The following is a 56,525-nucleotide window of genomic DNA, read 5'->3' on the forward strand; positions in this document are numbered from 1 at the left end:
GACCGCCACCGGCGGTGACGGTGGTGGCGGCGGTAACTCCACCGGCGGTGGCACCGGCAAGGGCGGCTTCGGTGGTGGCGGCGGCACCGCCACCGGAACACCCGCCGTCCCAGGCGCCGACGGCCCTAACGGCGCACCGCCACCGGTGTAAGGCGATCCTGTGCATGCGGCTCGTGCGAGGCTCCGGATGATCGGAGGCACTTGTGGCTCGTTGTGCGCCGCGGGGGAGCGTGCGGGCCTATTGTTCGAGAGTGGGTCGTGCCAGTAAGGGCGGACCCGAGGGCGGTTCGCCCGGGCCAGCAGAATTGGGCCTTTCGCGGACTCTTCGTGACCGCACAGTGCAGGCGCATCGTGCCGCCGAGGCGGCCATGCGTCTCGACTTCGGCCGCCTTGATGCGCCGGGATACCTGACTGTGCTCAACGGGTTGCTGGTTTTCCACACTGCAGTGGCGGAGTTCAGTCGGGAGACGATCGCACAAGAGTTGGGCCCGAACGTGGCGCTGCTGTGCCGGGAGCTGTCGCTGAGAGCCGATATCGGGTTGATGTCGCAGTGGTCGCCGGCCGCCGCTGATGACGGCTGTCCTCCTCAGCCCGGGCCTGTCTTCGCCGACCGGCTGCGTGGTGGCCGAGACGAGAGGATCGGTGCCGCATACGTTGCGGCCGGATCAGTCCTCGGCGGGCGCATAATCGCTGCGAACCTCGCCGCTTCCGGGGGCCGCGTGTTCCCGCGATCCTTCTTTAATGCTGACGGACTCGACGTCGGCCGGCTCTGGCACGACTTCAAGATGGCACTGGATGACTTCGGGACATCCGGGGCGGACTCCGCGCGAGTAATAGCGGGCGCGCTAGCTGCTTACGCGTTGTTCAGCGACCTTTTGAGCCGGCCGGACGCCTCATCGGGAGCGGCCTGATGGATGCCCAATCACCTTCGCGCGCACAGGCTCTGGTCGATTGCGCAAGTGAGCAGCTGCACCTTTCGGGCCGGATCCAAGCCCATGGAGTGCTGGTTGCGGCCGATCTGCGCGATCGCCGCATCACATACGCCAGCGCCAACACTTCTGAGTTGATCGGGGTCCAGGCGGTTGACCTCTTCGATTCGCCGGTGACGAGCATCTTCTCCGACGAAGAACAGCCGCGGGTCGAGCAGGCGATCGAGCAGACCGGCTACCGACCGTCGTCGCCCGATCTGTATGCGGTGCACATGACAGTTCCTCCCGGCGGCAAGGTCGATGTGATTCTGCATCGGGTCGGCGAGCAGATCGTCATCGAGATCGAGAGGGCGCATGGCGACGATCAAGCCAACCTCGTCCCAGTTCTCTACGCTTCGCAGGCGCTTGCCGAGGTGACGGGTGTGTCCGAAGTTGAGGGGGCTGTTGCGAGCGCGGTGCGCACACTGACCGGATTCGACCGCGCGATGGTGTACCGGTTCGATGAAGACGAGCACGGAGAGATCGTCGCCGAGGATTGTCTTCCAGGACTGGTTCGATACCTAGGGCATCACTTTCCGGCGAGCGACATTCCGTCCCAAGCCCGTCAGATTTACATCCGCAAAGCGTCGCGCTACATACCCGATGTCGCCGAGGGTGATATCCCGGTGATTGCATCGCCGCGCATGGCCGGAACGAGTCTTGACCTCAGCCGCGCTGCGCTGCGCAGTGTTTCGCCCCTACACCTCGAATACATGCGCAATATGAAGACAGCAGCCAGCGTTTCGTTCTCAATGGCCGACGGCGGCCGGCTGACGCGGCTCGTGTCGTGCACATCTGAACATCCACGGTGGCTCTCGCGCTGGCGACGTCGGGCGTGTGAGCTGGTAGTCCTGCAGGCGAAACTCCAGCTCTCGGCGGCGGCACAGATTTCCAGACTGAGCGATGCAGCGAGCAGCGAATCCATCCGGACCCGACTCAGGGTCGCGATGCAGACCGCGCCCGATATCGCCGAAGGACTCACGGCGGATTCCGGCGACCTGCTGGAGCTGTGCCAGGCAGACGGCGCAGCCGCATCTGCGGACGGGCAGTACCGGTCGATCGGCGTGGTGCCATCCGAGGATGCCGTGCGAAGACTCGTAAGCGAACTCCGCACCGTCGGACTCCCGGGTGCGCCGTGGTGCACCGACCGATTATCGCTATCGACGGCGAACTCTCTTGGCGTCGTTGGCTGTTTGTTCGTTGCGGTTGGCGCGCGGGATGATTTCGTGGTCTGGTTTCGGCGAGACCGTCCGCGAACGCTGCGCTGGCTCGGGGATCCGCACGATCACTCCGCGGGAATGATCAATCCGCGCAAGTCATTCGACACGTGGCTGGAGCACGTCAGCGGCACGAGTGCGCCATGGACACCCGCCGACCTACACGCGGCGCAACTGGTGGCACATGACATCGAATCGGCCGAGTTGAGCCGAGCCCAGGCGCAACTCGCACACCTCGGCTTGTACGACTCTCTGACGGGGCTACCCAATCGCCGCCATCTGAGCAGTCGAGTGGCCACCATGCTGTCGGCGGCAACACCAGAGAATCCAGTGGCCGCCATCTTCATTGATCTCGACCTCTTCAAGGAAGTCAACGACGAGTTTGGTCACGAAACCGGCGACTGCGTGCTGCGCGAGTCGGCGCGGCGCATTGCCGAGGTAACTCGCACCGGGGACGCCTTCCTGAAATGCACCGACGCGGCGGATCCGCCGGCGGGCAGACTCGGCGGTGACGAGTTCCTCGTGCTGCTGCCGGGGACGGACGCCGCCGGCGCCACGGCGGTTGCCGACCGGATCCGGCAGTCGTTCCTGGAGCCGATTTCCATCCGCCCAGATCTCCAGTTGACGATAAGCGCGGCGATTGGCGTGGCGGTGGCGGTGGCGCCTGAAGAACCGCACCATTTGCTGAGACGGGCTGACGCTGCCATGTATCGAAACAAGCGGCGGCGGCGATGACTGCTCGCCACCCCCCCGACCGATCAACTGATCACCCCGGTGCGGGTGGTCACTGCTGCCAGGGCGATCCTCATCTGCGTCTCGTAGTCCTCGACGTGCTCGTCACTGACATCGACGATGACTCGATGGGTTCGCCTCGAATCCGCGCCCCAGCGGCCAGCGGTCATGCGGACCGGCTGCGTTCATCGTCTCATCAGGGGCCAGGTGCCACGTCCCGACGCAGTAGGTGTTGTACCCCTGCGCCCACTTGAGGCCATCGGCGGCTAGGGCGTCGATACTCGGTGATTGCCACTGGCGGAACTCCTTACGTCAGGCGCTCGTGCCGGGTGGGAATACCTCGACGTCGACGTAATCGATCGTCCCGGTGAACCGGAACGGGCGGCGGTCGAAGTAGTCGGGGGACACTGGCGATCCGAGATCCACTCCGACGCCGAAGGTTTCGCTGGCAGTGAAGGCTGCGGGAACGGTGCGCGCCACCGCGACACTGCCGACCTCGGCGCCGTTGACTCTGAGGGTCACCATCGCCGGCGCCATTGGCGCCGGTGAGGCGAATACGGTGGTGACAGTGATGACGTGCGAACCGCCGGGGATCGATGCGGCGCTGCGGGCTTGGTAGCGATCGACGATCAGCAAGTTGTATTCATAGACCAGCTGGCCGTCGTCCATGAACAAGGTCAGTCCTCCGGAGAATCCACCGAGGGCATACAGCACGCCGGATGCGTTGTCAGGCAGGGTCACTGCAATGTCGACGCGGCTGTCCTGGCGGCCCAGGCCCGGCGCGGTGAACTCCGGCATCCGGGTGCAGGACGTGTCTAAGCGCCACCGCGTGTACGGCGAGCAGACGCGGTCCTCGGGGTGGGCGCGTAACCACAACCCCGCGCCGACCGGCCACACCAGATTGTCCCGTGACACCTCCTTGAACAGCTCCTTGAGTTCGGCCAACTTCTGCGGTTGCTCGCCGGCGAGATCGTTGGCTTGGGAGAAGTCCTCGGGCAGGTAATAGAGCTCCCATGGTTCGGTCTCGGCGTTCCAAGCGGCCATCCGCGCGGCGGTGCCGGCGGTGTCCCAGGGCACGAAGGGCCCGAATGCGCATGCGTACCAACCATCTTGGTAGACGCCGCGACTGGCGGCGTTCTCGAAGTACTGCAATGATTTGCGGCCCGGCTCGTCGGCGTGGTCGAAGGTGTAGGCCAGGCTGACTCCGTCGAGCGGCTTCTGATCGTGACCGTCGACAATCTCCGGCGCTGTGATGCCGAGGATCTCGTAGATGGTGGGCGTGATGTCGTTGACGTGGTGGAACTGGCCACGGATCGCACCGTCCGGGGTGATCCGGCGCGGCCAGGAGATCGCCATCGGGTTCCGGGTGCCGCCGAAGTGACTAGCCACCAGCTTGGTGTGATGGAACGGCGTATTCCCCGCCCATGCCCAGCCCGCGTGATACATGTTGTCGGTTTTCGGCGAACCCAGGGCGTCAAGTCCGCCCAAGGTGTTGAGGGCGCCCAGTTGGTCGTCGACGGTGGTCGGAATGCCGTTCTGGGCCAGCAGCTCGCTGATGCTGTCGCGTTGACCCTCGGCGCTGGACCCGTTGTCGCCGAAGATGTAGATGACCATGGTGTTCTCGGCGAGGCCCTGCTGATCCAGTTCGTCGAGGATCCGGTTGACCTGAACGTCGACGTGCTCGAGAAAACCGGCGAACACCTCCATCAGCCGCCGCTGGAATGGGCGCTGCTCCGCGGGGATGTCGGCCCAACCCTGCATGCTGTCGGCCCGCGGCGTCAGCTCTGCTTCGGCGGGGATCCATCCTGTCGTCTTCTGCCGGGCGAAGACTCGCTCGCGGTAGGCGTCCCAGCCGTCGTCGAAAGCGCCCTGGTATCTGTCGGCCCATTCCTTGGCGACGTGGTGGGGTCCATGCGCGGCGCCGGGCGCCCAGTACATGAAGAACGGGCGGTCGGCGGCGTAGGCCCGGTGTTGCCGCAGCCAGGAGATCGCGTTGTCGGCCAGGTCTTCGGAGAGGTGGTAGCCCTCCCGCTCCGGCGGTTCGATCGGGTTGAGGTTCTGGTAGAGCCGAGGTTCCCATTGCGACGTCTCGCCGGCGATGAACCCGTAGAAGTAGTCGAAGCCGTGCCCGGTCGGCCAGCGGTCGAACGGCCCCATCGCCGTGGTCTGGGTGGCGGGGGAGTTGTGCCACTTGCCGAATGCCGACGTGCAGTAGCCGTAGTGGCGCAGCACCTCTGCCACGGTGGCGGTGTCCTTGCCGATCACTCCGGTGTAGCCATCCCAGTCCACGGCTCGCTCGGCGATCGTCCCGGAGTGCACGCGGTGGTGGTTGCGGCCGGTAAGCAGCGCCGCCCGGGTCGGGGAGCAGATCGAGGTGGTGTGAAAAGTGTTGTAGCAGATGCCGTTTTCGGCGACTCGTCGGAATGCCGGGGTCCGCACCTCGCCGCCCACTACATCGGAGAGGCCGAACCCCACGTCGTCGAGGAGAACGACGAGGACATTCGGTGCGTCCTCAGGAAGGTGCCGCGGCTCGACGCGGCGCTGATGGGTCGATTCGGCCAGTGTGTATCCGGCCGAGCTGGCCGGCGGCGCCGCGGGAAACGGAAGTGCCGATCCGTCGGTTGGCATCCTGGTGATCATCGTTGACCAGCTTTCGTCGAGGCTCAGCTGCTGTGCCCGCCGCCCTCCTGCAGTTTGGCCATCACCTGCTCGAGGCCAAAGCTGGCCGACTTCTGCCGCTGCGGGAATTCGGCGAACGTCTGCAGCATCTGGCCGACGTAGGCCTGGGCCGGGACGAGCATGTAGGCGTGTGAGAGCAGCCAGTCGTAGTAGGTGTTTGACGTGATCTCGGCCCGCTCGTAGGGGTCGGTGCGCAGGTTGAAGATCAGGGGCACGCGTAGCTCGGTGTAGGGCTCGGCCCAGATCCGCAATGTGCCTGTGCAGCGCTGCTCGAGGAACACGAACTTCCAGTTGTCGTAGCGCAGTCCGGTCAGATCACCGTCGTCGGAGACGTAGAAGAAGTGCTGACGCGGGCTCTCATCGGTGTCACCGGTGATGTACGGCAGCTGGTCGTGACCGTCGAGATGGACTTTGTAGGTCGTGCCGTTCAGATCCGTGCCAGCGCGTAGCTTCTCGGCGATGTCTGGCACACCCGCGGCCGAGCACAGCGTGACGAACCAGTCGTTGTGGCTGACGATACCGGTGAGCACCGTGCCGGCCGGGATCCGCGCCGGCCAGCGCACCAGGGCCGGGACGCGGTAAGCGCCCTCCCAGTTCGAGTTCTTCTCGCTGCGGAACGGGGTCATCCCGGCATCGGGCCAGGAGTTCATGTGCGGACCGTTGTCGGTGGAGTACATGACGATCGTGTCGTCGGCGATGCCGAGATCATCGAGGGTGTCCAGCAGCGTGCCGACCAGATCGTCGTGGTCCATCATCGTGTCGTGGTAGACGGACTGCCAGCGCCCGGAGCGGCCGACACTCTCGGGTTTGGGGTGTGTTCTGAAGTGCATGTGCGTGGAGTTGAACCACACGAAGAACGGCGTGTCCTCCTCGTGCTGGGCTTTGATGAAATCGACTGCGGCGTCGCGGAATTCCTCGTCGACGGTCTCCATCCGCTTCTTGGTCAGCGGACCGGTGTCCTCGATGTGCTGGGTGCCGTCGCCGTTGGCCCAGGTGTGCAGGACACCGCGCGGGCCGAACTTCTTGCGGAACTCCGGGTTCTTGGGATAGTCCGGTTCTTCGGGCTCCTCTTCGGCGTTGAGGTGATACAGGTTGCCGAAGAACTCGTCGAAGCCGTGCATGGTGGGCAGGTGTTCGTCGCGATCGCCGAGGTGGTTCTTGCCGAACTGGCCGGTCGCGTAGCCCTGAGCTTTGAGAGCTGTCGCGATCGTAGGGTCGGCTGCCTGTAGCCCGAGGGTGGCACCCGGCAAGCCCACCTTTGTCAGACCGGTGCGATACGGGTTCTGGCCGGTGATGAAGGCCGCGCGGCCGGCAGTGCAGCTCTGCTCCCCGTAGTAGTCGGTGAACAGCGCCCCCTCCGCCGCAACCCGGTCGATATTGGGGGTGCGGTACCCCATCAGGCCGTTGCTGTAACAGCTGAGGTTGGACTGCCCGATGTCGTCGCCCCAGATGATGAGAATGTTCGGTTTGTCAGTCACATCTGGACCTCTCGCCGCGCGCGGCCCCCCGATCGGCTGCCGGCAGGCGCGTCCGGCCTCACTGCTGGCTTTTGGTCGCCCGTGGCAGCGACGCTAGCCCCTTTATGCGTCGATGCCCGCAGTTTCACCACAACAGCTGGTCGCTGTGGCCGCGACGAGGTCGAATCTGCGCAAGGCGCTGTCGCGGGCTCGCTCGAAGAGCGTGCTGTCGTGAGAGTTCAGGATGAACAGGTGGGGGAACCTTCCTCAGATCCCAGGCAACTGCCGATTCCGTGGCTGTGAGAACGCGAGGCACTCGCGACCGGCCATCGAGGGTGGCCCAGTGATAGAAGGCATCCCCGCAGTGCAGTGTCCACCGGGGGCCGGCATGTTCGTCGTGCCGCGGTCGAGGTGGTGCACCTTTATGATGAAAGCCGTTCAGCCATAGGTGGGTTCGCCGTCGGTGGTCACGTCGAACGTGTTGAGAAAATTGCAGACCAGTTGGTAGAAGCCAACTGTCATCACGAGGTCGGCCAGTTGGGTGACCGTCAGCAGCGTGAGGGCCTCGTCGCGGTCGTTGCCGCGCAGCGTGTGGTCATCCAGCAGTCGATCGGTCCACGTGAGGATGCCGACCTCGTCAGCGGGCAGACCGTCGGTGTCACCGCTTGCCGCAGCCGCGATCGCCTCGGCTGACAGTCCGGCGTAGCCGGCGATCTTCTCGTGCTGGTGCGTTTCGTAGGGTGCGGCGTAACGGTATCCGACCCGCAGGATCGCCAGTTCGCGCAGGTGCGGCGGAAGCGAATTGGCTTGGAACATCGCGTCGGCCATGGCGAAGAAGCCGGGCGCCAGGCCCGGTGAATGCATGACCATTCGGTACACGTTGACCGGCGCGTGCTGCGCGAGGGTGTCCTTGAGATTCTGGGGGAGGGCGCCGACGTCGGGGTAGTCCATGGTCTCACTCCCGGCCGCGGATCGGGTCGCTGCCGTCCCAGGTGGCAGCGACCTCGCGAATGTATTGGAAGAACTGACCTTTGGGGCCGCTGATATCGGAGAGTTCGATGACGGTGCCTTGGGTGGTTTCGGTGTCGAGATAGGCGAAGCGGCCCTTCTCGCCGCCGATGCTGCCTTCTTGCCCGATGGTGTAGCCGGCACGAAGCGCCTGATCGAGCAGGGTCTGATAGTCGTTGGACCAGTACGCGATGTGTTGCATGCCTTCGCGCCCGGCATCGAGGAAGTTTTTGTACATCGATGGCGCATCGTTGCGCGGCTGGATCAGTTCGAGTTGGACGTCACCGGAGTTGGCCAGTGCCACGCTCATCTGCATGTCCGAGTCGACGCCGCGGTAGCGGAAGTAGTCGGTGTGGACGCGGTCGACATAAAACCACGGTCCGACACCGTGTTTCACCCAATCGTCCATGGTGGCGTCGATATCGCGCACGACGTAGCCGATCTGGGCGATGGTGCCGAAGAGTCGGCTCATGATCGATCTTCTTCCTGTTCGGTGGTGAATCGGTGGGTCAGGAGGGCTTCAACTTCGCGTCGGGCTGCTACGAGGTCGACGTCGTCGTCGATGAGTGACTGCAATGCCACGCCGCGCAGCACGGCGACGATCACCGTGGCCAGTCCCTGCGGATGAATCGTCTTGGATGCCAGGCCCGCACTCACCGCGACCGCGATGCGCTTCTCGACTTCTTCCCGGAACTCTCGGTCGGTGGCGACCATCCGGGCGCGGGTGTCTTCGGCTGGGTTGGCGACCGCGTCGGCCCAGAGCACGAGGCGTGCCCTATTGACCGGTTGAAGGTCGGTGATGACCTCGAAGTAGATGCCGATCAGCGTCCTGAGTTCGGTTATCGGGTCGGCGGATTCACCGCGATCGAACATCGCGCTGCGGAACTGGTGGGTCACGGTCTCGACCAGGCGCTGCATCAACGCGCCTTTGGAGCCGAAGTGGTGGGTCGCCAGCCCACGGCTGTAGCCCGCGCGTTCGCCGACGTTGGCCAGAGTGACTTTGGCGGGTCCGACCTCGCCGACCAGGTCGGCGGCCGCGGCGACGAGCCGGCCTTCGGCCTCGGCTCGGCGGACCTCTTGGGTGCGGGCGGCGCCGCTGGGCGGTGACGACTTCGTGTTAGCCACCAGAAACCTCTCGGCAACAACTAACTTGTTGACTAACAAGTTAGGGTACCGTGCGGTACCGCGTCAAGAGCTTCCTTGCCGTTGGTCAGGTCCCGTATTTCACGATCAGAGCCAGGGCGTCGTCGATCTTCTGTTGGACGAATTCGTTGTCGCGACCGCGCATGGCCAGGCCAGCGCTGTAACCGGTCAGCCGAACGACCAAGTCGACCGGATCGTCAACCTCTTGAATCGCGGCGCGAAGTCGGGTCTCCCAGGGACCGTCCAGTGTCACGCCATCAAGGCGGCGCCGTACCTCGTCATAGAGCATGTTCCACGCGCGTTCGCGATCACTCATGGCTGTCACCGCAGGTTCCGCTCGTGATCGGCGATGATCGATTCCAAGACGTGTGATTCCAGAAAGAAGTTCGCTTCGGCGTCCGGGATTCCGGCATTCCCCCTATGCCGACGGCGTTCCATCTGGCTGCGGTGATGTCCGTTTGAGCAGATCAACCAGACGCACATCGCCGCGATCAGGCAGAGTGCGGTAGCGAACAATATGACGATATTGGGGGCGGTCACGGGGCGAGCGTAGGTAGCGCAGATGCCACCTGTCGTGCGTAGTCGACCACTCTAAATTTCCGACCTCGCGCGAGTGGAACTCGTCACAGATGTTTGCCCGCCCCGAATCTGGGGCACAGGCAAGCATGTTGTCTCGCGGCATCGATGGCCCGTGCGCGGGCAGGGCCCGGTCAGCCGGTCGTTGGGTCGGGGTTGGCACGTCGGCACTGCTCACCGCCGGCGTACTGCTCGTCGTCCGCACCGCGCTCCCGATAGCGTCGGCTAGCGACTGCCCGGACGCGGAGGTCATCTTTGCGCGAGGCACCGATGAGCCGGCCGGTATGGGCCGCGTCGGCGATGCGTTCGTCGACGCGCTGCGCACGCAGACCAACGGCCTGACCATCGACACCTACGCGGTGAACTACAAGGCTGGCAAGCTTCAGCTACACGGCGGCGACGGTGCCAACGACGTGATCTCCCACATCAAGGCGACGGTGTCATCTTGCCCCGACACCAAGATCATCCTCGGTGGCTACTCACAAGGCGCCAGCGTGATCGATATCGTGGCCGGCGTTCCGATGGGCGGCATCACGTGGGGAAGTTCGCTACCGCCTGAGTACGCGGACAACGTCGCGGCGGTCGCCACCTTCGGCAACGTGGCCGGCCGCACCGGCGGATCGCTGACGGCCCAGAGCGCATTGCTCGGCTACAAATCGGTCGACTTGTGCAACCCCGCCGACCCCATCTGCCACGCGGGTCCGGGGAACGAATGGAGCGGGCACACCGAGGGCTACGTCCCCGCGTACACCACCCAGGCCGCGACGTTCGCCGCGGCGAAGTTGCTGGCTGGCTACAGCCAGCACCTGCCCGGCTATGGACCGCCGTCAGCGTATGGGCCGGCTACGACGGAATATGGTCCGGCGACGACGAGCTTCGATCCGACGTCCTCGGTCCACGGTCCGCCACCGGGCTACGTTCTCGAGCAGCCCGGGCCCAGCCCGTCGACGATCGGGCCTGCCTCGACCTCGCCCGGATCCGGGTTGTCCGCGGAGGTTCACTGAGAGGTCGGCGACGGCGGCCGAGTCTGGGTTGCGGCGCCAACGCCTGCCGCTGTCCCGCTTCTCGATGCGTGACTTGCGTGACTTGCGCTCTATTCTTCCGTTGTGAGCGCGATCGACCCGGACAAGCTCAGCACCTGCCTGCAGGTGCTGGCTGACGTCGAGGCGTTGCCGCCCGAGCACCCTGATGCCGTTGCCGTGCGTCGGGCCACGGCGGCCATCTTCAAGTCGGTGAAGAAAGCTCGCCGCACCGCCAAGCGCGACGAGGTGGCGGCCGCAGACCGCGCCGTCATCGCTGCCACGGCCACCGGGGCCCCCGGCCGCATCGACGATGAAACCGCTGGTCTGCCCCTCGTGTCCAACGCGGTCGGGGCCAGTGCTGGGACGCTCATTCGCTCGCGTGCCTGTTACATCTGCAAGAACCACCACACGGTGGTCGACGCGTTCTATCACCAACTCTGTCCGGATTGCGCCGCGCTCAACCGCGCCAAGCGCGACGCGCGCACCGATCTCACCGGTCGGCGGGCTCTGCTCACCGGTGGCCGCGCCAAGATCGGCATGTACATCGCGCTGCGACTGCTCCGAGATGGCGCCTACACCACCATCACCACCCGCTTTCCGCACGACGCCGTGCGCCGCTTCGCAGCGATGCCCGACAGTGCCGACTGGCTGCACCGGCTCCGCGTCATCGGTATTGACCTGCGCGACCCCGCTCAGGTCGTCGCGCTCGCGGACACCGTCGCCGCGCAGGGCCCGCTGGACATCCTCATCAACAACGCCGCACAGACGGTGCGCCGAGCGCCCGGTTCCTACGCCGCGCTCGTCGAGGGTGAGCGCACCCCGCCGCCCGAACTGGCCCACGTGGATGTGGTCACCTTCGACCGCGTCAGCGACGCCCATCCGGCCGCTCTGGCCGGCAGCCTCGCCGAGACTCAGACTCCCCATGCTGTGTCAGCTGCCGGGTCGGTTGGCTCCTGCCCTCCGGTCACCGAATTGGCGCTCACCGCCCGCAGCGCCTCACCGGAACGCATTGCCGCGGGCATCGCCATCGATGCGGGTGGTCTGCTGCCCGACACCGCGTCGATCAACAGCTGGACGCAACGCGTGAACGAGGTTGACGCGATGGAATTGCTTGAGGTTCAGCTGTGCAATCAGACGGCACCGTTCATTCTGGTGAGCCGCCTGCGCGCGGCCATGGCGGCGTCGCCGGCGCGCCGCAAGTACGTGGTGAACGTGTCGGCCATGGAGGGTCAGTTCGGCCGCGCGTACAAAGGCCCGGGGCATCCGCACACCAATATGGCCAAGGCTGCGCTGAACATGCTCACCCGGACCAGCGCTGGCGAGATGCTCGAGAAGGACGGCATTCTCATGACGGCCGTCGACACGGGCTGGATCACCGACGAGCGTCCGCACCCAACCAAATTGCGGCTCGCGGACGAGGGTTTCCATGCCCCGCTCGACCTCGTCGACGGGGCCGCCCGCGTGTATGACCCGATCGTCCGGGGCGAGTTGGGCGAAGATCTGCGCGGCTGCTTCCTGAAGGACTACTCACCGAGTCCCTGGTAGCTGCAGCGGCGCCTAGCGAGAGATCCCGGCACGGCTCAAGCCTCGGCGCAGCTGCAACGCCGCGACGGTGAGCGGATGGTCTAAACGCCGGCTGAGAACGAGTCTGCGGGCGACGGGACCAAGCGCACCCAGGCTGATTCGACGGCCCACTACGGTGGCCCCGATGAATCCGGTGACCACGCCGATCAGGAAATAGCGCCCAGCACGTCGCTGCCGCCGCTCGCGCACGACGCCCGCGATGTACCCGCCGAGCGCGGCCAGCGCAGCGATCGCGATGAGCAGAAGGCTCAGCGATCCGACCGGATCCATGCCGCACCCTCCTCACTCCTTCCTCCGATCACACCACCGTCTGCGCCGATGTGGCAGACCTGATCAACGGTCGTGACCGAACCGAGGACGCAGCGTTACCGTCTCCGGGGAAGAGAGTCATCCGAGTCTCGCCGGAGACTATTTGCGAATGCCTCGTTCTGCCAGTTCGTGCGGGCTAGGCTCCGGTTGGCAAGCAACGCCGCCTAACGTCTACGAGTTCGATTCGGAGCAGACGACTGTGGCAAACATTGTCCTCATCAATCCCCGGTTCGAGGTGTCCTACTGGGGCCTGGAGCACGCACTGCCGTTACTCGGCAAGAAGTGCAACGTCCCGACGGCCTGCCTTCCACTGTTGGCCGCGTTGACCCCCGATGTCCATCACGTGACGCTCATCGACGAGAACGTCGAGGACATCGACTTCGAGAAGGTCGCCCAGGCCGACCTCGTGGGGCTGACCGGCATGATCGTTCAGCGCCAGCGGATGCGCGAGATCCTCACCGAACTGAAAGCCCGCGGCGTCTTCGTCGTCGTCGGCGGTCCCTGGGTCAGCGTGCAGGAGGACTATTTCGACGGCCTCGCCGATGCGATCTTCGTCGGTGAAGCCGAGACCACCTGGCCGCAATTCCTGGACGACTGGGCGAACGGGCGGCATCAGTACCGCTACGAGCAAGCGGATCGCACCGATATGACGCAGGTTCCGGTACCCCGCTACGACCTGCTGAAGACCAAGAACTACGTGTTCGGCAGCGTTCAGTTCAGCCGCGGCTGTCCTTTCCAATGCGAATTCTGCGACATCATCGTCACTTTCGGCCGCAAGCCGAGGTTGAAGACGAGTGCTCAGGTGATCGCCGAACTGGAGGCGATGCGCAAGGAGAACCTGTTCATCGCGTTCATCGTCGACGACAACCTGATCGGCAACAAGGCGGCTGTGAAGGTCTTGCTGCAGGACGTGGCCGCATGGCAAGAGCGAGAGGGATATCCGTTCCAGTTCTTCACCGAGGCCTCGCTGAACCTCGCCGAAGACGACGAGCTGATGGAGTTGATGGTCGCCGCCAATATCACTGTGGTCTTCATCGGCATCGAGAGCCCGAACGAAGACTCGCTCAAAGAGGCCAAGAAGTACCAGAACGTGAAAAAGGGCGGGACGATCGTCGATCGGGTGCGCAAGGTTCAAGACTCCGGCCTGGAGGTGTGGTGCGGCATGATCGTCGGTTTCGACAACGACGATGCCCGGATCTTCAAGGAACAAGCCGAATTCATCGAGCAGACCGACATCATGCACGCGATGGTCGGCATGCTCGCGGCCATTCCCAAAACACCGCTGCACGCGCGTTTGGCGAACGAGGGCCGCCTCGACCTGGACGACGAACAGGCCTTCGGCACCAACGTGATTCCGCTCAACATGAGTCGCGAAGAGTTGCGCGACGGCTACATCAGCCTGATGCGCGACCTGTACGATCCCGATTCGTACTTCGATCGGCTCGAAAGCCTCTATTTCACAAGAAAATTCGACTTCGGCCGGGCTCGAAACGCGTACCTGCGCAACCATCCGTGGCGGCGCCGAAAGGCGCAGTTACTCGACGGCGGACGGGCGCTCGGTCTGTTCTTACTGCTGATGAAGAACGTTCCCGACGCGCAGCTTCGGAAGGTCTATCGGCGTCGGATGATGACGATTCTCCACCGCCGACCGGACCCGGGTGTCCTGTTCGTCTCGGTGGTCAAGTGTGCAACGCATTACCACCACTACACGATGTCGCGGGAGATGTCTGAGCGCCGAACGCTGGTCAATACCTTCTAATTCTGCTCGCTGGCGTGGTCGGTCACCTTGTCCAGGAAGTCGACCGCGAGAACCCGGACCGGAACGTTGGTCTCCTGGCTCTGTACGCGGAGCACATCGAACGCTTCGTCGGCATTGATGCCGCGCATAGCCATCAGCACACCCTTGGCCTGCTCGATCGGCGCCCGGGTCTGTAGCACCCGCTGGATCGACTCCGCGGTGTCTTGCGCGGACTTGAAGCGGGCGAAATCGCCGATCGCCCGGGATACCGCGGTGGTCAGCAGGTCGAGGACCTCCGCGTCGAGGCTGTCGAAAGCGTGCTGCGCTTGTCCGTACAGATTGAACGACCCGAGCGTCTGGTCTTCGGTGAACAGGGGTGCGGCCAGGAAGCTGTTGATGCCCTCGGTGCGGGCTCCGACGGCGAACAGCGGCCAGCGCTCCATGGCCTCGTCGGAGTCCAGCAGCACAATGCTGCCGGTGCGTGCAGCGTGCAGGCATGGTCCTTCGCCGGCCTCGTACTGCTCGCTGTCGATGCGCAGGGTGCGCTCGTCGGTGTGGACCGCGGTATAGGTCAGACCGCCGAGGTCGATCGTGATTCCCGTGTAGTCGGCGCCGTCGATGGCTTCCTGGGCGATGCCCGCAACGTGCTGTAACAGGGTCAGCAGGTCATTCTCGTCGGCGATGCTGCGGCCGGCGTCGACCAGCATTCGGCCCAGGGCTGCGGGGGACATGGTGTTGCGGATGGCGGCGTCGACGACGATCTCAGCCGCCTGTTCTGTCTCCGTCCCGTCCAGCACGTCGGTCGGGATGGAGTCTTCGACACGCGGGTCGCTGGTGTCTTCCATACCGCTGAGTGTCCCACTGCTGGGCCGTGAGGGGAGTAATTGGGACGCTAGGGGAGCACGGTATGCATGAGCATCACGTTGTAGGCCGACCACAACGACAGGTTGTAGTACAGCTCGCGGCCCGTCGACCAGGGATGTAGGAACGGCGCGTAGATGCCGCCGGGAATCTGCGTCGATGACACCAACATCTGCTCGGGGCCCCACGGCCCCTGCGGCGCCGGCGCCGTCCGCATCACCACGTCGTTGTTGCCGTTGCAGTACAGCACCAGGTACTGCTTGAGGTAGTTGTTGAATTGCGCCGACATCTCGCCGACCGGGCCTGGGATGACGGGCGTCGCCGCCGCCGGACTGCCTGCCACCCACGAGTTGCTGTCGGCGTTCCAGTACTCGTATTTCGTCAGATCCGGGATGAGCCCGGGGGGCACCCGCGCCACATAGGCCGCTCCGCCGCGCCCGTTGGGGGTGCCGAACGTATACATGTACGGATCGCCCGGCCCCGGCTTGAGGAAGGCGCCCATCTGGAACTTCTCGTTGCCGTTGGTCGGTTGGCGGACGGTACCGGGGTAGACGCCCCACGTCTCGCCGTTGTCGGTCGACGTCGCGATTGCCGAGTAGTTCGTTGTCCACGCACCGTAGTTGTCCCAGCTCTTGATGGACATGAAGTTCATGAACTGGTTCGGTCCGACCGCGACACCGGAGGTGGGGATGATGCCCGTCTCTTCCGGCGCTGCGTTGATGCTGTTGACGACCTGCTTGGCGATACCGGCCCGCCAGACCGGGGACCCGGAGTATTTGTTGCCGACGGCGCCGTCGGGCACCGCGACGGTGTTGGCCAGTGAGCCGTCGGTGCTCCGCATCAGCGTGTTGTACCGCCACTGCTTGCCGGGGATCTGGCAGAAGCCATTTGTGTCGCCGAACGCCATCAGGACTTGGCGGTGGGTGGGATCGCCGTTGTCCCACATGATTCCGAGGTCGGTACCGGTGATGGCGAATTTCTGAATAGTCTGGTTCGGACTGTCCGGCCCGGTGACCCAGCCCACGACCGAGGTGCCTGGTGGCGCGGTCGACGGTGCAGCTGCGGCTGGTGCCGGAGCCGGCTGGGCGGGCGCAGGCTTCGGCGATGGCGCGACCGCGGCCTGCTTCTGCACCTGGCCGGAGTTGGGCATCAGTGCATTGATCAGCAGCTTGCCCAATGCGGGAAGCGGGGCTTGATCATTCGTCCCGACGGGCTTATGGCCGATGGGGCGGTCGAAGGGGGCGATCGCGGACGGGTTCGGAATCTGGACGGCCTGGTTCGCGGCGGGTTGGGCTGCGGCAGAGGCGCCCTCGCACGGATCCGCGTTGGCTCGCGGGGCGGCGACGCCGGTGGCCGCGCACAGACTCACGACAAGCGCCGACGCCAGTGACAGCGAGGGGATGCGGGGGCGCGGCGACACGACACACCTTTCGGAGGCGGGACGTCGCTGTGACGTCAGGTAACCAATGTGACGATAGGGAACCGTGCGCCTCTTGTGATCGACCCTGCATCGATAGGTATGCATCCGTGACCGTGTCGCAACCTGCGACACCTGAGTTGGGTTAATGTGCCCATGACACAAGTAGGGGGAATCGATGAGACGCGGTTTGTGTGTGGCGGCAGCGCTTGCAATGACCGTCGGAATGACAGGCACGGCCTGCAGTAGTTCTGACTCAGGCAGCAAGTCCTCATCGAGCTCGGCATCGACGACCGCGAGCGCGGCCCCAGTCGCGACGGATCAGCTGCCCGGCCTGGTGCCGACGCCGGAGAACACCCAAGAAACAAAAGGGCCGGACAGCATCGCCAACAATGGAATTCACCTGAACTTCAAAGTCAACGGGTCACCCAGCGACGTGATGACCGCTTTCAAAGCAGCGCTGAAGGACAAGGGCTGGGAGACGACCACCATCGTCACCTCGGTTGGTGCAGGGGGCGGTGGCGCCACCTACACCGGAACCAATGGCAGCGCATACGGCGTGTTCGACGGCGGCGGCTTCAACACCACGACCTTCATCAACGTCTGCACGTGGCCGACAAAGCCCGCCGACCCCAACTGCACGCGCAGCTAAGCGCGCGAGTTCGGTATTGCCGTAGAAGGATTCGTGTGATGCGCCGTGTGATAGCGCTCGTCGTTGCTCTCCTGCTCTTGTTCACCCTTCCTGCCACCCAAGCTCCCGCCAGCCCCGATCCGCCCGGCGCGTTGATGTTCGGTGGGTTGAAACGCACGTATCTGCTGCATGTCCCTGCGGGGCTGGAGCATCCGAAGGCGCTGGTGCTGAATCTGCATGGTGGGAGCCAGACCGGGCGCAAGCAAGCCGCGCTGTCCAACTACAACGCCGTGGCCGACCGGCATGGCTGGATCGTCGCCTATCCCGATGGCATCGACTTCAGCTGGGCTGACGGGCGCGGCGCGTCGACCCCCGACCGGCGCGGCGTGGACGATGTCGGCTTCCTCGCGACGCTGATCGGTCGGCTCACCCGCGACTACGGCATCGCGCCCGGCCGCGTCTTCGTCACGGGGATGTCGGCTGGTGGGTTCATGACGAACCGCCTGGCGTGTGACCGCCCCGATCTGGTAGCCGCCATCGCTCCCGTGGCAAGCACGCTGGGTGCCGACGTGTACTGCAATCCGTCCAAACCTGTTTCAGTGCTTGCGATCCACGGCACCGCCGACTCGGTTGTGCCCTACAACGGCGGTCGGATGGTCGGTCGCGGTGGAGCCAGCAGGGTGGTGGCGGCACACACGATGGCTGATCGGTGGCTCGCCTTCGACCGCTGCCCGCCGGCGGTGCTGGCTCCTATCGCCGGTGGAGAACGTCTCTCCACCACCGGATGCGCCGACGGCACCGAAGTCGCCTTCGTCACCATCGACCGGTGGGGCCACACCTGGCCAACCGGGGCCACGGCGAGGTTCGACGCATCGGAGGCCAGCGCGCAGTTCTTCGCCGCCCACGGTGGTTGACCGGCCGGGTCAGGACCCCGGCGGCAACAGCATTGATTGCCACGTGTTGTCCTGTTTGGTGGGCTCGGCCAGTTTGGACTGGGTGTACTCACGCCCGCTAGGGGCGACGTACTTTCCGGTGGCCGGATCGTATTCAGCGGCGCCTACGAGGGCTGGCGGCGGCGGAGCCGTCGGCATGCCAAGCGGGGGCGGTGGCGTCCCCGGCGGCAGTTGCGGAATGGCCTGACCTGACAGCGTCGCGTTCGGGTCGCCCTTCCAGTTGTAGCCGTCGTTCAGCGGCACGTACTGCTCGCCGCTCTCGCACATCTTCACCGTCGGGGCGCGTTTGCCGGGGACGGTTTCACACGGAATATTGCGCGCTCCACGCACATTGAACGGCGAATCCTGCGGCGTGCGGCAGTACAGGTCACCTGAGGGGCGCTCGGGATAATCGGTGAACGTGGGAACCCGAGCCTGCTGGGTCGGCAAGAATCCGGTGGTGCAGGGCGGCGGAAGGTTGACGTTGAGATTGAACGATAGATACTCGCCCCGATACGCCTGGTTGGTATTGGCATTGGCCAGAAAGGTGCCCTGGCCCTCCGATACCGCGTGCGGCAGCAGCACCAGCAGCTGCTCGATGTCGTTCTGGTAGGTCACCGCCACCTGGCCGAGGCTGGAGAGATTGGCCATGATGATCGGAACCGTGGGTTTCAGCCGATCGATGAGGTGCTTCGCTTCTCCCGAGGTCGCGACGAACCCGCCCTGATCGATGACCCCGGCGACAGCGTCGTTCTCCTTCTGCAGTTCACCGGTCACGGTGGCCACGTGTGATGCCCAGGCCTGGATCGCTGCGGAGGTCTGAACTTGGGAATCGAAAACAGGTTTCGTGTTATCGATCAGATCGATCAGCGGTTCGAGGTTCTTGCGGGCATCGATCGCCAACGCCGTTGAGCCTTTGACGATATCGGACAGCTGTGGTCCGAGACCGCCGACCGCGGTGTAGGCCTCGTCGACGGCCGTCTTGAGGTTCTCCCGCGGAATGGCTTGCAGCCCGGTGTTGGCGGCGTTGAGTAGTGAGTTGATATCCGGGGGCACCGATGTTTCGGACCAGGGGATGACGTCGCCCTCCTTTAGCGGGCGGGAGGTGCCGTTGCGCGGTTTCAGCTCGACGTACTGTTCGCCGATGGCCGACTGGCTGTGCACTTCCGCGCTGAGGTCGGAGGGAATGTCGATACCGGACTTGAGTGAGAGTTGCGCTTGCACACCGGTATCGGTCAGCGTTACCGACTGCACACGGCCCACCTCGACGCCACGGTAGGTGACGTTGCCGGTGCCGTAGAGGCCGCCGGTTTCGGGGAGCTGCATGCTCACGGTGTAGCGGCCGACGCCGAACATTGTGGCCGGCAGCTTGAGGAAGTACAAGCTCATCACTGCGACCGCGGCCAGCGCGATTACGGTGAAGATAGCGAGCTGGACCAGGATTCGCCGGGATAGATGCATATCAGGGCCCCTGGTTGAAGCTGTACGGCACAGCCAAGGGGTTGGCCTTGGTGTACGGGCTGGGGAACTGCCCGATCGTGCGGCCCCATTGCATTTCGAGTTCGGTGAGATTCCCCTCCCAGCGGGTGCCGGTGAACAGGCCCTGGTCGATTCGGCTGAGGGTGAGATCGACGACCGCGGTCATATTGGCATAGTCACCGCGCTGCCACTTCTCGATGGTTTCGTTGGGGAACGGGAACGTCAGGATGAGGCTGAACGCCCGGGTCATGCTGGGCCCGGCGTTGGCCAGTGACTCCAGTACCGGGCCAATGTCCTTGAGCTCCTTGACCAGATTCGCCTTGCTGCCGTCGACGGTGGTGATCACCAGGTTGGAGAACTTGCCCAACTGGTCGGCCGCTTGGGCGAGATTGTCCCGTTCGTTGTTGAGGACGGCCAAAGCCTCGGGGACCGTTTTCAGTGCCCGGTCCAGTACCGGCTGACTGGCGGCGAACGTTCCAGCCAAGGTGTTGAGGCTTTCGGTGGCGGCGATGATGTCGTCGCTCTGGTCGTTGAGATTGGCGGTGAACGTGTCGATCTCGCCGATCAGACTGCGGAGGTCTTGTTCGCGGCCGCGGAATGCGGTGCTGAACGCCTCGGTGATGTCTTGGATCTGACCGAGACCGCCACCGTTGAGCACCGTGGAGACAGCGGCAAGGGTCTGCTCGACGGTGGGATAGGACGCCGAATTGGACAGCGGGATCAGCGATCCCTCGCGCAGCCGCCCTTGTGGGGGTGCGCCGGTGGGTGCGCTGAGTTCGATGTGCTGGGAGCCGAGGATCGAGGTCAACCCGATCTTGGCGGTCGCGTTGGCGGGCAAGACGACATCGCCGTTGAGCCGCATGGTGACGAGCGCGTGCCAGCCTTGGAGTTCGAGCTTGGTGATATGACCGACAGTCGCGTCACCGACCCGAACCCGGGAATTGGGCTGAATGTTGTTGATATCGGGCATTTCTGCCTGAATGGTGAACGCCCCAGGACCGTTGCCTTCGGTGCCGGGCAGCGATAGCGAGTTCAGGCCTTGCCAGTTCTTCAGTCCGCACCCGGAGCACACCACGACGAGCATGAACAGTAGTGCGACTGTTGTCGCGCGACGAGCTGTCACGACCCACCACCGGTCGTCATCATGCCGCTCAGCCCGGCCGCGGGATCGGTCGCCATCACCGGCGTCGGTGGGGGTGCGGTGGCCGGCGGAACGTAGTCCGGTCGCAGCCAGTCCTCGCTGTAGGTCACCTCGTTGGGGCGAGCCTGCGCGCCGACGAGGAAGTCTTCGCCGATCGGCGGGAAGTTGAGCTGCCGGTTCTTGATGATCGGCGCCAGGTATTGCACGCACAGCTTCGAGGATTGCTCGGCGCCCAGTCGGGAGGCGGCCTGAATTGCACCACACAGGAATGAAATCGGATTCGCGAAGTTGTTGACTGCCAGCGCTCCGGTGAACGCGCCGTTGGATGCCTCGTAGATGTTGGCGAAGTTGGCCACCGTGGTCGGCGCGATGTGCAGGGTCTGCTTGATGTCGTCGAGGCTGTCGTTGAGCGCCGTGCTGATCGACGCGAGCTTGTCGGTGGTCGTGCCGATCGTCTCGCCGGTATCGTCGATGAACGTCTTCACGTCTCCGATCACCGAGTTCATCTGGGCGAAGGCGTCACCGATCTTGGTCGGGTCATTCGCCAGGAGGCCGGTCACCGACGCCAGGTTCTCGTTGAGTGCGCCGAGCAGGTCACTGCTGCCGCGTAATGCGGTCACCAGGATCGAGAGGTTCTTGAAGGTGGCGAAGATGTCGCCACTGTGATCACCAAGCACTGACATGGCCTGGGACAGTTTGATGATCGTGTCCCGGATATTGCCGCCCTCACCGCGCAGGTTGTCCGCGGCGGTGTTGATGAACGAACCGAGCGTGCTCATCCCGCCGGGGCCGGTGGGCTTCAGCAGTTCGGTGAGGCGCTGCAGCTGCACGCGCACCTGATCCCATTCGACCGGAACCACGGTGCGGTCGCGGGGGATGACCGCACCGTCATGCATGGCTGGGCCGCCGGTGTAGGCCGGGGTCAACTGAATAGCACGGCCGGTGACCAACATGGGCGACAGGATCGCCGCCTTGGCGTCGGCGGGGACCTTGTACTTACGGTCGAACCAGAACGCGATCTTCACTCCATCGGGCCGAGGTTCGACGCTGGTCACCTGGCCGACGGGCACCCCGAGGATGCGGACGTCGTCGCCGGGGTAAAGCGCCGTGCTGTTGTCGAAGTAGCCGACCACTTCGATGCGCCCGGTCCGGTTGTAGGCGCGCACGGCAAGCAAGGACCCGCCGAGCAGGATCAGCACCAGGACGGCGGCCAACACGGCGCGTGGTTTACCCAGCTTTGTCACTGATGTCCTCCCTGTCCTTCACCGGGTGCGGGTACGAAGAACGGCGCCTGCACCGGATCGGGAACCGATGCGATCCCGGGAGGTGACACCGCCGGTGGGCCCGGCGGAGGTCCACCCGGCGGCGGCGCGGGCAGCGGCTCGCGGTAGGGGTAACGGGGGTCGCCAGGGTTGCCGGTGATCGCGTCCGGAAGGTTCAGGTGCGGCTCACCACCCTGGCCGGTGCGGGGGTACGGCACCGGGAGTGCAGGTGTACCCGGCTGGCCCACTTGAGGATCGGTGCGCTGCGACGGCAGCAGGGTGGCGGGGTCGACGCCGAGATCGGAGAAGGCTGCGTCGATGAACGGCTGCACGAACTGCCCGGGGAACAGGTTGACCAGGTAGGCCTTGAAGAACGGGCCCGATGACACCGACTCGCCCAATGACATGGCGTAGGCGTTGAGGCGCTTGATGGCGTCCTGCACCTTCGTCTTGCGATCGTCGACGATCGTCAGCACCCCGTTGAGTTTCTCCAGCGCGGGCTTCAGCGTTGTGCGGTTCTCGGCGATGAAGGCTTTGAGCTGCTGGGAAACTCCGGAGATATTGCGCCAGATGCGATCCAGCGACTGACTCTGAGCCTGTAGGGCCACCAGCAGGGAGTTGGTCTGCCGCACCAGGGCCACTATCTGATCGGTGCGCTTGGCCAACACGTCGGTGGTCTTGGCGGCATTGGCCAGCAGGTTGCGTAACTGAGCGTCCTGCCTGTTGAGGATGTCAGCGAATCGGGCCACCCCGGCGACCGCGTTGTGCAGATCCGGCGGGGTGTGGGCGAACGTCTGGGCCATCGTCGCAAGCGAATCCGATAGCTGGTCGGTGTTCAGACCACTGATCGTGGTGGTGAGATCGCCAAGAGCATCCGGCAATTGGTACGGCGAGGTGGTGCGATCGAGCGGGATCGAGCCCGATAGCTCCCCGTCGCCGCGGGGGATGACATCGAGCATCTTGGTGCCCAGCAGGCCCTTGGTCTTGATCGCCGCCACCGTACGGTCGCCCAGATGCACGTCGCCGTAGATGCGGAAGGTCACCAGAACTCGCGGTCCGTCGAGTTCGATATCGGATACTTTGCCGACCGGAAGACCCGACACCTCCACCCCGGCACCGCTGAATAACCCACCGGCGTCAGCGAAGTAGGCGGAATAGTTGTGGCCGGGATTGAGGAACGGCAGCTTCTGCCAGTTCAGGGCTGCCATGACGACGCCGGTGACGACGACGGCGCCAACGACACCGAGAACAAGCGGGTTGCGTTCGGAAAAGGCTTTCACTTGGGCGTACACCGCCCGGTGTCTTGGCCGGCTACCTTCACGTAAACCGGTTGCCCGCCTTTGCCATTGATCTTCAGGACCAGGTCGCACAGATAGAAGCTGAAGAAGTCGCCGTAAATGCCCTGGCGGCCCAGTGCGCGGTACTTGTCGGGCAGAGTGTCGATCAGTTTCTCCAGGTACTCATGGTCGGCCACGGCGATCGAGGATGCCCGGTCGGTTTCCTGGACCACCTTCTGGAACGGGCCACGCGCCTGCGTCAGCAGGTCGGCCACCGTCGCGGCGGCCGCATTGGTGCTGGCAAAGGCGTTCGCGATATCGGTGCGGCGGGCATTGAGCCCGTCGACCAAGCCCGACAGATTCGTGACGGCCTTGTCCAGCTGTGCGCTCTGGCTGCCCAGCGAACCCAGGACCGCATTCAAGTTGGTGATCACCTCGCTGATCAACTGGTCGCGGTCAGCAAGGGTGTTGGTGAACACCGCGGCCTGACTCAAGAACGAGCCGATGGTGGCGCCCTGGCCCGAAAGTGCCTGATTGAGCTGGCCGCTGAGCGCATTGACCTGGTCGGAACTCAAGGCCTGGAACAGCGGTTTGAATCCACCGATCACCGAATCCAGATCCAGTGCCGGCGCGGTGCGGTCCACCGGGATGGTCTGGCCTGGCTGCAGGCGCTTGACCCCACCGGTGCCCTCATCGAGGGCGAGGAACCGGCCGCCGATCACGTTGTCGTAGCGGATGATTGCGCGGGTGCCCTCGGTGAGTACCACCGCGTCGTTGGCCGAGAATTCCACCAGGGCCGACGCGTCGCGCTGGATCGCAATGTCTTCGATCTTGCCGACTTCGACCCCGGCGATGCGCACGAAGTCACCGTTCTTCAGGCCAGTGACGTTGGTGAAGACAGCGTAGTAGGTGGTGCCGCCGCCGAATCGGAACTGCGCGAAGACGGCGAGCAGGGCGAAAGTGCCCAACAGGCAGACCGTCAGGAAGATACCGAGGCGCCAGACGGTGCCCTTGAGGTTGTCTTTCACGGTTGGTCTCCTGTTGGTGGCCCCGTTTGCGGTTGTGCTGCAGCGGGATCCGGCGCGGGTGGCACGCCGGGCCAGAGTGGTACGCCGCCGGGGCCGTACCACGCTGCGCCGTAGGGCGGCGTTCCCGGGGGGACGACCGGACCGGGCGCGGGGCCGGGCAGGCATTGGCGAATGCTCGGCGGCTTCGGGCTTCCTCGGGTGACCGGGAACCAGTCGCTCCAGCAGGGGTGGCCGAGTCCGGGGTTCGGCCGCATGTCCAGGCCGGTGCCCCAGCCGGTGTTGGTCACCAGCTGGCGAACCGGGAAATTCTTGGTGGCGTCCGGTAGGGATCCGCAGCCAGGTTTGCCGCCCGGTCCGCCCTTGGCCGCCACGATCGGGAGGTTGTCCGGGTATTGGTAGGGATCGTTGCCCAGGAGCAGGGCGACGTCGTACACCGCGGACTTCCCATCCTTACCACCCCAGGCGTCGTAGCCGCCGTGGTCCAGTGTCCAGGTCGCTCCCTGCAGCCAGCACGTGTAGACCGGGTTGTACTTCATCAGCAATGCAGTCGTGGGCTCCAGGGTGTTGATCGCCTGCACCACCTTGTCACCGCCGGCTTCTAGGAGATCCTGCCCGGATTGGGCGAAGCCGATTGTGTTGAGCAGCAACATGTCCAGGGCTTGTGTGCGATCGGCGATGGTGGTGCTGACTGTGCTTCCGGAGTTGAGGATCGCCACGATATCGGGTGCCGCGGCGGCATAGGTGTCGTTGAAGCTCTTGAACGAACGCCAGTCATCGCGGATCGTGTCGCTGCGATCGTTGAGGGCTTTGAGCACCTGATTGAGGTCGGTGGTGGCCTCGGCCATGCGCGGTCCCTGCCCGCGTACCCCGTCGGCCACAGCGGTCAATACCGCGTTCAGTTTGGCGGGGTCGACCATGTCGAGCAGGTTGACCACATTCTCGAAGACGGTGTTGACCTCGGTGGTGACGTTGGCCGACTTCAGAACCGCGCCGGCCGCCAATCGCTGCGGGCTGGGCTCGGACGGATAGACGAGGTCGACGAACTTGGCGCCGAACGCGGTGGTGGATTTGATCTGGGCGCTGATATTGGCTGGGATGTAACGCATCTGGTCGGGTTCGATCTCCAGGCGCAGGCTGGTGTCGCCTTGGCCGCCGCTGATTCCGCTGACCCGGCCAACCTGGACCCCGCGCATCTTCACCTTCGCGCCGGTTTCCATCACCAGACCGGACCGGTCCGCGGTCAGGGTGACCGGAACGAACGATCGGAACGTGCCCGCGAATGCCGTTGTCGTCACGAAGAAGAATGCGCCGATGGCCACCAGGAGGATGACGGTCCACCATCCGTCGGACAGACGGTTATCACCAGGTCGGTCTTCCATCACTACCCGGCGAGGTTGAAGTTGCCGGATTGGCCGTACACGGCAAGTGAGATCATCACGATCTCGACCGCCGCCACCACCATGGACGTTCGCACCGCACGACCCACCGCTTCGCCCACCCCGGCCGGGCCACCCTTGGCGGTGAACCCGTAATAGGTGTGCACCAACATGATCACGACCGTCATCGCCACCGACTGCATGAACGACCAGATCACGTCGGTCGGATTGAGGAAGGTGTTGAAGTAGTGGTCGTAGACACCGGAGCCCTGCCCGTAGATGGCGACAGTCCCGGTGCGTGCGGCGAGGAAGGCCATCATGACCGCGATGCAGTACAGCGGGATGACCACGATCACCCCGGCCAACACCCGGGTGGCGGCCAGGTAGGTGACCGACCGGATCCCGATAACTTCCAGGGCGTCGATCTCCTCATTGATGCGCATCGCGCCGAGCTGGGCGGTGGCGCCGGCTCCGATGGTCGCCGACAGGGCCACCGAGACAGTCCCCGGCACGATGAGGCGGACATTGAAGAACGCCGACGCGAAACCGGTCAGCGCCTCGAAACCCACTGAGGACAACTGGTTGTAGCCCTGAACGGCGACCAGAGCGCCGGTGGTCATGGTCAAGAAGCCCACGATCGCGACGGTGCCGCCGATGACGGCGAGCGCCCCGGCGCCCAGTCCCATCTGGGCGATCAGCCGCAGAAGTTCCTTGCGGTAGCGGGTCACCGCCTCCGGGATCGCCGCCAGTGTCGAAGCGTAGAACCGGGTTTGGGCGCCGATGCGATTCCAAGCCCCGGCGACACCCTGCAGGCTGTCGGCCAGCCGGGGGTGCAATCGGCTGGGTGTATTGACGCTCACCGAAAGACCCTCACGAGACGGTGAACTGGATACCGACGGCCGTCACGATCACATTGATCGCGAACAGCACCATGAACGTGAACACGACCGTTTCGTTGACGGCGTTGCCGACACCTGCCGGCCCACCGCCGACGGAAATGCCTTTGTAACAGGCGATGAGGCCCGCGGCCAAGCCGAAAAGCGTTGCCTTGGTGAGCGAGACGATGACGTCACCCACGCCGGTCAGCAGGGTCAGGCCGGCGGCGAATGCGCCCGGTGAGACGTGCTGGATATAGACGCAGAAGATGTAGGCGCCGGCCAGGCCGGCCAGGATCACGGTCGCGGAAAGTGCCAGTGCGACAGTGGTCGCCGCGAGGACGCGGGGGACGACCAAGGCCTGGATCGGGTTGATTCCCATCACCCGCAGGGCGTCGAGCTCTTCGCGGATGGTGCGCGCGCCGAGATCGGCGCACATCGCGGTGGCGCCCGCGCCGGACACCACCAGCACCGTCACGATCGGCCCGATCTGGTTGACGGTGCCGATCGCGGCGCCGGTACCGGAGAAGTCGGTGGCCCCGAACTCGCCGAGCAGGATGTTGAACGTGAACACCAGCAGCACCGAGTAGGGCAGCGTCAGCATGAGCGCGGGCAGCACCGACACTCGGGCCACGAACCAGGTCTGCAGCAGGTACTCGCGCCATGCGAACGGCGGCCGGAACATCGCGACCAGGGTGTCCAGAGACATGCCGATGAACCCGCCGAAGGCCCGGACGGGCTTCGCCAACGGGAGCGTGGCGGTCACGATCGGCATGGCGGAACGCTATCGTGAGCGTTGCTACGCCTGCTGCTCCTCGATGGGGGCGAATATCTACCCCCAAAGAGTTAGGGGGAGATGACCTACGTGGCCTGACTCGGGTTTGACCGGCACTACCGCGGCGTTTGTGCGCGGCTTACGATCCTGACCGGGGGTGAACGCCGCAGCCGATTGCCGCGCGCGCCATTGCGGCGGACAACCTCTCGGTTTGCTGAATGCGGTTACCGCGGCAAAGGTGACCGTGCTGGAGCGATCTCGCCTCATAGCAGTGGCGGCAGGTACTCGTCCGGAAGTCGGGATCCAAACCGCTCGTTCAACGGCTGTGAAGGCCCGTCGGTGATGGTTCAATGACCCCTTCGGGATATCCTCACCAATCCCGCGCTGGCCTGGTGGAATACCGAGATTCGGCAGGCATCGCATGTGTATTCTTGTGCGATGGATCACACCGCTGCCGGGTTTTCGGCCGCGGCGCAGACCGCCGATGAAGAACGGCTACGCACAGTCCTTGCCGGGCTTCGCGCCATTGCCGACGTCGACGACCCGCACTGGATACCGCGCCCGGCCGACGCACGGGCAGTCCTCGACGGCGCCTGGTCCGTGCTCGCCGACCTGCTCGATGAACGACCGCACGCGGGGGCCGTATTGAGTCTGCTGCGCAGGCTCACCGTCGCCGACGAGGCCTTGGCCCGGGCAACGGCAGCCCCACGCCAACTCGGCGAGGCACTGGGCCGGCTGGAATCTGCGCCATCGAAGGTGGCGGATCTGGTGCGCCTTGCTCCTCAGCTGACGCGCTACCTCGGCTTCGATCGGGCCATACTCTCGCGGATCGTTGACGGCCTATGGATTTCGCAGGCGGTTTACATAGCCGACGACCCTCGCTGGGCGGATGAAATCAACCAGGTCGGCCAAAGCAGTCCCCAACCGTTGACCCCGGGCCTTCATGAGACGGAGATCGCCCGCCGGCGGGAGGCGATGATCGTCACCGATGTGCAGACCGACGAGCGCGTCCACCGGCCGATAGCTGACGCCTCGCGATCGCAGTCCTACGTTGCGGCTCCGATCGTCTCCGGAAACCGAGTGGTCGGCCTGCTGCACGCCGACTGCTACCTGCAAGGCCGCCAAACTGGCCAAACAGACTGTGAATCGCTGGCCGCCTACGCCAAGGGGCTGCAGGTCGCGCTGAGCAGGGCGCACCTGGCCGAAGGGCTACAAGCCGTCAGCGCCGTGCTGAGAAGTACCGCGAACGACAGTCAGGACAGGGTCGAGGCCGTCGGTGAGTTCTCGTTGGACGAGCCTGCAACCGACGTCGTCGAAGGCCCGGGCATCGCACTGGCGACTCGGGTCACGCGACGGGCGCTTCGTTCGGTGCGAGATGTCCTGACCGCGCGTGAGGTTCAGATTCTCGAGCTGATGGCCGAGGGGCGGAGCAACGCGGCCATTGCCGCCCAGTTGGTCATCTCCGAAGGCACCGTCAAACAACACGTGAAACACATTCTGCGCAAGCTGCGTGCCGTCAACCGTGTGGAGGCGGTGTCGATGCTCTATCAGTCCGACGGTGCGTGAGCGCGAGGGACTGACGAGCGCCGGTCGGCGATTCAGGCCCCCACTTCGAGCGGCAGGCTCAGCACGCCCCGAATGAAGTTGGTTCGCACCAACGTCGGCGTTCCGGTGCTGAAATCGGGCATCTGTGAGTGAAGTTCACCGAACAGCGACTTGAGCATCGTTCGGGCGAGTTGACTGCCGAGGCAGAAGTGGATACCGCCCCCGCCGAAGGCGATGTGGGGATTGCGTTGTCGGGCGAGGTCGAGTTGATTCGGGTTCTCGAAGACCGATTCGTCGCGGTTGCCCGAGGAGTACATCATCACCACCTTGTCGCCCGGCAAGATCTTTTGACCACCAAGCTCGTATTCGGTGACGCACGTGCGACGGAAGTTCTGCACAACTGAGCCCCAGCGCAGGAATTCTTCCACCGCGGTGCCGATCCGCCCTTCGAAGTCTGCCCACAGCCAAGCCCGTTGATCGGGATGGTCGTTGAGTGCCTTTGCGCCGAAACTTGCGGTGTGACGGGTGGTATCGGTTGCAGCGACGGCGAACAGGACCATCGTCGCACCGATCTCGAAGTCGCTGAGGCTCTCGCCGTCGACTTCGGCCTGAACCAGGCTCGTGAGTAGGTCATCAGTCGGGTGTGAGCGCCGTTGGGCGATCAGCTCTTCGGTGAGGTCGTGGATTACCAGCGCGGCCTCGACCTGGACCTCGGCGGGATCGCGGCCGGCAAGAAGAACGGGGTCCGCCCATGCTTGGGTTTCGTCGGCCGCGTGGGAGAACGTCGGCCGCAAATCAGCGGGAATGCCGAACATGTCGCCGAACATCTCAACGGGCAGATGCTTGGAGATGTCTTCGACGAAATCGATTGCGGCGCCATCGGCGGCCTTCGCCGCTGCGGCGGCGACGATTCGCCGTGCACGCGAGGCGATATCGTGCTCGATCCGCTGTATCTGGCGGGCGGTGAATGCCGAACTCACCAGTCGACGCACCTTCTGGTGCTGGGGGCTGTCCATCGCGAGGAAGGACATCGCCATCTCGAGGAACACCGCGGGCAAGGTGTCGAACATGACTCCGTAGCGCGATACGAAGACGTCGGAGTTGTGGCTCACCTCGCTGATGTCCTTGTGCCGCACCACTGCCCAGAAGCCCGGATCGTCGGGGTCGGGTGAGACAGCGGTCTCGATCGGAGGCTGCCAGCTGACTGGCCGATCCTGCCGCAACTCAGCGAAGATCGGTTCGCGCTCGGGCAGGTCGAGATCCCAGAACGCGTCGCTCGAGACATTCAGCGCGTCGAATGATCGGGTGGCGGCGACATCGTTTGTCGGTGCGAGGTCGAGGTCGCTGTCATCGTCGAAGGACAGCTCGGAATCTTCGAACGTGGTCATGGGGATCCTCTCGATAATTAGTGAGCTAGGCTTTCCGAACGATCGCGGAGCCTCGGGTCAGTTCCAGGGGTCGAGCACGATCTTGGTGGCCGCACGGTCTTCGAAGAGGCGGTAGGCGTCGGCCGCCGCCGACAAGCCCATTCGGTGCGAAACGATCTTGCCCGGGTTCAACTTTCCCGCGGCCGACAGTGCTAGCACCTCGTCCATGTACTCGGTGATATGGGCGACGCCCATGTGCAGGGTCACGCCCTTGAGGTACAGCTCACCGAAGGGGATCGAGACGGATTCTTCGGTGTAGACGCCCGGAATGGACAGCGTTCCGCCGGCACGGACCAGCGAGATCGCCGACACCAGTGCGGATTCGTGGCCGACCGCGTCGACGACGACGTCGGCGCCGCGCCAGTTGGTCAGGTCGAGAACCCCGTCGGCTGGATCGCCCTCCGAAGCGTTGAGGGCCACCGCCCCGATGCTTTCGGCTTCCTTGAGCCGGGTGTCGACCTTGTCGATGACGATCACCTGCGCGGCCCCTAGGGCGGTTGCGGCCATCGCGGCGCACAGTCCCACTGGTCCGGCGCCGACGACAGCAACCGTGTCACCGGGACGCATCGCTCGCGCGACTGCCTCGTAACCGGTTGTCATGATGTCTCCCGCGAAGAGGATGTCGTCATCGCTCGCGGTGCTGTCGGGAATGAGACGAGCGGTGAGGTCCGCATTCGGAATCACGACGTATTGAGCTTGGCCACCGTCAAGGTCGCCCAATGCGAGACCGAGACCGAAAATCCGCGCCCCAGCACAATTTCCGGGCTGGTGACGTCGGCATTGGTAGCAGGTGCCGCAACTGACGACGCACGAACTGACCACACGGTCACCGATGTTCATCTGCGTCACCGCGTTGCCGACGGCTTCGACTGTGCCCAGAAACTCGTGGCCCATGATGATGTCTGGCTCGACGTCGAGGCGGCCTTCATATGGGTGCAGGTCGGTGCCACAGATCGCGGTGAGCTCGACCCGCACGAGAATGTCGGTCGGGTTGGCAATCACCGGTTTCGGCACCTCGACGACCTCGACGCGGTGGGGTGCGCGCAGGACCGCGGCCCGCATGGTCTCAGGCACGCGCGTCGTCCTTTTCGGCGATCTTGTCGCGGTACATCGGAAACAGCGGTTTGGTGAGCGGAACAAGCTTGAGGATCTTGTTGACCGGGCCCTTGGCCTTGACCTGTCCCTTCGCCAAGCCGACGGCGAGGTTGTATTCGCCCCGCCAGAATTGGTCTGCGGTATCGCCGCGCATCAGCAGCGTGATGTCGGGCTTGGTGTCGTTGGGGCCGGAAATGACGTGGTAGTCATCGTGAAAAACCATGGTCATCTCGAAGTCGGGATCGGTGTAGATGACCCGCATGACGATCTTGGCCGCTTTGAGTTTCGGCCCCGATTCCGGATGTTCACCAGCTTCGCGGAACACCCCGCCGATGTACTCGTCGAGTTCGTTGGCGTCCTTGAAAAAACCCATGGCGATCGGTGCTCCTGGCTTGATGGTGAGATCCACAACCATGCAAGCACCGTGGAGTCGATTCGATCAGACCCCGCCGGGAGGTATCACTATCCCCGAAGAGATAGGTGGCAAATCTATCGCGGTTACCGCGGCTGACCGCCGGGCAGCCGGACCACCTGGACGAAGAATTCGTCGATCTGGCGGACTGCGCTCATGAACTGATCGAGGTCGACGGGCTTGGTCACGTAGGCGTTCGCATGCAGCTTGTAGCTGCGCAGAATGTCCTCTTCCGCTGACGACGTGGTGAGCACCACCACCGGGATATGGCACAGGTCGTCGTCGGACTTGATCATCTCGAGGAGCTGGCGTCCGTCGTATTTGGGCAGGTTCAGGTCGAGCAGGATCAGGTCGGGTCGTGGTGCGTCGCCGAACTTGCCGCGCCGATAGAGGTAGTCCAGGCCTTCCTCGCCGTCATGCACCACGTGCAGCGTGTTGTTGAGCTTGTTGTGCTCGAACGCCTCCCGGGTGATCAATTCGTCTCCGGGGTCGTCCTCGATGAGCAGGACATCGATCGCGCGACCTTTGTCGGTCATGAAGCGGTTCCTTCCAATTGCGGCTCGTGCGTGGTTGCGGTCATAGCGGGCAGGGTGAACCGAAAGCGGGTGCCGTCGTGATAGGACGTGTCGATCCAGATGGTGCCGCCGTGGTGTTCGACGATCTTTTTGACCAGTGCCAGCCCGATTCCGGTGCCGGTGTAGGCGTCCCGGCCGTGCAGTCGCTGGAAGATCACGAACACTTTGTCGACGAACTCGTCGGCGATACCGATTCCGTTGTCGGAGAACGTCAACACCCACTGGCCTTCCTGCTCGCCCGAGCCGGGCTCGCAGGTGATCGCAATGCGGGGGGCCTGTCCGTCGCGGCGGAACTTGACGGCGTTGCTCACCAGGTTCTGCCACAGCATGATCAGCAGCGTGGGATCACCCAGCACCCGCGGCAACGATTCCGGACGGGTGATCTGCGCGCCGGACTCTTCGATCGCCGTGGACACATTGGCGATGGCTTCGTCCAGTACGGCATCGAGGTTGACTTTGACCTGTGTGGAGTTGAGCCGGCCGACTCGGGAGAACGTCAACAGATCGTTGATCAGGACCTGCATGCGCTTGGCGCCGTCGACGGCGAAATCGATGTACTGGATTCCGCGTTCGTCGAGCTGGTCGCCGTAACGCTTCTCCAGCAGCTGGCAGAACGATGCCACCTTGCGCAGTGGCTCCTGCAGATCGTGGGAGGCGACATAGGCGAACTGCTCGAGCTCGGCATTCGAACGGCGCAGCTCGCCGGCTTGCTCGGCCAGCAGTTCGCGGGCCGACCTGGAGGCTTCGAGTTCATCTACGATGCGTTGCCTCATGTCTTCCACGTCGGCGGCGATCGAGCGAATGTCCTTGGGCCCCTGGGGATCGATCTGCTCGGCGAAGCTCCCGTTGGTGATCCGCCGGCAGGCCGCGGCGAGCGCTTCCAGAGGCCGGGTCACCGCATTGCGAGCCAGGATCGCGATGGCCAAGCCGGTGACCAGGAAGGCCGCGATAATGGCGGCCAGGACCCGATCGCGCCAGGCTTGGGTTGTGTTGAGATTCGCGACCGCGTCTGCCCGCGCAGCGGTCAGGTGTTGGTTCTGGGTCTCGAAAAGCGCTCTCAGGGAATCGAATTGCTTCTTTCCAGCCTCGACATTTGCCGTGCTCACCACGCTGGGCGCTCCGGGCGTGACGCCGGCGATCAGCGGCTGCGCATACTGGCTACGCCACGCGCCCGCGGCTCGTTCGATGGCGTCCAGATCGGCGATCAGCTCGGGGCGGCCGTCGAGGAGCTTCCGAATTGTTTGTGCAGCACTCTGTTCGGTGCGTTGTCCGTCGTAGTACGGCGTTAGGAACTGCGGGTCGGTGGCGATGACGTAGCCGCGCACGGCGGTCTCTTGGTCGGTCAACGCGGCCTGAAGCCGGTAGGCGGCGACGCGGGCGGGCTGGATGTGGTCGACCAGCTGGCGGCTCGTCTCGTCGGTGCGATTGAGCAGCACCGAACCGGTGAATGCGCCGCCGAGCACCAACACGCCCACCACCAACAGCACGAGGTTGAGCCAGCCCCGCACCGTCATGCGAGACAGCCGGGAGCCGGCCACCTCCCTCATTGGCCCGTCCGCTCCACGCGTAGCACCGCGATGTCGTCGCTGATCCCGCCGTGCGACTGGGCGCAGGCCTCGGCGCTTTCGATGAGGGATGCGATGAACTGGGGGCCCGGCAGCGTCGCGATCGAACGAGCCAGTTCCAGCAGGCCGTCCTCGCCCAGACGCTGGTTGCCGATCCCGGAATACCCTTCGAACAGACCGTCGGTCAGCAGCACCAGCCCATGGCCGTCGGGCAGCTCCAACTCGCTCTGCGGCCACTGCTGTGCGCCCAGGCCCAGTGCCGGTCCGGCGGGCGGTTCGAGCCATTCGACAGTGCCCGGGCCATGCAGCAGCATCCCCGGGTGTCCGGCACGGACCGCGGTGAAAACCTGCCCGTCGGGCCACAGCGCCACGCTGAGCACTGTCGCGAAGATGCCAGGCCCGGCTCGCTCGGCCCGCAGGATCTGCTCGAGACGCCGCATCCGCTCGTTGCCGCGAAGTCCCGCGAAGGTGAAGGCGCGCCACGCAATTCGCAACGCCGCGCCTAGCGCCGCTTCGTCGGGGCCGTGCCCGGCCACGTCGCCGACCATGACGTGCACGGTTCCGTCCGGTGTCTGGACCATGTCGTAGAAGTCACCGCCGAGCAGGGCGTTCTCCCGGCTGGGCCGGTACTGGGTGACGATCTCAACGCCGGGGTTCTCGTCGAGCAGCGGTAACGGCAGCAGCGCCCGCTCCAGCCGGGCGTTTTCCTGAGCTCTCGCCTGGCTGGTGTGCAGGTCGACAGTGATCAGCTCGGTGCGCTTGCGTTCGATGGCATACAACAGTGAGCGGTGCAACGTCTCGGGTTCGACGTGTCCCTTGACGTGGTAGTCCTGGGCGCCGGAGGCCATCGCCGAGATGCCGAAGTGTTCGTCGTTGAGGCCGGTGAGCACCACGATCGGCAGCGTGGCATCGAGTTTCGTGACGCGGTCGACAGCCGAGATGCCGTTTGCGTCGGGCAGGTTGAGATCCAGCAGGACGCAATCGGGCCGGTGGATCGACAGTTTCTCTGCGGCAATCGCGAGCGATGACGCCCACTCCACCGTGATCTCGGCGCCGGCCTCGTCGATCAGCTCCTCGACCAGTATGGCGTCGCCCCGATCGTCCTCGATCAACAGCAGCGAAATCGGTCGGTTGCTGGCTCCGGCAAATCCGGCGGGGTTCAGCCCCCGCGGGTCATGGGGTGCGCGCATGGGCCATCCAAATCCTTATGTTCAGATCGGCCGCGCTTTGACCTTGGAATTCCTCAGACAACATACAAACCTTACCGGCTGGAATTATGAGGCCCAACCCGAAGTGCATCAGCGGCGCGCCGAACCGGTCAGCGGCTTGCCGTCGGCGCCCTGCAATAGGCAGATCACCGTACTCGGGTAGGGGTTGTCGGATGTGCGGTCCTGGTCGGAGTCGATCAGGTATGTGGTGGTGTACGTGTCCGCTGCTGGTGCGGCGCCGGTGTACTGCTGAAAGCCGGTCGCGCAGTCGCTGGTGGCGACGCCGGCCAGGGCAGCATTGACCGGGATCGGAGCACGCAGATATGCCTCCGCTCGATGCGGTTGTCCACAGTCGACGACGCTGACCGTGACCACCGCGGGATCGGCCGGCGGTGGGGCGGCCAGACAATCACCGGCTTTCAAGTCCACCCACTTCACCGTCCGGGGCGGCGGGACCAATGCGGCAGCCACCGTGCTGGTTGTGGTCCTCGTGTTTGTGCTCGTCAGCGTGGGCGTGGTGTGGCTGCTCTCGCTGCAGCCTGTCAACGCGATGACCGCAAGTCCGACCACCGCGCACCACCCCGTTTTGCGCATCTCCATGTGTTTACCGGACGTCGTCGGCCGGTGTGGGACGTCTGGTGGAACAGCGGCCGCATCCAGCTCTAAAAGCTGCCGTCGCGATCCCGCACGAACTGCAACAGCGTCGGGTCGGCTGAGGTGAACCGGTCGACCTCTTCGCCACCGTCACAGCGATACAGGCCGACGGTGACCGATTCGGCGTGACGAGCGATCACCGCCCAGTGCGCGCCGGCATCCTCCCACCGTTGCAGCGTCGCCACCGGGTCATCGCTCATGGCGACCATCATGACGCGTGCGATGATGCGCGGTATGCGCCTCGGGTGGCACGCTTTGGGGATCGGTGCCGGCGCCGAGTCCGCGGTGATCAAGGCGGTGGCTGTCGCCGCCGGAGGACCCGGCGCAGGCCGGTGATTGGGTAGCCGAACTCGCCACGGGTTGGCAGTAAGGAGACGTGGTGGCGCACTGGACGGCGGTCGCGGTGGCGGCGTTGTTCGTCTGGCTGGGCATGGTGCTGGCGATCTCCTTCCTCGAGGCGCCGCTGAAGTTCCGCGCTCCCGGTGTCACTATCGCGCTCGGGTTGGGAATCGGCCGACTCGTCTTCCGTGCGCTCAACACCTGCGAAGCCGTGCTGGCGGCGGTCATCGTCGTCGCCTTGGTGATTGGCACACCCAGCACCGGTGTCGTCGCGGCGGTCCTGGTGGCCGTCGCTGCACTGTTGATCCAGTTGATCGCTGTGCGCCCGGCGTTGACACGGCGCTCCGATGCGGTGCTCGCCGACGCGCGCCAGGGCGAGGCGGGGCGATCACAGGCGCACTACGCCTACGTCGTCGTCGAAGTTGTCAAGGTGGTGGCGCTGCTCGTGGGTGGCGTTCTGCTGCTTAATTTTTGAGAACTGGAGGATGTTATGGAATCGGTTTCGCTGTCCCAGCTCGCCGATGAACAGCTTGCCAAGGCCCGCTCGTCGAACAGTGGCCGCGCAGCACACACCGTGCATGGTGGTCACGATCACCAGCTGCGCCAGACGTTGATCGCCTTGGCCGGTGGTCGGGACCTTAGCGACCACCACAGCCCGGGGGAGACCACGCTGCAGGTGCTGCGCGGCAATGTCCGCCTGACCACCGCTGACGATGCCTGGGAGGGTCGCGAAGGTGATCTGCTGGTGGTGCCGCGGGAACGGCACGGCCTGCACGCGGTCGACGACTCGGTGATCCTGCTGACGGTCCTTGCCGACAGCTGATCACTTAGTACCGATAGTCAGCCAGATCGGTTCCGCCCGCGCGCACGTCGCCGTCGAGCATCAGCTGGGCGGGCACCATCTCGGAGGTGACCAGCCCGTGGCGGCCGGTCACTTCGTCGATGATGTCGAAGGACTGCGCAATGACATCGGGGGTGTCGACGACGATGGTGGTCACCGGCACCTGGCGCCCGTATTGAATCAGCTTGTCGCCGTGCGGTTTATGGTCACCGTGGAAGCCCCAGATGCCGCGCAGCACGGTGGCGCCGCTGACCGTCTGCGACTCCCACAACCGCCGTACCAGTGCGCGGTGGATGGGCGCCCCGTCGTGGTGCGTCGATTCGTCGGTATGGATTGTCAGCTTCTGGCGCAGTTCGCGGCCGTGCGCGTCCACGGCGGGCAGCGCGGGCGGGCGCACCAGCAGCTGGCCGTCGCGCTTGCACACCTGAACGCGCTCCACCGTCACCAGCGGCTCGTTCATCATCGCTTCGAGTTCGGGCACCGCGCGGTGTGCCTGCTCGGCGGTGCCGATCGCGATGATCATGATCGGCACGTCGACATTGCTGCTGAAGAAGCGGGCACGACGCCGTCGACCGTGTGCGGTGCCGTCCACGCCGAGGAACACCGTCGCTCCTGCGAACTCGTGACGGTGCAATAGATCGCACACTGCGTAGAAGGCGGCTGCGCCGTTGATCCGGCGCCGGCGGCCGACGTAGATGGTGAGTTTGACCGCGTCGTTGCCCTCGGGCACCCCATCGCGGTAGAGCCGGGCCCGTTCCAGGGTGATCAAGCCGTGGGTGGTGATGCCGACGACGTCGTCGATCAGTCCGCCGATCGTTGCCGCGGTGTCGACGGCGGCGATCGCGATCGGCGGATCCTCGGACAGTGTCAGGGACTGATCGCTGCGGATGACGTGGCGCGGGCCAAAGCTGGCGATGCCGCGCAGCATCACACTGTTGGCCACCTCGTGTTGGGCATAGAGGTCGAGCATCGCCTCGGCCAGGAAGCGGGACCCGTCGCGCTGGCGCTCACCGAAGAATGCGGTCAACTTCAGGTATGTGTCGTTCACAGCAGGCTCGCAATCCATTGGCCGAGCATCGCGGCGGCGACGCCAAGGACGACACTGACGACGAGATTGGTCACCGCGGGCCAGATCTGGCGCTCCTCGGTCAGCCGCTGCGTTTCCAGCATCCAGGTCGAGAAGGTGGTGTAGGCGCCGACGAAGGCGGTGCCGGCCAACAGTGCGGCATGGTGGCTCAACGTCAGACCGCTGACGAACCCGAGCAGCACCGCGCCACTGATGTTGACGGCCAGGGTGCCGAACGGGAAGGACCGCGCGACCCGGCGGGCTACCGCCCGGTCGACCATGTAACGGGCCACCGACCCCAGCCCGCCGATGATCATCACGCCGGCCCACACCGCAAGGGTCATGCGCGGATCCTGACTCGGCGCACCAGCGCCGTCGCCACGTACACCGCCAGCAGACCCGCGGCGACGCTGACCACGGTGTAAGCGGCCGCCAGTTCGTAGTGGTGGTGCTCGATCATCTTCAGCGTCTCGACCTGCATGGTGGAGAACGTCGTCAGCCCGCCGCACAACCCGGTACCCAGCAGGGGGCGGCGGTAGCTTGACAGCGGCAGACGTTCGAGCAGGCGGGTGGTGAAGTAACCCAGCAGGAACGCGCCCACGATGTTGACGCCGAAGGTCGCCCATGGCCAGCGTGCGGGGTCGTCGGCGAACACCGTCGCCAGGACCGCGCGCGCGAGGGTTCCCACCGCACCGCCGACGAACACGGCCGCCAGTTCCCGGTTGTCGTGGCCGAACATGGGCTACCCCCTGAACCGTGGATGAATCCGCGAGCAAGTATCGCCCCTAGGAAGGCAGAATTGGCACCATGGCGGCTAACCCCCGCGCCGGCAAGCCGGCGCTCCCCGAAGACCTCGTCGATCTGCCCCATCTGGTCACCGCGTATTACGCGGTGAAACCCGACCCCGACAACATCGACCAGCAGGTGGTGTTCGGTACGTCGGGGCACCGCGGCTCCAGCCTGGACGGGGCGTTCAACGAGGCGCACATCCTGGCCACCACTCAAGCGATTGTCGAGTACCGGGCTGCGCAGGGCACCACCGGACCGCTGTTCATCGGCCGTGACACCCACGGGCTCTCCGAGCCGGCCTGGGTGTCGGCGCTGGAGGTGCTGGCCGCCAATGATGTTGTGGCCATGATTGATTCGGCTGATCGTTACACCCCGACCCCGGCGGTCAGCCACGCCATCCTCGCGTTCAACCGAGGGCTGACGGTCGGTCTGGCCGACGGTATTGTCGTCACTCCGTCGCACAATCCGCCGCGCGATGGTGGGTTCAAGTACAACCCGCCCAATGGCGGCCCGGCAGATACCGATGCCACCGGCGTGATAGCCAAGCGCGCCAACGAAATCCTGCGCGACGGGCTCAGGGGGGTAAAGCGGGTGCCCCTGGCGCGCGCCCTCTCGCGTGCCCAGCGTCATGACTACCTCGACGCCTACATCTCGGATCTGCCCAACGTCGTCGACATCCACGCCATCCGGGCCGAGAAGATCCGCATCGGTGCCGACCCGCTGGGTGGGGCCAGTGTCGACTACTGGGGCGCGATCGCCGAACGGCACGACCTCGACCTCACGGTGGTCAACCCGCTGGTCGACGCGACGTGGCGGTTCATGACGCTGGACACCGACGGCAAGATCCGGATGGACTGCAGCTCACCGAACGCGATGGCGTCGCTGATCGCCAACCGTGACTCGTATCAGATCGCCACCGGTAACGACGCCGACTCCGACCGGCACGGCATCGTGACCCCCGACGCCGGGCTGATGAACCCCAACCACTACCTGGCGGTCGCGATCGACTACCTGTACTCGCATCGGCCGGATTGGCCGGCCAGTGTGGCGGTCGGCAAGACGGCTGTCAGTTCGTCGATCATCGACCGGGTGGTGGCCGGTCTGGGCCGCAAACTCATCGAGGTGCCGGTCGGCTTCAAATGGTTCGTCGACGGATTGATCGGCGGCACAATCGGTTTCGGTGGTGAAGAGTCGGCCGGTGCGTCGTTCCTGCGCCGCGACGGCTCGGTCTGGACCACCGATAAGGACGGGATCATCATGGCCCTGTTGGCCTCGGAGATCCTGGCGGTCACGGGATCGTCGCCCTCGCAGCGTTATGCCGAGCTGGCGGCCAAGTACGGGGCGCCGGTCTATGCCCGCGTCGATGCCCCGGCCAACCGCGAGCAGAAGGCGCGGCTGGCCAAGCTGTCCCCGGAGCAGGTCACTGCCACCGAGTTGGCGGGCGAGCCGATCACCGCGAAGCTGACCGCCGCGCCGGGTAACGGCGCACCGCTGGGCGGGCTGAAAGTGACCACCGCCGACGGCTGGTTCGCCGCGCGGCCGTCGGGCACCGAGGACGTCTACAAGATCTACGCCGAGTCGTTCAAGGGCCCCGAGCATCTGGCGGAGGTGCAGCAAGCCGCCCGTGAGGTGGTGAATACAGTCATCTCGTGAGTTCTGTCGCGGAGGGTGACTGTCCCTCGCAAGCGCAGGCCAAGCTTCCGCGGGAAGTCTGGGTTCTGATCGCGGCCAACGCGGTCATCGCCCTCGGCTACGGCGTGGTGGCGCCGGTGCTGCCGCAGTTCGCGCGCAACTTCGGGGTCAGCATCAGCGCCGCGACGTTCGTCGTCACCGCCTTCGCGGTGATGCGGCTGTGCTTCGCCCCGGCGTCGGGCATGTTGGTGCAGCGGCTGGGGGAGCGGCGCATCTATGTCAGCGGCCTGATCATCGTCGCGTTGTCGACGGGGGCCTGCGCGTTCGCCCATACCTACTGGCAGCTGCTGGTGTTCCGGTCGCTGGGCGGGATCGGCTCGACGATGTTCTTCGTCTCGGCGCTGGGGCTGATGATCCGGATCAGTCCGAACGACGCCCGCGGTCGGGTGGCGGGCATGTTCTCCAGCGCGTTTCTGGTCGGCTCGGTGGCCGGCCCGCTGATGGGCAGCCTGACCGCCGGGCTCGGCCTGGCCGCGCCGTTCCTCATCTACGGCGTGGCGTTGCTGATTGCCGCGGCGGTGGTGTTCATCAGCCTGCGGCATTCTCATCTGGCGGCGCCCGCTCCGGCCGACGAGCTGACCGTGACGCTGCGGGTGGCGCTGCGCCATCGGGCCTATCGGGCGGCGCTGCTGTCCAACTTCGCCACCGGATGGTCGGCGTTTGGGCTTCGGGTCGCGCTGGTTCCGCTGTTCGTCACCGAGGCTTTGCACCGCGGGCCTGGGGTCGCGGGTGCCGCGCTGGCGACGTTCGCGGCCGGCAACGTCGCGGCGGTGATTCCGTCGGGGCGGCTGTCTGACCGGACGGGGCGGCGGCCGCTGCTGATTGCCGGCCTGGCGGCTTCCGGGCTGACGACCGCGGTGGTCGGGGCGGCGACGTCACTGCCGGTTTTCCTGGTGGGTGCGTTCATCGCCGGAGCGGGTACCGGGGTGTTCACCGCGCCGCAGCAGGCAGCGGTGGCCGACATCATCGGTAAGGCCCGCGGCGGGACGGCGGTGGCGACGTTCCAGATGATGTCGGATCTGGGGTCGATCGTGGGGTCGCTCGGGGTCGGTGAGATCGCCCAGCACTTGTCGTTCGAGACGGCGTTCGCGATGAGCGGCGCGATCCTGGTCCTGGCCTCGATCGGGTGGCTGCTGGCGCCGGAAACGCGCGATGCCCCGCCGTTGGAACACACCCCGGCCCGGCCACTGGGCCCGGAGGCCGCCGGCGAGCTACCCTGACCAGCGATTTTGAAGCGCGCCCGCCGGTGGTGTAACTTCGGTGAGCACGCTTGGGGCTATGGCGCAGTTGGTAGCGCACCACACTGGCAGTGTGGGGGTCAGGGGTTCGAATCCCCTTAGCTCCACTTTTGGAAAACCCGCTCCGACTTAGGTCGGGGCGGGTTTCTTGGTTTTGCTGTCGGGCTCAGGCTGGTCGACGGTTTGACGACAACCGTGGTCTTCTTGATGAACTGCGTGATCGTGGGTGTACCCACCGGAGGTGCCGGGACATCGTGCCGTGCAGGCAGCCTGGAGCAGCGACGTTCAGCGCTGTCTTCACTTCGGAGGTTCACGTGCTGATCCCCGAGCTGGTCCGACGATCTGCGTATGGGTGAGCGACGGTAATGCTAATTGACTGATTCAGTTCCTGCTATATGACTGATTCAAGCTGTGCTAATTGTATGATGAGCCCATGCGGTACGCCAGACGCATCATCGACGACGAACTGGATGAGATCTTCGGACAGATACCGGCGATCGCGATCGACGGCCCGAAGGCAGTTGGGAAGACGACGACAGCCGAGCAGCGAGTGGTCGGCCTGCTGAGGCTCGATGCAAAGCCCAACCTTGAGGCGGTGCATGCCGACCCGGGTCTGCTGTTGAGCCGACCGCGGCCCCTGCTCATCGACGAGTGGCAGAAGGTTCCAGAGGTTTGGGATGTCGTGCGGCGCGCTGTCGACGACGATCCGATGGGCGGCCAGTTTCTCCTTGCCGGGAGCGCTTCACCCCGCCATAGAGCGACGGCGCACTCCGGTGCGGGGCGTATTGGGCGGTTGCGCATGCGTCCCATGACGTTGTCGGAGCGAGGGATCGCGTCACCGACGGTCAGTCTCGGCGAATTGCTCACTGGGAGCAGGCTGTCGCTCGACGGGGTGACGGACGTTCGGTTGGCCGATTACGCGCATGAGATCGTGACTTCGGGTTTCCCGGGCATGCGGACTCTCGGTGCGCGGGCATTGAAGTTTCAGCTTGATTCGTATCTGCGCAACGCCGTTGATCGAGACGTGCCCGAGCAAGGGCTCGCCGTTCGTAAGCCTGATGCGATGTTGGGGTGGTTGCGTGCCTACGCTGCAGCCACATCCACGACAGCTAGCTACACCGCAGTGCTCGACGCGGCCACAGCCGGGGTCAGTGGCAAGCCGGCGCGTTCAACGACTGTCGCGTACCGAGATGCGCTCACTCAGCTATGGCTGCTGGACCCGCTGCCTGCCTGGGGGCCCGCGGGAAACCCGTTGGCGCGCTTGGCTCAATCGCCGAAGCATCACCTGGCCGATCCAGCGTTGGCGGCGCGTCTACTTGGCCTGTCCGTGGATGCGCTTCTCAGTGGTGAAGGCAGGCCGATTGGGCCTCAGGCTGGCGGCATGCTCGGGCATCTCTTCGAATCCTTGGTCACGCTTTGTGTACGGGTTGCTGCGCAGGCCGCCGAGGCCACTGTCGGCCACCTCCGGACACGCAATGGCGACCACGAAATAGATCTGGTGGTGGTGCGCGACGACGGGAAAGTGCTCGCGATCGAGGTGAAACTGGCCGCTGCGGTCGAAGATCGAGATGGCGCGCACTTGCGCTGGCTGGCCGACCACCTCCGCGGGGACCTGCTCGACGCGGTCATCATCAATACCGGGCCCAACGCGTACCGTCGCCGCGACGGCATCGGCGTGGTCCCGCTGGCGCTGCTGGGTCCGTGATGCGTCGAACATGACGTCTTCGGTTGAGATGAGTCCAAGCGACGCAAGGACAGGCGATCGTTCTTTGCTGGACCAACGAAGCTAGCTATACGTCGAATCGGTCGTTAATGGCCTGTTCACGGCATCTGCCCGGTCCTGGCGCTGTGGGCGTCAGAGGTTCGAATTCCCTTAGCTCCACTTGAAAAACCCTAAGTCAGATGATTTCGGGACACCGCACCCACCGTCAGTGCGGTGGCGACACCAAGAGCGCAATCCGATCGATGAGCTGCTATCCACATCGCCGCGACGGTATCCAGATTTTCTCAGGTTTCGCAGGCCGCGTGAGCTGATCTGACGTCCCAGCGCTTCGTAACCCCCTCCGACGCGGCCCGTCACCCCTACGTGCCCGCTACCGCAGGGTCGCGTAGGTTCTTGGAGAACCACATCCAAGAATCAACGCAGCATTCAACGAAAGCCATCATGCCCGAGGACCAGAACGCAGACGTTCCGCCCAATCACCTCTCCATTGATCCGCGCAGCGCCTTCTATAGCGAAGAGGTGCTCAGCCGCGACGTGGGTATTCGCTTCAATGGTGTCGAGAAAACCAATGTTCACGAATACAACGTGGCCGAGGGTTGGGTGCGTGTCGAGGTCTCTACCGCGAAGGACCGCCGCGGAAATCCTATGGTCGTCAAGCTCAGCGGCACGGTCGAACCTTACTTCCGCCTAGCAAAATAGCGGACGCCTTCGAATCCCCAGCTCACTCTTCACGGCGCGCTGTCAGTCACGGTCGTGGTGACAGACGGCTTCGAGCATCAAACCGAATGGGTCGAGCCAGAAGGTCGCGAAGTAGGGCGGCGGGTATTGCGGAAAGAACTGCGGCTCATGCACTACGTCCCCGCCGAGTCGTTGCACGAGACGATGGACTTCGTTGACCGCTGATCGTGATTTGACCATGAAAGCCAGGTGCTGCAGTCCGGTGCTCTCGCGCGCATAGCGACCGGGATCGGTGGCCGGGTAGAAGAACAGGTACGTCCCGGGCTTGCCTGCTGCGGGACGAAAGGCGAACTGGTCACCGTCGTCGAGGAACGGTTCAAACCCGAGAAGGGGCATCAGCGTTGTGTAGTAGATCCGGGCTGTCGCTAGATCGGTGACGTTGATCCCCAGGTGTCCAAGCATGAGCTATCGTGCAATCCGCCGCGATGGTGGTGCAACTGGCTAATAGCGCGTAGTTGCCCGCTTGGTCGAGGCTGCGCCTTCAGCCACCCCCGGTGCGACCGGGAAGACGGCGGTGCCGATGTGCGGAAACCACCTATGCAGCAGGTCGGGTCCCGTATACACAAATCTATGAACGCGTCCGCTCATATCGGTCGGGTAGGTGGGTTGGCCGTTGCGCTGGGCATTGGCGTGGCTTTGGCTTCGGCAAGCGCGGTGGCGTGGGCAGACGCCGATGACTCTGGCGCTGGTCACTCAACCGCCACATCGGCCCGCAGCCATGCGGGAAGCGCAGCGGGCTCGCAAGGGCCGAAGGCAACGGCCAACCGAAAGCCGAAGCTCTCGACCCCGGCGCAGAAGGTGACGGCGCGGCCCGCGACGGCATCGGCGAGCGCTGCTCCCGCCGATCCGGTGAACGCCGCCGAGGCCGCGGTCTCGACCGTGCTCGCGGCATTGGAAACCTCGTATACACGCGGCAAGTCGGGGAGTGGTGCGGCGTCGACGCCAAGGGCCGCCGCCGTTGCGGTGACCACGGACACCACACCAGCGACCGCGAGCGCGACCGCTGCGCGGATATCGCTGCCGGCCAACCTGACCGGGCTGTTCCAGCAGGTCGTCTACACCCCGCTGCACGCCGTGGTGCAGGCCTGGATCGTCAGCGAGGTCGGTCGCCAGGTCGACGATTTCATCAACGCCGTGGCGGGTTCCTATGTGATCGGCAACGGTGCGGCCGGGACTGAAGATCACCGCAATGGTGGCGCTGGTGGGTGGCTTCTCGGCGACGGCGGTGCCGGCTGGGGCAGCGACGTGGACGGTGTTGTCGGTGGCAATGGCGGAGCGGCCGGAGTGTTGGGCAACGGCGGAGCTGGTGGAGCCGGTGGCGCTGGTGCGGCCGGCGGTGCGGGCGGTGCGGGCGGTTCGTTGATGGGCATTGGCGGCACCGGCGGTGCGGGTGGCACCGGCGCGGCGGGTGCCGTCGGCGGGGCTGGTGGAGCCGGTGGCGACGGGGCAGGCCTGGTGTTCGGCATCGGTGGCCGCGGCGGTGCCGGTGGTGACGGCTCCGATGGTGGCCGAGGCGGTAACGGTGGCAACGGCGCCGCGTTCTTGGGCACTGGTGGCGACGGCGGCAATGCCGGCAAGAGCGGTGTTGGTGGTGTCGCCACCGGGCTACCGGCGCTCGGTGGCGCTGGTGGGACGGCGGGCTGGCTCGGCAATCATGGTGCGGTCGGCGATTCCGGCGCCTCAGCGGTCGCGACCACACCCAGCGGTTCGTTGCCGCCACTGTCGACCAGTGGCACATGGGTGACCACGAGCGACGGACAGGTTGTCATCCTGCACGGCGTCAACGAGGTGTACAAGCTGGCGCCCTACGAACCATCGGCCAGCGGCTTCAATGAAGCCGACGCACAGTTCTTGGCGGACAACGGTTTCAACGTTGTGCGGTTGGGTGTGATCTGGGCCGGCATCGAGCCCCAACCGGGGGTGATCGACACCGCCTATCTGGACTCGATCCAGCAGACCGTGCAGATGTTGGCCGACCACGGTATCTACACCATCATCGATATGCACCAGGACCTCTACAGCAGCACCTTCTACGGTGAAGGCGCGCCCGACTGGGCATCAGACGGTGGCGGCCGACCCAACAAGAACTCGGGCTTCCCGGGGAACTACTACGTCAACGCTGCGATGAACCACGCCTGGGACGCATTCTGGGGCAACGCCGATTCGCCGAATGGCATTGGCTTGCAGGACAATTACGCGTTGGTGTGGCAGCATGTCGCGAGCTACTTCAGTGGCAACTCGGCCGTTATCGGCTACGACATCATGAATGAGCCCTTCCCGGGCTCGAACTATCCGGTCGCAATGCTTGGCGGTTCGTTCTTCGCTGTGCAGCAGTTGACACCCATGTATCAACAGGTGGCTGCCGCCATCCGTTCCGTCGACGCGACCACCGCGCTCTACCTGGAACCGCCGAACCCCGCGGTGACAGAGGTTCCCACTCTTCTGGGTCTTCCGGTGGCGCTGCTGGGGCAAATCACTGACCCGAGTGTTGTTCTAGCGTTCCACAATTACTGCGGGCCCATCGGCGGTGTCCTGTGCACCAAGATCGCCAACACGCTTGCCGCACAGGCGCAAAGCTACTCGAAGCGCCACAACGTCCCGGCGGTGATGAACGAGTTCGGCGCCACCAGCGACGCTTCGACACTGACCAAGGAGATGTCGTCGGGCGACCGGTACCTGATGGGCTGGACGGAGTGGGCATACACCGGTGTGGGTGACATCACCGGATCGCCGAACACGGAGGGCCTGGTGTACGACCCTGCGCTCCCGCCGGTTGGCGACAACGTGAACACCGGCAATTTGGCGATACTGTCCGCGCCGTACCCGCAGATAGTGTCTGGCACCCCGAGCGCCTGGTCGGTCAAGAACGGCATTTTTAACTTCAGCTATTCGACGGCGAAGGTCGACGGCTCCGGCACCTTCGCTGAGGGATCGCTGAGCACGATCTCAGTGCCCGCGGTGCAGTACCCGAACGGCTATCAGGTGACGGTCAGCGGGGGACACGTCGTCTCGGCGCCCAACGCCGCTCAACTTGTCATCGCGTCAGACCAGGGCGCAAGCACCATCAGCGTCGTCGTGAGCCCGACCGTCTAGCTAGCGTTGCCAGCTGGTTCCAGCAGCAATTCGGCCACCCGAGGCATATCGAAAGCTGTTTCGGTGAAGCCGGTTTCGTAGTCGTCCGACTACGGGCGGTCCGCCTTTGCTATCGCTTCATTGACGACGGCAAGCGCCTCAACCGGGGGCAGGCCCAACGCTGTGAGCACGTACTGTGCGAACGCTCTTTCGGCGTGCGGGCCGTGTTGTCCGTCGAGGATCTCCCGGATCAAGGCGAACGTCCCGCCGATCACCGACGTCAGCAGGACACCGATGTCGGGCACCACGAATCGGCGGCTGGCGATTCCGCGCTCTACGGCGATCCGGGCGTGTGGATGTACGGCTGCGCCGAACAGGGCTTCGGAGTGGCCGATGTTGACAATGAGTCGCGCGAAATCCGGCTCGTCGTAGGCGAGTTTGATGACCTGCAGGGTGGCGCTGGCCACCACGATCGCGGGATCGGTGTCCTCGTCGATATTGCTGATGGTGGTCGACGTCAAGTCGGACAGGCTTTCGGTGATGACGGCTTCGAGAAACGTCTCCTTGGAGGAGAAGTAGTTGTAGAACGAGCCCAACGCGATGTCGGCTTGCTCGGTGACTTCTTGGATGCGCAGGCCGGGCACACCCTTCGTCGCGATCAGGGTGCGACCCGCGTCGAGCAGCAATCGACGAGTGCGCTGCTGCTGACGTGTGGTTCGCGTCGTCGGTTTCTCGTTGGTGGACACGTCACAGATTGTCCAATACGGGCGCCGGCTAGCGCCGATGCCCCGCGAAGTAATGGTGTTCGCGTTCCACGCACCCTTGCCGGTGACCGATGCGCCACCACCCACCTGAGTGATTGACTATTCACTATTGAAAAGTGATTCAGTCACGGTTACGCTCCGACCGACGGCCTCGCCGGGCTTCAACCGGAGGGTGTCCACGGGGCTTCTGGCCCGGCGGTCAGTGATATTCAGCGACATGCTGTGAAGGAGCGATGTGTCAGGACAGGAAATCTTGCTGGCGGCGCCGGCGATCCCCGCGCACCCCACGACGCCGATGCCGTTCGTGCCGGAGGTGGTCTTCACCATCTTCCTCGGCATACCTGTGCTGGTGATGGTTTTCTTCGCCGTCAAACACCTGGTGACCGGGCGCGGACCGCTGCTGACCTATTGCCTCATCGGCGGCGGCATCGCGTGCCTGTTCGAACCGATCGTTGACACGTTGGGCTTGTGCTACATCCGCCAGGGCGCGGTGACGACGACTTTCTCGTCGATGGGCCGCGACTTCCCGCTGTTCATCAACTTCGTCTACATCTGGTACGTCGGCGGCCTTGCCTTCCTTGCCTATCGCATCTTCAGCACTGGGATAACCCGAAAAGCGGTGTTCCAGCTGTATCTCATCGACGTCTTCATCAACATCTGGCTCGAAAGCCCGGGGGTGTTGATGGGTGCCTACGAGTACTACGGCCCTCAGCCGCTGAACTTCTGGGGATTGCCGTTGTGGTGGGTGTGCGTCAACCCGCTGATGCCGCTTACTGCCGGTGCATTGATCTACCGCATGCGCCCGCATCTGCCCGGATGGCGGCTGGCGCTTGTCATCGCATTCATCCCGATGGCTGACGGGATCGGCAATGGCGCAGCGGCGTGGCCGGTCTGGACAGCGCTGAATCGCGATTCGTCATTGCTGGTCAGTCACCTGGCCTGGCTGGTGACGCTCGGCCTGGCGCTGACATTCGTCTGGGTGCTGTCCTTCGTGGTCGCGAGGCCCGACGACGAGGTGTTGATCAAGTCGAAAATCGGGGTACTCAAGGCTGCGCTATTCGGAACCGGCGACTCTGCCAAGGTGCCGGCACCGGTCTGAGCGCGCGCGCCGGCCGGGCGGACAGCGTTCGCTCGGCCGGCCCATTTCCTCTGCGGTTAATCTCGTTCCGAAGAAACGACTTTGGCGACGACGGTAGCGGCAGCGGCTGGGGGAAGCCCCAGGGACGCGAGCGTGTGGCGGGCGAATGCCTCTTCTGCGCCGGGGCCGTGGCGCCCGTCGAGGACTTCGCGGATGAGGGCGAACGCCCCGCCGATCACCGACGTCAGCAGCACTCCGATGTCAATGACGATAAATCGCCCGCCGGCGATGCCGCGCGCCACGGCCTCCTCGGCGAAAGGATGCAGAGCGCGCCCGAACAGAGCCTCTGAATGGCTGATGTTGGCGATGAGCCGGGCGAACTCCGGTTCGGTATAGGCGATCTGGATCACCCGTAGGCTGGCCAGTGCCACGATTTCCGCCGGATCGGTTATGTCCTCGGGTGCGCCCACCGTCGTGGCGGCCAGCTCCGAGAGGCTCTCGGTGATGATCGCCTCGAGGAACTCCTCTTTGGACTCGAAGTAGTTGTAGAACGAGCCCAGCGCAACATCAGCGGTGTCGGTGACCTCTTGGATGCGCAGGCCCGCAACACCTTTCGCCGCAACTACTGATCGACCAGCGTCCAGTAGTCGCCGGCGGACCCGTTGACGTTGACGTTCGGTCCGCGAAGCCGGCTTGTCGTTGAGCGGCGCGCCGGAATTCTCCAATATGAATCTCCATTCATACTTGATAGATCATTCATGGGAGGTTATGTTAGCCGCAGCCAGCGGTGAGCTGGATCACGATTGAAAGAAGCGGCTTGTGACGTCCAACGCAGTGCCCACCGACCTGCACACTCACCCGGGAGAGACCGACCTGCTGATCCCGTTGCCCGAAGCCGGGGAGAGTTGGGATCCGCACCTCATCCACACGCACTATTTCGGGTTCTCGGTCCCCGAAGCGGCGATCGGTGCTTTCCTGTATGTCCGGTACCAACCCGCATTCCCGCTGTCGCAGGGCGGCGTGTGCGTCTTCCAGGGCAACGACAACGTCGAATACACCGACATGGCCTACCTCGACTACGAGATCACCATGCCGTGGCCGAAGATCGACAACAACACCATCACCACCGATAACGGGCTCACGATCGAATTCACCGATCCCGGCCGCTCGGCCCGTCTGCGCTATGCGGCGGGTGACGGTCGCATCACACTGGACCTCATCGCCGAGGCGGTCACCCCGCTCCTGGCGCGGGGGCACATCATGCCAGGCGAAGAAGAACACCATCATCTGGCTGATCTGGCTGATCTGGCTGATCTGGCTGATCTGGCTGATCTGGCTGATCTGGCCCGAAGGCCCGGTGGCAGTGAGCAATTCATGCACGTTACCGGTCAGCTTGTGCTGGACGGCAGGTCATATGACGTCGACTGCTTCGCTCCGCGGGATCGGTCCTGGGGCCAGGTCCGCGTGGAGCGCAGGGGCGCGGTGCCGATGCCGCCGATCGGATGGTCGCCGATGTACTTCGGCCCCGACCTGATCTTCAACCAGATCAGTTTCGAACCCCTCGACACCAAGCCGCGGTGGGCTGGTCTCTACGACGTGGGAGATCGGCCTTCGCACCACTACGCATGGGTGCAGCGCGGGGATGAAACCCGCGCGATCACCTCGGTGCGTCGCGACGTGCTCGAGTATCACCCCCGGCTCCACATGGCCACGCGTCAGGAGCTCACCGCCGAGGACGATCGCGGCGAGGTCTATCGCTTCCGTGGCGAAGCCATAGCCAGCGCCTCGATCCCGGCATGGCCCAACGCCTCGTTCCGCGACAGCGTCTACCGCTGGGAGGACGAGCAGGGGCGGATCAGTCACGCCACCTATCAGGAGATCTGGTTCGACACCTATCAGCGGGCGATGGCCGGCGGCCGGTCCTCGCTCAAGCTGACCAACCCGACGACGAAAGAAGCTCAAGAACAATGGCGCTGAAGAACACGATCGACACGCAGGAGGCGGCCGCCAGGCTGGCTCGTTGGTTGACGTCCAGGACCGGCGGCGCACAACCGGTACGGGTGACCGATCTCGTGGTCCCGGAGTCGGCGGGTATGTCCAACGAAACCGTGCTGTTCACTGCCGAATGGCCGGAAGACGGACAGGACCGCCGCAGTGCCCTGGTGGCACGGGTACAGCCCGACGGACCCGGGGTTTTCCCGGCCTACGACCTCAGCAAGGAAGCCAGGGTGCTGCAGGCGCTCGGATCGCACACCGATGTCCCGGTACCCACGGTCCACTTCTATGAGCAGGCCCCGGATGTCTTCGGTTCACCATTTCTGGTGATGGAACGGGTCGACGGGCAGGTGCCGTCCGACGACCCGCCCTTCACGGCCGGGGGATGGGTGCTGGATCTCACGGCAAGTCAACGGAAAAAGATGTGGCACAACAGCATTGACGTGTTAGGCAGCATCCATGCCGTCGACTGGCAGGCGTTGGGCCTGCAATTCCTGGATGACGCCGATGACGCCGTCCGCCGGCAGATCGACGACTGGCGAGGCACCTTCGCTTGGGCGGCCGAAGGTGAGGCCAACCCGACGATCGAACACGCACTGGAATGGCTCGCCGACCACGTCCCCACCCCGGCTGGGCCCAAGGTGCTCAACTGGGGCGACGCTCGGGTCGGGAACATCATCTTCGCCGCGGACCTGACGCCGGCCGCGGTTCTCGACTGGGAGATGGTCACCGTCGCCCCGCGCGAGGTCGACCTGGGGTGGTGGCTGTTCCTGATGCGCCATCACACCGACGGGATCGGATTGCCACTGCCGGAAGGCATCCCGACACGCGCGGAGACGGTGGCCCACTACCAAGCCGGCACCGGCTTCACCCCGGCCGATCTGGACTATTACGAAGTGCTGGCTGCGACGAAACTGTCGATCATCATGGTGCGCGCCGCGCACATGATGATCGCAATGGGCCTGCTGCCGCAGGACTCGCCGATGGCCTTGAGTAACCCGGCGAGCCAACTTCTGGCCCAACTCCTCGAGTTGCCCGCCCCGAACGGACTGTCCACCTCCTTCATCGGCAATAGGTGACCATGAGCACGAGACATTCCGCACCACATGTGGCGTCGCCGGAGCCCGGTGCCTCCGCTGCCTCCGGGCGAGGTGGCAGTGTGTCGATGTGGGCAGTTCTGGGGGTCGCATGGATCCTGTTCGTCGGGCAGGCATGGACCCGCTGGATCACCTCAGACAGTCAGTTCACCCCCGCGCCGATCCACGGTCCCGACACCTTTTCCGGCACCGCCCTGTTGATCCTGCGGGTCATCGAGGTGCTGAGCCTGCTCATTGCGGCGGCCACCATCTGGACGTTCCTGATTCGCCCGTTGCGGCGTGAAGGACGTCTGACTCTTGACGGCATGATCGTCATCGGGTCGCTTCTCGCATCGGGGATCGACCCGCTGATCAACTACTTCCATTACACGTTCGCCTGGAACGCTCACGCGCTGAATGCTGGTTCCTGGCTGGCGTTCTTCCCGCTTCACCAGGGGCCGACCCGCTACGCCGAGGGCCTCGCCTGGTTCGTCCCGCAATACCTGTACTTGGGGATCGGACTGGCGGCCATCGAGTGCAGGATCATCCTCGCGCTGCGACGCCGTCATCCCGGAATCGCCAACATTCGATCGTTCAGCATCGCGTTCGTGGCGATTCTGTTCGTAGACATCGTCATCGAGCAACTGTTCTTGCGTACCCAGGTGTATGCGTTCCCGCGCACCTGGGAGGCATTCACCGTATTCGCCGGCACTCCCTACCAATTCCCCGTCTACGAGAGCGTGTTCGTCGCCGCGTACGCGGCGGGTTTCACGTACCTGAGAATGTCGGCCCATGACAGCCCGGACGGGCTGCCATGGCTGCACCGAGGGATTCAGCGGTGGTCGCCGCGGCTGCACACGGCCGTCAAACTTCTCGCCGTCATCGGCTTCTGCGCGGTGTGGGCCGCGCTGAGCTACTTCCTCCCGTGGAGCTGGATGTCGGTGAACCCGGACTCGATCATCTCCCCGCCCAGTTTCATGATGCCCGGCTGACCGACGTATCCCCTGCAGTTCCATCACCAGCCGTCCAAGCCCGACCGACCCTACGAAAGTGATCTGCACAGTGGCTGCACCCTCAAGGCAAACTCAATCCCCGCCCCGCGAAGCCGATTTCGTCATCATCGGCGCCGGCCACAACGGCCTGACGGCGGGCTGCTATCTGGCCAAGGCGGGCCACTCGGTGGCCGTGATCGAGGCGTCTCCGACCGTCGGGGGCATGACCTCGACCAATGCCACTCTGCCCGAAGCGCCGGGACACCTGTTCAACGAAGGGGCAATTCAGCTCACCGGGATTTTCCGGCTCTCCGGTGTCGCGGAAGAACTCGAACTGCACAAGTACGGCCTACGGCAGATCTCGGTCGATCCCGCACACGTGCAGCTCTCGCCCGACGGTAGTTCGCTGGCGATCTGGAAGGATGCCAGTCGAACCGCCGACGAGTTGCGTCGGTTCTCGCCGAAAGACGCCCGCGTCTGGCTCGACCTCGCCAATGCCCTTGATCCGGCCATGGACGTCGTCGTCGCCTATATGAAGTCCCATCCACTGCGACCGTGGAACGCCGAAATGGGCAAAGCGGTCGCCCGTGCGGCCCGCCATCCGAAGCGGTTGTGGTCGTTGCGGCAGATGGCCACGGCATCGCACACCGAGTTCCTGGAAGAGAACTTCGAATCCGAGCTGCCGAAGGGAGCGCTGGCCGCCATGGCCGCGTTCTCGCAGATGCGCCTCGATATGACCGCCTGGGCGATGATCTATCTCGGCGTCGTGCAGAAGGTCGCCAACGCCATGCCGGTAGGTGGCACTGGAGCTTTGCCCGCGGCGCTTCATCGCTGCCTGCTCGCACACGGCGGGACGGTTCACACCGACTGCCGCGTCAGCGAATTGGTCATGAGCCAAGACCGCGTCACCGGCGTACAGCTCGAGAGCGGCCAGGTGATCAAGGCGCGCAAAGCCGTCATCACCACGTGCAATCCCGTCGTGACCCTCAATGAGCTGCTACCGGCAGGGGTGCTCGATTCCAGGTTGTCCGCGCGAGCCCGCGACATTCCGATCCGCAAGACACATGCGACATCGCTGAAGATCAACGTCGCGATCGACGGCGAGGTGTCGATGCAACGCCACGAGAAGTGGCGAGGCGACGGACTGGACCTGCGCAAGTACCTGATCGCTTGGCACACGTTGAAAGAGCAGGACGCGGGCTGGAATTCATTGGTGCGAGGGGAGTGGCCCGACCCCGTGCCCGTCAGTTGCGCGATCATCCCGTCGGCTGTCGATCCCACGCAGGCGCCCCCCGGACGGAGCAATCTGTGGCTGTGGTCCGGCGTTATCCCGGTGACGCCCGCTGAGCCGTGGGAAGACGTGCGCGACAAGATCGGCGACTCGGTGCTGCGCGACAGCGCGCTCTACTACGAGGGTCTCGACAACCTCGAGATCGGTCGCACAGTACTTGGCGGGCCCGACATCGAGGGCCGCTTCAACGCGCCCGCAGGCAACGTCTACCACGTCGACCCGCTGATCACCCGCTTCGGACCCCTCAAGCCCGCGGCCGGTTTCGGCGGCTACCGAACCCCCGTGCCAGGGCTCTACCTCAGCGGGGCCGGAACTCATCCGGTCGGCGGTGTGTGCGCACTGCCGGGAAAGCTGGCCGCGCAAACGGTTCTGCGCGATACGACGGGCTAGCCGGAGAATCGATGAGGAGCGCATCAGCACGGCCGGTGACTCGGGCGCCGTCTTGGACGTCACCATGCTGTCGGATGTCGAGCAGCGCGGCACTCTGTTCAGCGAATTTACGCACCGTTAGAAAATTGATCCGTACTCCGCGAAAGGGACGTTTGTGACACGTCGCCTGGAGGCCGAATTGACTGAATTGACCACGCCGGACGGCTGTGGTGGCGTCGTGAGGACTGCTGAGAATCCGGAACGCCCCGCAACCAGTCCGGTCGCCGGCGCTCGCGAAAGGTCCCCGCACGGCGCGGGGAACCCGACTGCCGGCGCTGTGATCGGCAAGGCGGGGCGACGGATTGTCGACATCCCGGTGCGCAGTGCGGGAACGACGGGCCGCGGTGTTCTGCTCGCAGCCGCGGTGTTGCGCTACGCGGTGATCGACACCCTCACCCTGCGGCTGCCGTTCGGCGAACTCATCATTCAGGCCTGGACCTTGTTGAAGGTGACCGCCTTGCCGGCGGTGTTGATGGCGATTCCGTTCGGCGCGATGGTGGCGGTGCAACTTTCGGGTCTGGTGAACGAGGTGGGGGCCAATTCCCTGGTCGGGTCGGCGACGGGTGTCGCGGTGTTGCGGCAGGGAGCGCCGGTGACGGCCGGGTTATTGATGGGTGGTGCGGCCGCTTCGGCGATTGCGTCGGACTTCGGTGCTCGTGCGATTCGGGAGGAACTCGACGCGTTGCGCACGTTGGGAATTGATCCAGTGCGACGACTGGTCGTGCCGCGCTTCCTGGCGTTGCAGTTGATCACGCCGATCCTGGTGGTGATCGTCATTGCGATGGGGGTGGGTGCGGCGTTCGTGATCGCCACGGTGGTCAACGGTGTCACGCCGGGTAGTTTCTGGTTGTCCTTCGGTTCGTTCGCGAAGATGGTGGATGTCTGGTTCACCATGGGTAAGGGATTCTGCTTCGCCGCGATCGTCGCGGTCATCTCCTGTCAACGTGGCATGGAAGCCAAGGGCGGTCCGCGGGGAGTCGCCGATGCGGTCAACGCGTCGGTGGTCCTCAACGTCTTGTTGATCGTGGCGGTCAATCTGGCGCTCACCCAACTGCAAACGATGTTCTTCCCGATGGCGGTGGCATAGTGGCGGCCCCGGCGACGCACCGTGCTTCCGTCCCGTCGGCCTTGTTCGGGTTCTGGCGCTACACGGGCAGAAGTGTGCAGAGTCCATTGGTGTCAGCGGGACAATGGGTGACATTCATCGCGCAGACGGTGTGGTTGCTGCCTATCACGATCCGTCGCTACCGGCGCGAAACCCTTCAGGTGATGAACAATCTGGCCTGGGGGCGAGGGTCGGTCATCGTTGACGGCGGCGTGATCAGCGTGCTCGCCATCCTCGGTGTCACCGTCGGGGCCATTGTCGCCATCGAGGCTTTCGCGACGTTGAACCTCATCGGGCTGGGAGCGCTGGCCGGGGTCATCGGTGGCTGG

Annotated in this window: 58 protein-coding genes and 1 tRNA gene (2 of these 59 cut by a window edge); 25 read left to right on the top strand and 34 right to left on the bottom strand. The window is 64.7% G+C overall.

Annotation, left to right across the window (positions count from 1 at the left end):
• The 3 genes from G6N38_RS31025 to G6N38_RS19920 all read left to right on the top strand — a co-directional run.
• A protein-coding gene (locus G6N38_RS31025; RefSeq protein WP_220101371.1) for a PE family protein crosses the window boundary here: on the top strand, nt 1–151 show its 3' end. 2,000 nt of this gene lie to the left of the window's left edge; the window shows 151 of its 2,151 coding nt (coding positions 2,001–2,151); the start codon falls outside the window, past its left edge; it ends in the stop codon at nt 149–151.
• Between the two features lie 100 nt (nt 152–251).
• Nucleotides 252–911 (top strand): biliverdin-producing heme oxygenase, encoded by a 660-nt coding sequence (locus G6N38_RS19915; protein ID WP_163749772.1) that lies wholly within the window; start codon nt 252–254, stop codon nt 909–911.
• Nucleotides 911–2,920, top strand: a complete 2,010-nt coding sequence (locus G6N38_RS19920) for a sensor domain-containing diguanylate cyclase (protein ID WP_163749773.1) — start codon at nt 911–913, stop codon at nt 2,918–2,920. Before G6N38_RS19915 ends, G6N38_RS19920 begins: the two co-directional genes overlap by 1 nt.
• Nucleotides 2,921–2,943: 23 nt before the next feature.
• Here the strand turns inward: G6N38_RS19920 and G6N38_RS19925 are convergent, their stop codons facing one another.
• The 8 genes from G6N38_RS19925 to G6N38_RS19960 all read right to left on the bottom strand — a co-directional run bounded on the left by G6N38_RS19925 (nt 2,944) and on the right by G6N38_RS19960 (nt 9,744).
• Complete coding sequence (locus tag G6N38_RS19925; RefSeq protein WP_163749774.1) at nt 2,944–3,087, bottom strand: hypothetical protein; 144 nt, start codon at nt 3,085–3,087, stop codon at nt 2,944–2,946.
• Nucleotides 3,088–3,229: 142 nt separating this feature from the next.
• Nucleotides 3,230–5,545 carry an arylsulfatase gene (locus tag G6N38_RS19930; RefSeq protein ID WP_246227337.1) on the bottom strand — a complete coding sequence of 772 codons (2,316 nt, stop codon included), beginning with the start codon at nt 5,543–5,545 and terminating at the stop codon, nt 3,230–3,232.
• Nucleotides 5,546–5,580: 35 nt separating this feature from the next.
• On the bottom strand, nt 5,581–7,074 hold the full coding sequence (locus G6N38_RS19935) for an arylsulfatase (protein WP_163749776.1): 1,494 nt from the start codon (nt 7,072–7,074) through the stop codon (nt 5,581–5,583).
• Nucleotides 7,075–7,491: 417 nt separating this feature from the next.
• A complete protein-coding gene (locus tag G6N38_RS19940; RefSeq protein ID WP_163749777.1) occupies nt 7,492–8,004 on the bottom strand; it encodes a carboxymuconolactone decarboxylase family protein in 513 nt (170 codons plus the stop codon).
• Nucleotides 8,005–8,008: 4 nt separating this feature from the next.
• The gene (locus tag G6N38_RS19945) at nt 8,009–8,533 is read right to left on the bottom strand and encodes a VOC family protein (RefSeq protein ID WP_163749778.1); all 525 of its coding nucleotides are present in this window, start codon (nt 8,531–8,533) and stop codon (nt 8,009–8,011) included.
• On the bottom strand, nt 8,530–9,186 hold the full coding sequence (locus G6N38_RS19950) for a TetR/AcrR family transcriptional regulator (RefSeq protein WP_163749779.1): 657 nt from the start codon (nt 9,184–9,186) through the stop codon (nt 8,530–8,532). Before G6N38_RS19950 ends, G6N38_RS19945 begins: the two co-directional genes overlap by 4 nt.
• Nucleotides 9,187–9,271: 85 nt before the next feature.
• Nucleotides 9,272–9,520, bottom strand: coding sequence for a hypothetical protein (locus G6N38_RS19955; RefSeq protein WP_163749780.1), 249 nt, complete (start codon nt 9,518–9,520; stop codon nt 9,272–9,274).
• 5 nt (nt 9,521–9,525) lie between these two features.
• The gene (locus G6N38_RS19960; protein WP_163749781.1) at nt 9,526–9,744 is read right to left on the bottom strand and encodes a hypothetical protein; all 219 of its coding nucleotides are present in this window, start codon (nt 9,742–9,744) and stop codon (nt 9,526–9,528) included.
• Between the two features lie 125 nt (nt 9,745–9,869).
• Here G6N38_RS19960 and G6N38_RS19965 point away from each other — a divergent pair, with 125 nt between their 5' ends.
• Both G6N38_RS19965 and G6N38_RS19970 read left to right on the top strand, forming a co-directional pair.
• A complete protein-coding gene (locus tag G6N38_RS19965; RefSeq protein WP_163749782.1) occupies nt 9,870–10,784 on the top strand; it encodes a cutinase family protein in 915 nt (304 codons plus the stop codon).
• A gap of 102 nt (nt 10,785–10,886) precedes the next feature.
• Nucleotides 10,887–12,347 (top strand): SDR family NAD(P)-dependent oxidoreductase, encoded by a 1,461-nt coding sequence (locus G6N38_RS19970; protein WP_163749783.1) that lies wholly within the window; start codon nt 10,887–10,889, stop codon nt 12,345–12,347.
• A 12-nt stretch (nt 12,348–12,359) separates the two neighbouring features.
• Here the strand turns inward: G6N38_RS19970 and G6N38_RS19975 are convergent, their stop codons facing one another.
• Nucleotides 12,360–12,656 (bottom strand): hypothetical protein, encoded by a 297-nt coding sequence (locus G6N38_RS19975; RefSeq protein ID WP_163749784.1) that lies wholly within the window; start codon nt 12,654–12,656, stop codon nt 12,360–12,362.
• A 238-nt stretch (nt 12,657–12,894) separates the two neighbouring features.
• On the opposite strand from G6N38_RS19975, the gene G6N38_RS19980 reads away from it, so the two are divergent.
• Nucleotides 12,895–14,454 carry a B12-binding domain-containing radical SAM protein gene (locus tag G6N38_RS19980; protein WP_163749785.1) on the top strand — a complete coding sequence of 520 codons (1,560 nt, stop codon included), beginning with the start codon at nt 12,895–12,897 and terminating at the stop codon, nt 14,452–14,454.
• Here G6N38_RS19980 and G6N38_RS19985 read toward each other — a convergent pair.
• Both G6N38_RS19985 and G6N38_RS19990 read right to left on the bottom strand, forming a co-directional pair.
• Nucleotides 14,451–15,278, bottom strand: a complete 828-nt coding sequence (locus G6N38_RS19985) for a GAF and ANTAR domain-containing protein (RefSeq protein ID WP_163749786.1) — start codon at nt 15,276–15,278, stop codon at nt 14,451–14,453. The genes G6N38_RS19980 and G6N38_RS19985 overlap by 4 nt on opposite strands.
• A gap of 47 nt (nt 15,279–15,325) precedes the next feature.
• Entirely contained in the window at nt 15,326–16,819 is a 1,494-nt protein-coding gene (locus G6N38_RS19990; protein WP_246227338.1) for a glycoside hydrolase family 183 protein, read from the bottom strand.
• Nucleotides 16,820–17,048: 229 nt separating this feature from the next.
• Here G6N38_RS19990 and G6N38_RS19995 point away from each other — a divergent pair, with 229 nt between their 5' ends.
• Both G6N38_RS19995 and G6N38_RS20000 read left to right on the top strand, forming a co-directional pair.
• Nucleotides 17,049–17,363, top strand: coding sequence for a hypothetical protein (locus G6N38_RS19995; protein ID WP_246227339.1), 315 nt, complete (start codon nt 17,049–17,051; stop codon nt 17,361–17,363).
• Between the two features lie 38 nt (nt 17,364–17,401).
• Nucleotides 17,402–18,256 (top strand): extracellular catalytic domain type 1 short-chain-length polyhydroxyalkanoate depolymerase, encoded by an 855-nt coding sequence (locus tag G6N38_RS20000; RefSeq protein ID WP_163749789.1) that lies wholly within the window; start codon nt 17,402–17,404, stop codon nt 18,254–18,256.
• A gap of 9 nt (nt 18,257–18,265) precedes the next feature.
• Here the strand turns inward: G6N38_RS20000 and G6N38_RS20005 are convergent, their stop codons facing one another.
• Genes G6N38_RS20005 through G6N38_RS20040 form a run of 8 tightly spaced genes read right to left on the bottom strand, consistent with a single transcriptional unit; the run spans nt 18,266 to nt 27,487 of the window.
• On the bottom strand, nt 18,266–19,735 hold the full coding sequence (locus tag G6N38_RS20005; protein ID WP_163749790.1) for an MCE family protein: 1,470 nt from the start codon (nt 19,733–19,735) through the stop codon (nt 18,266–18,268).
• 1 nt (nt 19,736) lies between these two features.
• Nucleotides 19,737–20,837: a virulence factor Mce family protein gene (locus tag G6N38_RS20010; protein WP_163752133.1), complete on the bottom strand. Its 1,101-nt coding sequence runs from the start codon at nt 20,835–20,837 to the stop codon at nt 19,737–19,739.
• Nucleotides 20,838–20,872: 35 nt separating this feature from the next.
• Nucleotides 20,873–22,138 (bottom strand): MCE family protein, encoded by a 1,266-nt coding sequence (locus tag G6N38_RS20015; RefSeq protein WP_163749791.1) that lies wholly within the window; start codon nt 22,136–22,138, stop codon nt 20,873–20,875.
• Nucleotides 22,135–23,436 (bottom strand): MCE family protein, encoded by a 1,302-nt coding sequence (locus tag G6N38_RS20020; protein ID WP_163749792.1) that lies wholly within the window; start codon nt 23,434–23,436, stop codon nt 22,135–22,137. Before G6N38_RS20020 ends, G6N38_RS20015 begins: the two co-directional genes overlap by 4 nt.
• Nucleotides 23,433–24,461 carry an MCE family protein gene (locus tag G6N38_RS20025; RefSeq protein ID WP_163749793.1) on the bottom strand — a complete coding sequence of 343 codons (1,029 nt, stop codon included), beginning with the start codon at nt 24,459–24,461 and terminating at the stop codon, nt 23,433–23,435. The genes G6N38_RS20020 and G6N38_RS20025 overlap by 4 nt, the downstream gene beginning before the upstream one ends.
• Entirely contained in the window at nt 24,458–25,840 is a 1,383-nt protein-coding gene (locus G6N38_RS20030) for an MCE family protein (protein WP_163749794.1), read from the bottom strand. Before G6N38_RS20030 ends, G6N38_RS20025 begins: the two co-directional genes overlap by 4 nt.
• 2 nt (nt 25,841–25,842) lie before the next feature.
• Complete coding sequence (locus tag G6N38_RS20035; RefSeq protein WP_163749795.1) at nt 25,843–26,697, bottom strand: ABC transporter permease; 855 nt, start codon at nt 26,695–26,697, stop codon at nt 25,843–25,845.
• 10 nt (nt 26,698–26,707) lie between these two features.
• Entirely contained in the window at nt 26,708–27,487 is a 780-nt protein-coding gene (locus tag G6N38_RS20040; RefSeq protein ID WP_163749796.1) for an MlaE family ABC transporter permease, read from the bottom strand.
• A gap of 438 nt (nt 27,488–27,925) precedes the next feature.
• Between G6N38_RS20040 and G6N38_RS20045 the strand changes: the two genes are divergently transcribed.
• On the top strand, nt 27,926–29,053 hold the full coding sequence (locus tag G6N38_RS20045; RefSeq protein WP_163749797.1) for a LuxR C-terminal-related transcriptional regulator: 1,128 nt from the start codon (nt 27,926–27,928) through the stop codon (nt 29,051–29,053).
• A 32-nt stretch (nt 29,054–29,085) separates the two neighbouring features.
• Here the strand turns inward: G6N38_RS20045 and G6N38_RS20050 are convergent, their stop codons facing one another.
• The 8 genes from G6N38_RS20050 to G6N38_RS20085 all read right to left on the bottom strand — a co-directional run bounded on the left by G6N38_RS20050 (nt 29,086) and on the right by G6N38_RS20085 (nt 36,168).
• A complete protein-coding gene (locus tag G6N38_RS20050) occupies nt 29,086–30,420 on the bottom strand; it encodes a cytochrome P450 (RefSeq protein WP_163749798.1) in 1,335 nt (444 codons plus the stop codon).
• A 57-nt stretch (nt 30,421–30,477) separates the two neighbouring features.
• Nucleotides 30,478–31,533: an alcohol dehydrogenase catalytic domain-containing protein gene (locus G6N38_RS20055; RefSeq protein ID WP_246227340.1), complete on the bottom strand. Its 1,056-nt coding sequence runs from the start codon at nt 31,531–31,533 to the stop codon at nt 30,478–30,480.
• Complete coding sequence (locus G6N38_RS20060) at nt 31,526–31,927, bottom strand: SCP2 sterol-binding domain-containing protein (RefSeq protein ID WP_163752135.1); 402 nt, start codon at nt 31,925–31,927, stop codon at nt 31,526–31,528. The genes G6N38_RS20055 and G6N38_RS20060 overlap by 8 nt, the downstream gene beginning before the upstream one ends.
• A 125-nt stretch (nt 31,928–32,052) precedes the next feature.
• Nucleotides 32,053–32,502: a response regulator gene (locus tag G6N38_RS20065; RefSeq protein WP_163749799.1), complete on the bottom strand. Its 450-nt coding sequence runs from the start codon at nt 32,500–32,502 to the stop codon at nt 32,053–32,055.
• Complete coding sequence (locus G6N38_RS20070) at nt 32,499–34,088, bottom strand: sensor histidine kinase (protein WP_163749800.1); 1,590 nt, start codon at nt 34,086–34,088, stop codon at nt 32,499–32,501. The genes G6N38_RS20065 and G6N38_RS20070 overlap by 4 nt, the downstream gene beginning before the upstream one ends.
• Nucleotides 34,085–35,296 carry a PP2C family protein-serine/threonine phosphatase gene (locus G6N38_RS20075; RefSeq protein WP_163749801.1) on the bottom strand — a complete coding sequence of 404 codons (1,212 nt, stop codon included), beginning with the start codon at nt 35,294–35,296 and terminating at the stop codon, nt 34,085–34,087. The genes G6N38_RS20070 and G6N38_RS20075 overlap by 4 nt, the downstream gene beginning before the upstream one ends.
• A 108-nt stretch (nt 35,297–35,404) precedes the next feature.
• Nucleotides 35,405–35,908, bottom strand: coding sequence for a hypothetical protein (locus tag G6N38_RS20080; RefSeq protein WP_179968582.1), 504 nt, complete (start codon nt 35,906–35,908; stop codon nt 35,405–35,407).
• Between the two features lie 68 nt (nt 35,909–35,976).
• Nucleotides 35,977–36,168: a hypothetical protein gene (locus G6N38_RS20085; protein ID WP_163749802.1), complete on the bottom strand. Its 192-nt coding sequence runs from the start codon at nt 36,166–36,168 to the stop codon at nt 35,977–35,979.
• Between the two features lie 10 nt (nt 36,169–36,178).
• On the opposite strand from G6N38_RS20085, the gene G6N38_RS31030 reads away from it, so the two are divergent.
• The 3 genes from G6N38_RS31030 (at nt 36,179) to G6N38_RS20095 (ending at nt 37,130) form a co-directional block, all read left to right on the top strand.
• Complete coding sequence (locus tag G6N38_RS31030; RefSeq protein ID WP_281357816.1) at nt 36,179–36,304, top strand: hypothetical protein; 126 nt, start codon at nt 36,179–36,181, stop codon at nt 36,302–36,304.
• A 94-nt stretch (nt 36,305–36,398) separates the two neighbouring features.
• Complete coding sequence (locus G6N38_RS20090; protein ID WP_407663003.1) at nt 36,399–36,782, top strand: hypothetical protein; 384 nt, start codon at nt 36,399–36,401, stop codon at nt 36,780–36,782.
• Nucleotides 36,783–36,797: 15 nt separating this feature from the next.
• Nucleotides 36,798–37,130, top strand: a complete 333-nt coding sequence (locus G6N38_RS20095) for a cupin domain-containing protein (RefSeq protein WP_163749804.1) — start codon at nt 36,798–36,800, stop codon at nt 37,128–37,130.
• Between the two features lie 4 nt (nt 37,131–37,134).
• Here the strand turns inward: G6N38_RS20095 and G6N38_RS20100 are convergent, their stop codons facing one another.
• From G6N38_RS20100 to crcB (G6N38_RS20110), 3 genes are read right to left on the bottom strand one after another with little or no spacing between them, the layout of a single operon-like run.
• Complete coding sequence (locus G6N38_RS20100; RefSeq protein ID WP_179968415.1) at nt 37,135–38,196, bottom strand: putative PII-like signaling protein; 1,062 nt, start codon at nt 38,194–38,196, stop codon at nt 37,135–37,137.
• On the bottom strand, nt 38,193–38,558 hold the full coding sequence (gene crcB / locus G6N38_RS20105; RefSeq protein ID WP_163749806.1) for a fluoride efflux transporter CrcB: 366 nt from the start codon (nt 38,556–38,558) through the stop codon (nt 38,193–38,195). The genes G6N38_RS20100 and crcB (G6N38_RS20105) overlap by 4 nt, the downstream gene beginning before the upstream one ends.
• Entirely contained in the window at nt 38,555–38,953 is a 399-nt protein-coding gene (gene crcB / locus G6N38_RS20110; protein WP_163749807.1) for a fluoride efflux transporter CrcB, read from the bottom strand. Before crcB (G6N38_RS20110) ends, crcB (G6N38_RS20105) begins: the two co-directional genes overlap by 4 nt.
• A gap of 68 nt (nt 38,954–39,021) precedes the next feature.
• Between crcB (G6N38_RS20110) and pgm the strand changes: the two genes are divergently transcribed.
• The 5 genes from pgm to G6N38_RS20135 all read left to right on the top strand — a co-directional run bounded on the left by pgm (nt 39,022) and on the right by G6N38_RS20135 (nt 44,355).
• On the top strand, nt 39,022–40,656 hold the full coding sequence (gene pgm, locus G6N38_RS20115) for a phosphoglucomutase (alpha-D-glucose-1,6-bisphosphate-dependent) (protein WP_163749808.1): 1,635 nt from the start codon (nt 39,022–39,024) through the stop codon (nt 40,654–40,656).
• Entirely contained in the window at nt 40,653–41,915 is a 1,263-nt protein-coding gene (locus tag G6N38_RS20120) for an MFS transporter (protein ID WP_163749809.1), read from the top strand. The genes pgm and G6N38_RS20120 overlap by 4 nt, the downstream gene beginning before the upstream one ends.
• A gap of 52 nt (nt 41,916–41,967) precedes the next feature.
• Nucleotides 41,968–42,040 (top strand) — tRNA-Ala (locus G6N38_RS20125).
• A gap of 326 nt (nt 42,041–42,366) precedes the next feature.
• Nucleotides 42,367–43,638, top strand: coding sequence for an ATP-binding protein (locus tag G6N38_RS20130; RefSeq protein ID WP_163749810.1), 1,272 nt, complete (start codon nt 42,367–42,369; stop codon nt 43,636–43,638).
• Nucleotides 43,639–44,097: 459 nt separating this feature from the next.
• Nucleotides 44,098–44,355 carry a DUF3297 family protein gene (locus G6N38_RS20135; RefSeq protein WP_163749811.1) on the top strand — a complete coding sequence of 86 codons (258 nt, stop codon included), beginning with the start codon at nt 44,098–44,100 and terminating at the stop codon, nt 44,353–44,355.
• A 42-nt stretch (nt 44,356–44,397) separates the two neighbouring features.
• On the opposite strand, the gene G6N38_RS20140 is transcribed toward G6N38_RS20135, so the two are convergent.
• On the bottom strand, nt 44,398–44,796 hold the full coding sequence (locus G6N38_RS20140; RefSeq protein ID WP_163749812.1) for a VOC family protein: 399 nt from the start codon (nt 44,794–44,796) through the stop codon (nt 44,398–44,400).
• Nucleotides 44,797–45,083: 287 nt separating this feature from the next.
• Complete coding sequence (locus G6N38_RS30800; RefSeq protein ID WP_281357817.1) at nt 45,084–45,365, bottom strand: hypothetical protein; 282 nt, start codon at nt 45,363–45,365, stop codon at nt 45,084–45,086.
• Between G6N38_RS30800 and G6N38_RS31035 the strand changes: the two genes are divergently transcribed.
• The gene (locus tag G6N38_RS31035; RefSeq protein WP_281357818.1) at nt 45,358–47,487 is read left to right on the top strand and encodes a cellulase family glycosylhydrolase; all 2,130 of its coding nucleotides are present in this window, start codon (nt 45,358–45,360) and stop codon (nt 47,485–47,487) included. The two genes, G6N38_RS30800 and G6N38_RS31035, sit on opposite strands and share 8 nt — an antisense overlap.
• An 89-nt stretch (nt 47,488–47,576) precedes the next feature.
• On the opposite strand, the gene G6N38_RS20150 is transcribed toward G6N38_RS31035, so the two are convergent.
• Nucleotides 47,577–48,212, bottom strand: coding sequence for a TetR/AcrR family transcriptional regulator (locus G6N38_RS20150; RefSeq protein WP_163749813.1), 636 nt, complete (start codon nt 48,210–48,212; stop codon nt 47,577–47,579).
• A 313-nt stretch (nt 48,213–48,525) separates the two neighbouring features.
• Here G6N38_RS20150 and G6N38_RS20155 point away from each other — a divergent pair, with 313 nt between their 5' ends.
• Complete coding sequence (locus G6N38_RS20155; protein ID WP_163752138.1) at nt 48,526–49,329, top strand: hypothetical protein; 804 nt, start codon at nt 48,526–48,528, stop codon at nt 49,327–49,329.
• 56 nt (nt 49,330–49,385) lie between these two features.
• On the opposite strand, the gene G6N38_RS20160 is transcribed toward G6N38_RS20155, so the two are convergent.
• Complete coding sequence (locus tag G6N38_RS20160; protein WP_407662772.1) at nt 49,386–50,033, bottom strand: TetR/AcrR family transcriptional regulator; 648 nt, start codon at nt 50,031–50,033, stop codon at nt 49,386–49,388.
• A 94-nt stretch (nt 50,034–50,127) separates the two neighbouring features.
• Here G6N38_RS20160 and G6N38_RS20165 point away from each other — a divergent pair, with 94 nt between their 5' ends.
• From G6N38_RS20165 to G6N38_RS20190, 6 genes are all read left to right on the top strand, one after another.
• Complete coding sequence (locus G6N38_RS20165) at nt 50,128–51,285, top strand: DUF7064 domain-containing protein (protein WP_246227342.1); 1,158 nt, start codon at nt 50,128–50,130, stop codon at nt 51,283–51,285.
• Complete coding sequence (locus G6N38_RS20170; protein WP_163749814.1) at nt 51,276–52,382, top strand: phosphotransferase family protein; 1,107 nt, start codon at nt 51,276–51,278, stop codon at nt 52,380–52,382. The genes G6N38_RS20165 and G6N38_RS20170 overlap by 10 nt, the downstream gene beginning before the upstream one ends.
• Before the next feature lie 86 nt (nt 52,383–52,468).
• Nucleotides 52,469–53,371, top strand: a complete 903-nt coding sequence (locus G6N38_RS20175; RefSeq protein ID WP_163749815.1) for a spirocyclase AveC family protein — start codon at nt 52,469–52,471, stop codon at nt 53,369–53,371.
• A gap of 70 nt (nt 53,372–53,441) precedes the next feature.
• Entirely contained in the window at nt 53,442–55,052 is a 1,611-nt protein-coding gene (locus tag G6N38_RS20180; RefSeq protein ID WP_163749816.1) for a phytoene desaturase family protein, read from the top strand.
• A 316-nt stretch (nt 55,053–55,368) separates the two neighbouring features.
• Nucleotides 55,369–56,178, top strand: coding sequence for an MlaE family ABC transporter permease (locus tag G6N38_RS20185; protein WP_170314226.1), 810 nt, complete (start codon nt 55,369–55,371; stop codon nt 56,176–56,178).
• Between the two features lie 41 nt (nt 56,179–56,219).
• Nucleotides 56,220–56,525, top strand: the 5' portion of a protein-coding gene (locus G6N38_RS20190; protein WP_407663004.1) for an MlaE family ABC transporter permease. The gene runs 525 nt beyond the window's last position; 306 of the gene's 831 nt are visible here — the first part of the coding sequence; the start codon lies at nt 56,220–56,222; the stop codon falls past the right edge of the window.

This window comes from Mycolicibacterium helvum, from assembly GCF_010731895.1.
GTDB classification, from domain to species: domain Bacteria; phylum Actinomycetota; class Actinomycetes; order Mycobacteriales; family Mycobacteriaceae; genus Mycobacterium; species Mycobacterium helvum.

Excerpts from the sequence above, each read along its gene's own strand:
- G6N38_RS19920 (WP_163749773.1), top strand. The coding sequence starts at position 911 with ATGGATGCCCAATCACCTTCGCGCGCACAGGCTCTGGTCGATTGCGCA.
- G6N38_RS19925 (WP_163749774.1), bottom strand. The coding sequence starts at position 3,087 with ATGACCGCTGGCCGCTGGGGCGCGGATTCGAGGCGAACCCATCGAGTC.
- G6N38_RS19930 (WP_246227337.1), bottom strand. The coding sequence starts at position 5,545 with ATGCCAACCGACGGATCGGCACTTCCGTTTCCCGCGGCGCCGCCGGCC.
- G6N38_RS19940 (WP_163749777.1), bottom strand. The coding sequence starts at position 8,004 with ATGGACTACCCCGACGTCGGCGCCCTCCCCCAGAATCTCAAGGACACC.
- G6N38_RS19945 (WP_163749778.1), bottom strand. The coding sequence starts at position 8,533 with ATGAGCCGACTCTTCGGCACCATCGCCCAGATCGGCTACGTCGTGCGC.
- G6N38_RS19955 (WP_163749780.1), bottom strand. The coding sequence starts at position 9,520 with ATGAGTGATCGCGAACGCGCGTGGAACATGCTCTATGACGAGGTACGG.
- G6N38_RS19965 (WP_163749782.1), top strand. The coding sequence starts at position 9,870 with ATGTTGTCTCGCGGCATCGATGGCCCGTGCGCGGGCAGGGCCCGGTCA.
- G6N38_RS19975 (WP_163749784.1), bottom strand. The coding sequence starts at position 12,656 with ATGGATCCGGTCGGATCGCTGAGCCTTCTGCTCATCGCGATCGCTGCG.
- G6N38_RS19985 (WP_163749786.1), bottom strand. The coding sequence starts at position 15,278 with ATGGAAGACACCAGCGACCCGCGTGTCGAAGACTCCATCCCGACCGAC.
- G6N38_RS19990 (WP_246227338.1), bottom strand. The coding sequence starts at position 16,819 with ATGCATACCTATCGATGCAGGGTCGATCACAAGAGGCGCACGGTTCCC.
- G6N38_RS20000 (WP_163749789.1), top strand. The coding sequence starts at position 17,402 with ATGCGCCGTGTGATAGCGCTCGTCGTTGCTCTCCTGCTCTTGTTCACC.
- G6N38_RS20005 (WP_163749790.1), bottom strand. The coding sequence starts at position 19,735 with ATGCATCTATCCCGGCGAATCCTGGTCCAGCTCGCTATCTTCACCGTA.
- G6N38_RS20010 (WP_163752133.1), bottom strand. The coding sequence starts at position 20,837 with ATGCTCGTCGTGGTGTGCTCCGGGTGCGGACTGAAGAACTGGCAAGGC.
- G6N38_RS20030 (WP_163749794.1), bottom strand. The coding sequence starts at position 25,840 with ATGGAAGACCGACCTGGTGATAACCGTCTGTCCGACGGATGGTGGACC.
- G6N38_RS20040 (WP_163749796.1), bottom strand. The coding sequence starts at position 27,487 with ATGCCGATCGTGACCGCCACGCTCCCGTTGGCGAAGCCCGTCCGGGCC.
- G6N38_RS20045 (WP_163749797.1), top strand. The coding sequence starts at position 27,926 with ATGGATCACACCGCTGCCGGGTTTTCGGCCGCGGCGCAGACCGCCGAT.
- G6N38_RS20050 (WP_163749798.1), bottom strand. The coding sequence starts at position 30,420 with ATGACCACGTTCGAAGATTCCGAGCTGTCCTTCGACGATGACAGCGAC.
- G6N38_RS20060 (WP_163752135.1), bottom strand. The coding sequence starts at position 31,927 with ATGGGTTTTTTCAAGGACGCCAACGAACTCGACGAGTACATCGGCGGG.
- G6N38_RS20065 (WP_163749799.1), bottom strand. The coding sequence starts at position 32,502 with ATGACCGACAAAGGTCGCGCGATCGATGTCCTGCTCATCGAGGACGAC.
- G6N38_RS20070 (WP_163749800.1), bottom strand. The coding sequence starts at position 34,088 with ATGAGGGAGGTGGCCGGCTCCCGGCTGTCTCGCATGACGGTGCGGGGC.
- G6N38_RS20075 (WP_163749801.1), bottom strand. The coding sequence starts at position 35,296 with ATGCGCGCACCCCATGACCCGCGGGGGCTGAACCCCGCCGGATTTGCC.
- G6N38_RS20080 (WP_179968582.1), bottom strand. The coding sequence starts at position 35,908 with ATGCGCAAAACGGGGTGGTGCGCGGTGGTCGGACTTGCGGTCATCGCG.
- G6N38_RS20085 (WP_163749802.1), bottom strand. The coding sequence starts at position 36,168 with ATGAGCGATGACCCGGTGGCGACGCTGCAACGGTGGGAGGATGCCGGC.
- G6N38_RS31030 (WP_281357816.1), top strand. The coding sequence starts at position 36,179 with ATGACGCGTGCGATGATGCGCGGTATGCGCCTCGGGTGGCACGCTTTG.
- G6N38_RS20090 (WP_407663003.1), top strand. The coding sequence starts at position 36,399 with ATGGTGCTGGCGATCTCCTTCCTCGAGGCGCCGCTGAAGTTCCGCGCT.
- G6N38_RS20095 (WP_163749804.1), top strand. The coding sequence starts at position 36,798 with ATGGAATCGGTTTCGCTGTCCCAGCTCGCCGATGAACAGCTTGCCAAG.
- crcB (WP_163749806.1), bottom strand. The coding sequence starts at position 38,558 with ATGACCCTTGCGGTGTGGGCCGGCGTGATGATCATCGGCGGGCTGGGG.
- crcB (WP_163749807.1), bottom strand. The coding sequence starts at position 38,953 with ATGTTCGGCCACGACAACCGGGAACTGGCGGCCGTGTTCGTCGGCGGT.
- pgm (WP_163749808.1), top strand. The coding sequence starts at position 39,022 with ATGGCGGCTAACCCCCGCGCCGGCAAGCCGGCGCTCCCCGAAGACCTC.
- G6N38_RS20130 (WP_163749810.1), top strand. The coding sequence starts at position 42,367 with ATGCGGTACGCCAGACGCATCATCGACGACGAACTGGATGAGATCTTC.
- G6N38_RS20135 (WP_163749811.1), top strand. The coding sequence starts at position 44,098 with ATGCCCGAGGACCAGAACGCAGACGTTCCGCCCAATCACCTCTCCATT.
- G6N38_RS20140 (WP_163749812.1), bottom strand. The coding sequence starts at position 44,796 with ATGCTTGGACACCTGGGGATCAACGTCACCGATCTAGCGACAGCCCGG.
- G6N38_RS20155 (WP_163752138.1), top strand. The coding sequence starts at position 48,526 with ATGCCGTTCGTGCCGGAGGTGGTCTTCACCATCTTCCTCGGCATACCT.
- G6N38_RS20170 (WP_163749814.1), top strand. The coding sequence starts at position 51,276 with ATGGCGCTGAAGAACACGATCGACACGCAGGAGGCGGCCGCCAGGCTG.
- G6N38_RS20175 (WP_163749815.1), top strand. The coding sequence starts at position 52,469 with ATGTGGGCAGTTCTGGGGGTCGCATGGATCCTGTTCGTCGGGCAGGCA.